The sequence below is a fragment of the Granulicella arctica genome (assembly GCF_025685605.1).
GTDB lineage: Bacteria > Acidobacteriota > Terriglobia > Terriglobales > Acidobacteriaceae > Edaphobacter > Edaphobacter arcticus.
In genome coordinates, this window is the sequence record NZ_JAGTUT010000001.1 from 57,366 (window position 1) to 115,036 (window position 57,671).

Sequence of the window (57,671 nt, forward strand, 5' to 3'; positions counted from 1 at the left end):
GTTTCACTCACGGGGCAATGGCTCTTTCGGGGGGAGGGTAGGCGTAAGCGTCTTGTGAGTCAAGAGAACCAGCAGGCCAAGACCTGTTGAACAGACCTTAAAGGAGCTTTAGAGATCGAAAAAGCCACGCTTTAAGGCGATGGTGACTGCATGGGTTCGATCGCTTGCGTGCAATTTGGAGAGTATGTTTTTAAGGTGATTCTTTACGGTGTGTTCCGAAATGACAAGGTTGTCGGCGATGAGCTTGTTGGAGCGGCCCTGCGATACCCCAGTCAACACTTCCAGCTCCCTTGCGGTCATGAGATCGTCAGTGGCGTGCTCCGCCATCTCCGATGCTATAGCGGGCGGGATGCGACGCCGCCCTGCGTGTACCAACCGGATCGTGTCCAGTAATTCATTCCGAAGTAAATCTTTCTGCAGGTAACCCACCGCTCCAGCCTTAAAGGCTCGCAACGCCTGAACGTCGCCTCCATAAGTTGTTAGAACGACGATGCGGGCGCGAGGAAACTCTTTCCGAATCGCGGAGATGGCGTCGATTCCTCCGGTTCCAGGCATTCTGAGATCCATCAGTGTGACATCGGGGCGGTGCAATCGGAACATAGAGATGGCTTCTTCTCCATCGACGGCTTGGCCGACTACAGTCATGTCGACCTCTCCGTTGACTTCGCCTGCAATGCCGGCGCGCATGAGTTGGTGGTCATCGACAATCAAGATCTTGATGGTGGCTTTTTCAGTCATGGTGATCTCCACGGTTGTTCAGAAAAGCGGAAAGCAACGCTTGGTTATCGTTTCTGTGGAGGGGGACGGGCCACGTTCATTGGCATTCTCAGTTCCCATTCCGTCCCTGCCTTGAGTTGGCTCCAGAGGTCCAGTTCGGCGCCGATGGTCTTCGCCCGCTCGCGCATTCCGGGTAAGCCCCAATGCTTTTCGCGGAACCCAGCCCGCAGAATCTTCGGATCGATGCCGACACCATTGTCGCGAACACGGAGTACAAATTGCTGGTCCCCATAGATCATCTCGACTTCGACCTTCGCAGCTGCTGCATGGTGAAAGGCGTTTGCAATCGCCTCTCTTGTAATCCGGTAGAGTTCATCTCGGACGATCGGATGCAGATCACAAATATGACCAGTGACTACCAGACTAAAGCTTGTCGTATGCGCTTTCGAAAACTCGTTGCCAACGACGGAGAGCGAACGGGGAAGATTGTCTGTCTCGGTTCCCTCTCCCCGTAAATTAAGGATGAGGCCCCGCCCATCCAGCATGACCTGATCGGATTTGCGGAACGCTTCTTTAAGTAGTTGACGCGATTGCTCATTTCCGTCGATGTGCTTGGTCGCCGTATGAAAGCTCAGGAGGACTCCTTGCACTCCTTGCAGGAAGGTGTCATGAAGATCCCTGGCGATGCGTTCTCTCTCGCTGACACGTGCATAAAGATGCTCCTTAAGCCGCTGGGTCATCTGGTGGAGTCTGACCCAGTACAGTAGCCATAAGAAGACGACGAAAACAACTCCGCAGAGGAGACGAAACAACATGCTCTGCAGAAATGTTGGGGGAATATCGAAGCCAAGGCTCGCTCCCGCCTCGTTCCACACATCGTCGTTGTTACTGGCGATCACCTGAAAACGATAGTGGCCGGGCGGCAGACGGGAGTAGACAGCCTCCCGTCGTGTTCCTGGTTCCTGCCATCCCTGGTCGATGCCATCCAGTCTGTATTTAAAACGGACTCGCTGGGGGATGAGAAGGCTGGGCGCTGCGTAGTCGATGATGAGACTTCGGGTGTTTTTTGGCAGTGTGATCAAGGATGGATGACGGTACACCTGTCCATCGGCCGTGGCGGATTGAATCCACACCGGAGGGGGAAGAAGATTCCTCTTCAACTCAGAGGGATTCAGCCAGGTCACGCTGCCTTGCAACGCGAAATAAAGCCGGCCATTTTGAGCGCTTATGACAGTTGGAAGATGATGCAGTTGTTCCGGAGTGCCGGTGAGTCCATCGAGGTAGGTAAAGCGGTCTGCGTGGACCCGATAGGTTGGGTTCGCCAGAGCCAGCTCAATTTCGTGGGACGGAATGTGGAATACACCGAGGGCAGTATTGAGCCAGAAATCGCCGTCCTGACTCGTTGCAACCCCGGAGACACCACTCAATTGATCCTCTCCTGCTACGAGGAGATGGCGAAAGTTTCCGCCATCATCAAACTCTAGTCCCTGCGCACCTCCAGCCCAGATCCGTTTCGCAATCTCGACCAGAGAGGTGACCACGCTCAAACTAAGTCCTTGCGCTGCCCCAATATGCGTGAGTTCTTTGCCCCTAATCGTAATGATCTGGTTATCGATGTACCCAAACCATAAACGCTGTTCCGAGTCCGTGAACATGCTGACGGCAGGGTTCTTTGGGAGTGTAGCAAGCCCTCCTGAACGGTCCCAGGTGCTTCCCACCAGGCGGAATACCCCATCGTGGAGATAGGAGACCCAGAGCGCACCGTCTTTGTCCATAGTCATCGCCTGGACAACATGAGGATTGTCATCGAGGCCGCTCGGCAATGGGTACGAGATGAAGCGTGACCCGCTTAGCTGGTAAAGATGTTCGGAGTTGGCAAGCCAAAGATGACTGGAGGGATCGCGATAGACGCACTCAACACCTTTGGGCGCATCGCGTACTGGTATTGCCACGTTGTCATGCACCTGTGCGAGCTGATCGGAAGCGATGATCAGACCCCCGTTCGCATCAGCAGCCATTGCGAGATAGGTGGAGCCGGCCAAGAGTTTGACGGGAGAGAACGGGATGCTCCTAAATTGATCCAAACCCTTGGCTGTGACGACCCAGATGCCTCTCTCCCGACTTTCAATGACGTCGAATGCATAATCGCTTGTCAGTCCGTCTTGCGCTGCGAAGTGCTCTGCATTCGTTCCGTTCGACCTGATCTTGCTCTTTGCCTCCGGATCAGCAATCAGGAAAACACCGTGATCGACGGTCGTAATCCATAGAGCACCCTCAGAATCGATGTGAATGCCCTCAGATCGAAACGGGTAGGCGATGCCGGTTGCTGTGTAGTTTCCATCATGAGTCGTGATTGCGCGGATTGATCCTACCGCGCTTGCCAACCACACGGTTCCGTCAGGGGATTCTGAGAAATCAACGTTCTGAAGTCTCTTTGAAGCAACAAGGTGGAACTGCACCTCTCCTTCACGAAGAAAGCTGAGCCCGTCTCTCGTGCTGGTCCATAGCGTTCCCCGACTGTCGACAAAGACATTATCGGGGTACTCACTTGGATAGCCCCAATGCACTCCGACGTTTTGCCAGCGCGAACCAATGAGGCGGACCAGGCCATACTGTGTCGCGGCCCATATCGTGCCTTTACGATCTCTCGCGAAGGCACGCACCGTTCCCTGAGCCAGCCCATCGGCTGCGGAGTACGTTACAAGATGATCATTCAGAAGAAAACTCGCACCGCCCTGCTCGTAGCCGACCCACAGACCTCCGTCAGGTAGAGATTTCACTACAGAGATGTCCCTGGACAGCGCCTCACCATCGTGATTTACCTGATAGGCCTTGAAGCTGATCCCATCGAAGAAATAGAGGCCATGGCTTGTTCCCAGCCAGAGATAACCATCCTTGCCCTGCGCAATGGAAGTGATACTCGGTGCCCCATCAGGGACGGTCCAATGACTGTGATAGGCATCGTGGATTGATGAGGCCGGAACAAGCGCAAATGCGCTTGGGCATACGATCCCTAGCACCAGGAATAGGCCTGCCACAGCGAGCTGGTTAACGAAATGCTTCCAAGCCGCTCGCACCGAGCCCGGGCGGGTCATCTGTCAGCGTTCCATTCTTCACCACATCCCTATGATACCTCTCCGACATAAAGGCCCTTCCCCCCGAAAGGGCTACTCATCTGTGAGTGGATCAAGGTTGGCGCCCTCTTCAGGCTGAGAGTAGATCTAAAAGAGTGCAGCGACTTTTCTCAATGTTTCCAGCAGGCGCGGTAGGTGCAGCACTTTTACTCATGCGAATCTCTGTAGCCGCGCTGCTGCTCTTGTTGCTCTTTTCTGGCGATTACGCCAGGTTCTGCTGGTGGGAACTCACTTTAGTGGTTGCGGTTGTGAGTTCCTTATGCCTTGGTATTTACACTCCGCTTTCCAGCACAATCTGCGCTTTCGTCGAGATCGTTCACCTTTTCACTCTCAGGGGCACTGATGCTCTTCACCTGCTTGTTTCCATTCTCGTGACATGTTGTTTGGCAGTTCTTGGCCCCGGAGCGTTCTCGATCGATGCCAAGCTGTTCGGGCGACGCCTTATTGAACTTGGCGAATTACCAGAATAGTTATTCGGTGTTCAGGCTTGTCGCACGCCGATTTCTCATCATCTAGGAGCGCACCATGAAGAAGTTGACAACAGCATTCGGCGCACCGGTCGTCGATAACAACAACATCCAGACCGCTGGCCCACGCGGGCCCGCCCTTCTTCAGGATGTTTGGTTTTTAGAGAAACTGGCTCACTTTGACCGTGAGGTGATCCCGGAGCGCCGAATGCACGCCAAAGGTGCAGGCGCACACGGGACCTTCACCGTCACGCACGACATTACGAAGTACACACGCGCCAGGCTTTTCTCAGAGATCGGGAAATCGACGCCGATGTTTGCGCGGTTTTCGACAGTCGCCGGTGAGCGAGGAGCTGCTGACGCCGAGCGCGACATTCGAGGGTTCGCCTTGAAGTTCTACACCGAGGAAGGCAATTGGGATCTCGTCGGCAACAATACACCCGTGTTCTTCCATCGCGATCCCGTCAAGTTTCCAGACCTTAATCATGCAATTAAGCGCGACCCCAGAACCGGCATGCGCAGTGCACAAAACAACTGGGACTTCTGGACACTGTTGCCCGAGTCCCTTCATCAGGTCACGGTAGTGATGAGCGATCGCGGCATACCCCGCTCCTTCCGGCATATGCACGGGTTCGGCAGCCACACCTACAGCTTCATCAGCTCTGACAGCACCAGATATTGGGTAAAGTTCACGTTCAAGACCATGCAGGGTATCGAGAACCTGACCGACGCCGAAGCGGTCGAGATCGTCGGACGCGATCGAGAGAGCAACCAGCGGGATCTTTACGAGAGCATCGAACGAAAAGACTTTCCGCAATGGAAGCTTTTCATCCAGATCATGGAAGAGAAGGATGCCGGCTCCTATCACCTCAATCCATTCGATCTCACTAAAGTCTGGCCTCACGTGGACTATCCGCTCATCGAAGTAGGGGTTCTGGAACTCAACAAGAATCCGGAAAACTACTTCGCAGAAACAGAGCAGGTAGCCTTCTCCCCAGCAAACATCGTTCCGGGGATCAGCTTTTCTCCAGACAAGATGCTGCAGGGTCGCCTCTTTGCGTACGGTGATGCGCAGCGCTACCGTCTCGGCGTAAACCACAGTCACATCCCAGTAAACGCTCCGCAGTGTCCCTACCATAGCTACCATCGAGATGGCCAGATGCGAGTGGATGGCAACGCCGGAGGCACCACTAGCTATGACCCCAACAGCAACGGAGAATGGCTGGAGCAACCCGATTTCGCTGAACCGCCATTGGCAATCGAAGGGGCGGCGGCACATTGGGACCACCGTTTGGATGAAGACAACTACTCGCAGCCTGGCAATCTATATCGCATGCTGAAAGCGGACGAGCAAACGCGTCTTTTCTGGAATACCGCCCGTGCTCTTGGTGATGCAAGCGAAGAGGTGAAGCAGCGGCATGTGACCAATTGCTCGAAAGCGGACGCGGCATATGGCACGGGCGTCGCGACCGCACTCAAGATGCTCGCATCGGGTGCAAGTCAACCGGCCTAGTCAACCACGTCTCCTCAGCTAGCCAGTTGTGCATCCCGGCCCCAGGATCGTTGCACAACTGGCCGGATCGAAAGGGTATGGAGGTCAATCTGGCCTGGACCATAGCTTCCATCGTTGCACTCATAAGTCTTGGATGGGTACTCGTGGCTCTTCGCCGCCGCCATCGTCGCCAAGAAGCCAAAGACCATAGCATCACGCCGGAAGCACTCTATCAACTGCTGAAAGAGGATAAGAACCTGCTTCTTTTCGACGTGCGTGTGCCTCTCGACCTGCTTGCGCACTCCGAGATCATTAGAGGAGCCATGAGACTGCCTCCAAAAGAGATTAGCGACAGAGCGAACTCTATCCCAAAAGACGTAGATATCGTGATCTACAGGACCTCCCTGGACAACAACACACTTCATCTGGTGCTCCAGATCACTCAGAAGCTGAAGTTCTGCAGACTCAAGATGCTGTAGGGCGGCTTTGAAGGATGGAAGAACAGGGGTCTGCCTGTCGAGGTCTACTCTGTTCCGTTCCACCTCGATACACCAACCTTCTAGCTGGCCGATTGCCCTACTGTGCTGTCGAGCAACATCTACCGGCACCAAAGGTCCATGCATCCTCACTGGGAACGCACATCGATGATGTCGAAAGTCGCTACAACTCAGAAGGAACACCTCCTGCGCATCGGGCAATTCGTGCCAGAACGCCGGTCCTGGCTAAGCAGTCGGCCAAGCGCGCAGAGAGGTCTGTGCCAAATCGAGAAGCTCCTCTCGGGTAGCCCCGTTAATACCCTGAATGGTCATGCTCTGATCGATGGCCGTTATAAACCTTGCAAGACTCTCGACATTCGCACTCCTCGGAAGGTCTCCCTCTCGTTTCGCTCGTGCGAAGCGTTGCTGCAAGGCTTTTTGAGAACCAACTCTCACCCTGATCAGTTCTTCGCGAATCTCCGATCCTTCTTCGGTCGCTGGAAGCGCACTCTGCACGGTCATGCAACCATGAGGGTAGCCGGGGCGCGTGAGGAAGACTGCAGTCTGCGAGAGATAACGCTCTGCAACTTTGTAAGCAGTCGGTTCCTTCATCGCATCTTTGTGAGGGGTTACTCTGAGCGAAATGTATCGTTTCAGGGCCTTGAAGAACAAAAGCTGCTTGTTTCCAAAGACACCATACATCGTGGCCCGGTTGATGCCCATGGCCTTCGTGAGATCGATAAGCGAAGACCCTTCGTACCCTTTTTCCCAAAAAACATACATGGCCTGATCCAGCACCAGGGTTTCGTCGAACATCCTTGGTCGGCCCACAGACTTAGCCACATCTTTGACTTTCATGGGCATGCACCTTTCCTGGTTTTCGTTCAGAAACTCGGCAGCTACGTAACCGAAATGAAGATTTAGTTTGCCCGCGTGAGGTAGGCGCCGCTCTACTTAAGCGGCCCTTTCTCTAATATATAACCAATCGGTCTAAAATAGTGAAGCACATTTGGATGTCGTCACATCTTTATAGAAGCGAACGATTGCTGGGACTGAACCGAACGTTCAACCGGCCAATATTCACCTTCGCCGATCTCCGATTCATCTTGCACGGCAGCACCTGATACAGCTGCCCTAACGAATTAGTAGAAGCCGAAAGAGGACGAACATGGGTAAGCTTACGAACAAAGTGGCAGTGGTTACGGGAGCTTCAAAAGGAATTGGCGCAGCAATCTCAAAGCAGCTCGCGTTGGAAGGCGCTTCTGTCGTCGTGAACTACGCCTCCAGCAAGGAAGGTGCGGACAAAGTTGTAGCCGAGATCATCGCGGCTGGAGGCAACGCAATCGCCGTTGGAGCCAGCGTTGCCAAGGAAAGTGAGATCGGATTCCTCTTCGAGGAGACAAAGAAGGCTTATGGCAAGGTCGATATCCTTGTGAATAATGCTGGTATATATTCCTTCGCTCCAGTCGAAGGCGTGACCTCAGAGGACTTCAACCGCCACTACGCGACCAATGTATTGGGGCCACTGCTGGCCACGAAGGCCGCGCTGCCTCTCTTTCCTTCGACCGGAGGTAGCATCATCAACATCAGTTCCGTCGTGAGCACGATGGCTCCTCCCACCTCCTCGATCTATTCCGGCTCTAAAGGTGCCCTGGACACACTCACCAAGGTACTGGCCAAGGAACTTGGACCGAAACACATCCGTGTGAACGCGATCAATCCTGGTCTGGTCATCACGGAAGGCCTTCATGCGGCCGGTATGGCAGGCAACGCCTTCGAGGATCAGATGGTCGCGATGACGCCACTCGGTCGCGCAGGACAGCCGGATGATATCGCTCTGCCCGTTGTGTTCCTTGCGTCGGATGATGCCCGCTGGATCACCGGCGAAACGATTCTGGTTTCGGGTGGCGCTGGTATCTAAATGAATGGTTCAGCAGGGAGTGCCTCACGCATCTCCCTGCTGGCATTTGCACTTCACTTATAAGCACACACGGGAAATGTACGAGGGAGTCCAATGTCATTACTAAACGGCAAGACAGCCATCATCACTGGCGGCAGCAGCGGGATTGGTCTCGCGACAGCCAAGCGGTTCGTCGCTGAAGGCGCTTTTGTGTTTATTACGGGCCGTCGCCAGACGGAACTCGATAAAGCAGTCAACGAGATTGGCAAGAACGTGTCCGCCATCGCAGGCGACATCTCCAAGCTTGAGGATCTTGACCGGATCTATAAGACCGTGGCGGAGACAAAGCGCAAGCTTGACATCGTGGTTGCCAGCGCTGGCTTTGTCGGCTTGGCTTCCACGATGGAGATCACCCCAGAGCACTTCGACCAAACCTTCGACATCAATGCACGCGGAACGTTCTTCACGATCCAAAAAGCGCTTCCCTTGATGAACGATGGCGGTTCCATTGTTCTGATTGGCTCTGGAGTTTACGTGAAGGGCTTTCCAAACTATCTGACCTACGCCGCAACCAAGGCAGCCTTACGTTCCTATGTGCGAACTTGGACCACAGAGCTCAAAGATCGCAAGATTCGAGCGAACATCGTTACCCCGGGCATGATTGAGACGCCGATCATCGACGCTCAGTTCCCAGAGGCAGAGGGTGTCGGTGCCCGTGCCTATTTCTCCTCAATTACTCCACTTGGCCGACTCGGATTACCTGAAGAAGTGGCTGCGGCTGTTCTATTTTTAGCATCCAGCGAGAGCAGCTACATCGCCGGCATTGACCTTCCGATCGACGGTGGTATCACTGCGGTGTGAAGGGTTCTATTCTGATAGGCCGGGACGGAAGATGGTCCGGGCCTCTCTTCAAGGGAGCTACTTGCGATCGAGAGCCTTGAGGTTATCTTTATTTATTTTCAAGACCACGCCCGCATCTCGATCCGCGATCTCCGCGATGACGTATTCGGCCGAGCTGCCAAGCACCTGAGCAATTTCGGAAGGTGTTAGCGCATAGTCTTGCTCTAACCACTGCGCCATTCCAGACGTGGCACGGCGAGTTGCTTCATCAATGGACCCGGCAAAGCCCAATGCCGCAATATGATTAGCCGTTTAAACACGCGGCGTTGCGATAGCTTTCTGATGAATGATCTCAACCTCGAATTCGACATCCATGGACGTTTCGAGCCCCCACTCTGTGGTTTCTCCATCTCCCATGGCAGCATGGGCGTCCCCAAGATAAAGAAGCGCCCCTGGCTGAGTGACAGTCACGTATACCGTGGCGCCTCCCCTCACACCGTTGTAGTCCATGTTGCCGCCATATCTACCTTCTTCCCCACTTGAGAAAGGTGCGAATCCGAAGGCTGGCGCCACACCGACACAGCCCAGCATAGGATGAAGCGGGACAGAGTAGTTCTTGAGATGGCCTGTTGCGTCAGCGGGTCTGGCGACACCGTTTTTTCTGTCCAGCACCCATCGAACCGGCTTACCAGGTTATTTGCCTTAAGCGCCAGTCGTGAAGTTTTGGCGCGCTCCGTGATTGCGTCGAGGCTATCGGCATAGTCCCGGTTGAGTCGCAGACTTCTAAAGTGCACAGCGAGTACATCCCCTGCCTGCGCTCCTCCTACAAAGAATGGTCCTGTCTGAGGATTGCCATACAAGGCTCGCGTGAGACCATGTTCGTCGACACCACCGGAGTCGATCGTCTTGGTGCGGATCGTGTCTCCTGGCCAGATGGTGAGCACAGGAGCGATGTCCGCCGAAAATTGGTTGGAGAAGGTTGTAGGTACAAATTCGATGACTTTCGGTGGCCTCGCAGGCCTTTCTTCTAAAGCCTTGGCAGAAAATGCATGCTCCACATGCACGTTTGGGGTGGCGGCCTCAGTCACCATGAGAGATGCGGTGATCTGATTCAACTTCATGGATCCGCTGAAGACATACGTTGTGCTTTGCGAATCCCTAACCACGAAGTGAACCTTGCTGCCCTCAAGCGTTCCAGTAAGAGCATTTCCATCGAGGCTCCCACTTAACGCTGAACCCACAAGCCCAAGCGAAAGCGTCTGGTAGAGGTGATTGCCATACATATCGGTGACGGCTAACCAGCTTTTCGGCACATTCGCCTGACCTAAAACTGATCCCTGTGCGCCAAGGGCGAGAGTAAGGAAGGCGCAGTAAAGAAGGGCGAGGGGTTTGTGGATTCTTGGCATCTGGTGACGTTTACGCTCCACCGTTCTACTTTGTTCCGCGAGCAGTGGCCTGCTGCTCGCTTAGGTTCTTCTCGAAGGAGCGCTGACCTGCGTCAATGACTAGCGGTTAGCCACACCTTCCATGGTCCTCTTGTAGAGAAAGGTGTCCATCGTCTCGTCTTCCGGGATCGGGTAGAGCGGGAACTGGTAGCCCATGTCCTTCATGACGAACTGAAGCCGCGACGAAAGTTCCCCAGTCTCAGCGATCGCGCATGGCAGATCACGGAACAGGACCGACATCTCCCTGGCACCCAGCATCTGGCGATTCGCATTCTGCTGGAGCAGGAGCCCAGCTTCATCGAGCGTGCATCGATGGCGGATCGCGCTCATAAGGTCCAGTACCTCCCGCTCGAAGGCTATCGCCATATTCGGCCCGTTGGTCGCAAGCAGTGGGAGATGGAGTTCGCGAGCAAGTGCCATCGCCGCCTGGTTGCGGGCCTCCTGTTCGCGGAGGCGATGCCGCTGCAGTTCCACGTAGACGCCGTTCTGCCCGAAGGTCTGGACCAGCGTCCTTAAGGTCCGCCGCCCTTCCTCCAACCCTCCGCGGGCGAGAGCAGCCGCCAGCGGTCCTTCGTCGCCACCGGTGAGACAGACCAGGCCCTCTGCCCGCTCCTCGATCATGCGGTAGGGCGCGATGCCTTCGCCCTTCGTCATCTGCTGGAGCTTGTAGCCAGTGATCAACTGCGACAGGTTCCTGTAACCGGTCTGCGACTCACAAAGGAGCGAGAGCCGTACCGGCTGTTCCGGGATCGTGTGCGGCTGCCAGCTCTCCGGAAGCACCTGGTCTCCAAACTCCCCGGTCGAGACCTCGGCTCCGATGTGACTGCAAAGACCAAGCTTCTGTGCCGTCATGTAGAGCCGCGGCGCTCCGTACAAACCGTCCCGATCGAGGATGCCCAGAGCAGGCATGCCCAGGTTGGCGGCCTGTTGTGCCATCGCCTCCGGCATGGAGGCTCCTTCCAGAAACGAGAAGGCAGAATGGCTATGCAGTTCGACATAGCCGTCAGTCATACTGACCTGCCACATACCAGGTTCCCGGCTCCGGTTCGTGTCGCAGGCGAAGAGCCTGCGGCGGGTGTGCGATGACCGCATCCCACTCGTTCGCGTCCCATCGCCGTCCATCCCACCAGTAGCCGCTCGATTGCCACGGGCCGCTTACGTTTTTAAGCTCCAGCCGTTCGCCTCGCCAAAACAAAAGTGCTGGAACCATATCGTGAGCCACGACTCTGGCCTGCTGCGCGGGCCGAAAGCGGCGCAGTGCAGATCGGACAACCACCGGTTGCGCTGGCGACTTGCCTCCCGCACTCGGCTGGAACGGCACCATCACGAATGCGTCATCGCAGAAGCTGTTCGCAAAAGCCGGCGATCCCATGTTCTCTTCGCCCACGATTGCCTTGAGCCTTGCAATTAGCAGGTCGAGCTTGTCTGGCTCCGGGAACTGCGCCTGGAACAAGCCGCGTTGCGACACTTGTGGAATCGCTGGCTCTGCATTTAGGCTCACGCCAAGAATGCCGGCCTGCGGAGGCTCAGCCCGTAACTTCAGATGGAGCGGCTTGAGAAGAAGATCTTTGCTCTGCACGGGAACGGCAGGCCGCACCTCCAGTCGATGCGGAGCAAGCTTCTCGAGGTCGAGCGTGATCGCCACACTTCGCAGTGCATAGGCGTGGTTCATGGCCTGCCGGAGCATGGTCTCGAGCATCGGCGACACGATGAACAGCAACGATTCGAGCGAGTACGCACGATGGCTCACTGGAGATCGAGTGCCGATCGACCTCCTAAGGCCATTCAACCCTGAACGCATGACGGCAACCTGTGTTGATCCAGGGACCGCGGTCACAGCAAAAGAAGCCACTCTTTTCGACAGCCTCTAACCGCATGAGGATCGAGCATTAGAGGAAAGAGGCTCTTTGCTTCTGCTCCCGGAGGAATGATGCGACCTTTTCGTTATGAGTCGTTGCGTAGATGGCGCGCCTGCGCGAGTGCAAACGATGCGTCAATGAGTGAAATTGGCGATTATGCACTCGCGGCGAAGGCGACCCAATAACTACCCAGCTGCCGCAATTCTGGTTGCGAAAGAGAGGACACGACGATATCGCAAGACACCATCGCTCCTCTTTGAGAGACTCGCAAAGCTGCTTTATACTCATCGCGAGTATCGTGCTATGACGCAAGATTCCCAGATTCGCCGCTATAAGGGTATGTCGCGCCGCATGACGTGGCTGCTCGTGGGGGCGTTGCTGGTGCTGTTATGGCTGCAGCTCTTTGCGCTCAGTCGACGCACGTCGATGAGCTGGGATGAGGGTCACCATCTGTTTGATGGGTACACGGTGCTCAAACATGCTGATTTTGATCTGAATCCTGAAGTTCCGCCGATCGCGAAGATCGTTGCAGCACTGTCCCTGCTCCCGTTGCAACTCGTCGAGCCAGTGCAACAGGGTCGCCCATCACAACTCGAGGCTTTTCTTGATGGTAAAGACTTTCTATTTCACAATGATGCTGATCGGTTACTTCTGCGAGGACGTCTTACGGTAGCGCTCTTTACGGTTCTTCTGGCTTTGATTGTGTTCGTGATGGCTGAGGCCATGTTCGACACATTGACCGGCCTTCTTGCTCTGGCATTCTTCGTCTTCGATCCGAACCTGCTCGCGCATGGAGCTCTCGTTACCACAGACGCGGCCATCACGTGTTTCGTTTTGGCCAGTGTTTTCAGCTGGTGGCGTTACACGCGTGAGCCTTCAGCGGGACGCCTGCTGCTGGCCGGCCTGCTTGTAGGCCTGGGGTTCGCGACAAAGTTTACCGGCCTGTTTCTCATTCCGACTATCGCTCTCCTCGTCTTATGGGAAGCTGCAGTGAATCGAAGCGTAGCTCTGCTCCGCCGCCGGGCACTTGCATTAGGCGTCACTCTCACTGTTGCGTACCTCGTTCTTTGGACGAGCTATGGTTTCCGCTATGCCGCTCGTCCGGACCATCGTCAACTGAATCCGACGCTAGATGTTTACCTTGGCGACTATGCTCGCGTTGCTAATCCAAGACCTCTGGCGCTGTTGGCCCGCACGCATCTCTTACCGGAGGCGTATCTCTGGGGTCTAGCTAATACGAAACTGACGGAAGATCGCAATGTGAGCTACCTCTTCGGCACGATTCGCCGTCATGGCACGCCTCTATATTTTCCTGCCGCGTTCCTGATCAAATCCACCTTGCCGCTGCTTCTTCTAGTGACGATTGCTGCGTGGGTGTTTTTTCGCTTTCCTGTGCTTCGACAACGATGGATCGTAGCTATGGTGCCGGTGGGAGTATTCTTCGCGCTTGCAATGCGTTCCAGCATGAACATCGGTGTGCGACATCTACTTCCGATCTATCCGTTCCTCTACATCATTGCTGCGTCCACTTTGACCACGCTGATAGATAGGGACCGGAGGTGGATTATCAGCGCCGCTGTCCTGATTTGCTTCCAGGCTTTCACCTCGCTTCGTTGCTTTCCTGCGGATATCGCCTATGCCAACGAGGCGTGGGGTGGCCCGAATAATGTTCACCGATTTCTCTCAGATTCGAACTCTGACTGGGGTCAGCAACTGAAGACGGTTGCGGGATATCTCCGTGACCATCATGTTGACTCTTGCTGGTTGGCTTACACGGCGAGTGGCGTGGTTGATGATCGCTACTATGGTGTTTCCTGTCGGCCACTGCCGACGACTGTCAATTTATGGTGGATCCCTATAACCATGTCTGTGTCTGATGAAATCAATGGCACGGTGCTAATCAGCGACGATGAATTGGAAGGAACTGACCTACCATTTGGCGCTCCGAATCCGTATGCTGCTTTTCGAACTATCAAGCCTGTTGCAATTCTGGATGGAGGGTTGTTCGTATACCAAGGCCGCTTCGACATGAGTCAGGCCTCGCGCAGCGTCGCAGAGGCTCGTCGCATCGTTCCCGCCAAGTACTAAGTGTCATTTACCGATGTTCTAGACCATCAACCGCTTCGAATCGACGCGTGCCAGCGATGTGCTGCTCGTTAGCGTTTGCTTCTGGGAACTAGCCAAGGATGGAATCGCTTATCGGCAGTGATCCGCCTAATCCATCCTCAACTGGCGAGTGCAGGTCGAGTCACTCATCCACGTCTCCTTAATGAGTGCATTGGCGGTTACGCTCTTCGAGATCACGACTGACGACAACGGCGTCTACCGTTACTTGCGCCGGACGGTCAGATCCATCAGCTTTCTTGGAGGTTAGGAACCGATCATGAGTTCGGCGATCTCGGTCCACTGGCCCTCCTTATCAATCTGCAACAAAGAACTGCTGCGAATCTCTCCAACGCCGAATCCCCACCGCAAGCTTCTTCCGTCACCGAGCAACTGGACGTCGCTCTCCAGGTAGCGACCATCATTCCACGTCCGTATACGGTAGCTTCCAGTCGCGTCGTCGTAGGAGATGATGCCGAGCGCCTGGAGGACAGGTGTTTGGTCTTCCTGTGTTCGTCCCATTCCCCCAATCACCAATAGAAGCCCGTCGAGCTTGTATCGGACCTCTTCGGTTTGCGCTAGAGTAGTCGGGTCGCCAGCGCCGCGCTGCACGTGCGACTCTCCGAACCAAGTTCCGATGAGGAAATCCAGCTTCTCCATAGCGGCGCGCTGCTTTTCGAGATCCGGTTGATGTAGCGGCTGTTGCGTCATTCTGGATGCGACCCTTCCGAGTAAGAGGATCAGGGCTCTTGCTTTATGCGGATGATTGTACTGATCCACTCCCTCCAAGCGTCCAGAACTCAGGGGGTGTGCACCTTCCCGTCCAATTCGATCTTTGAGCACCAGAAACAAAAGCAAACATCCCTATCTGGAGCAAACTCGAACAGATCTAAGCGACGCCAGTAATGAATGCCTACGCGGCACAACAGTCCGGCTACTGCGATGGCTTCCTGCTCCCTGTTGGGCCACAAACGGGCCATTGAGGCGACCAATTCTTCGTCGGAGGGAGCGCTTGTCATGGAATCACCCCCTCATTTAGACACCGCGATCTACGCGCAAGTTCCAATGCGCTGACATTGGTCCCTGGAAGTTGCATTGTCGGAAGTGATCGGCCCGGAAAGGGCCTGCCAGCCCAGACGTGCCGGCTCAAAATCTTGCAGGCGCGTTTCTGGACACAACTTATAACGTTCCATGCAGCTCGGGGCTACACTAAATTCGGCGCCGCTAGATAGCAGCGAGAGGATCGCGCAGATGTTGCGCAATCCCCACGGAGTTACCTTCTGGATCAGATATGACGACGAATCGCATAAAGCCTGCGGCTTCAACGGGCTGCCCCTCAACGGTGACGCCCCGTGCCCTTAGCTGAGCAATGGTCGAGTCGATGTCCTGGGTCCCAAGCGTGAGTTGGGAAAGCGGTTTGCCAAATGTATCGGACCGGTCTCCAAAGATCGAGAGCCGCGAAGTCCCTGCCAACACCGCAAGAAGGTTAATTGCCGAAGTCTCCTGTAAGACAGGCAGTCCGAGCTGATCTACATAGAAGTGACGAGCCGCAGCAAGATCACGAACGTGCAGTTCGAAGCTTGTCGATGTGAAGAGCATGAAGAATCCTCCAGAGGCGAATCTAGTACAGCATGCCGCATGCCGGTCACTCAATGCGAAATGTAGAAATGTAACCCGTACGCGCGACGCAGGCTGAGGATTCGGAATGGGAAGTCGGCTTATCGCCAGCGACCGTCAAATGAAGAAAGTGGATTTCTCGAGAAATAAGATTTAACCCTGGCACATGGGAAGAGACAGGGACAGGAGACTGGAATGAACCCTGTCATCGGTCCCTACCTAACACCGCAGGGGATCTTCCGCGTCTTAGCCAGAAATTGATCATCAGGGAGTCTTCGTGGTTCTCCACGAAATGACTCCATCCCGCAGGTACATAGAGCAGATCGCCCGCACGCTGCGTGATGGAGATCGGTGTAGCCTTCGAGAACTCCGGGAAGCGCGTAGCATCCGGAGACTTCGCGTTAACCATGCTGACTCCGAAGTCTGGGAGCGCATTCGGTTTCGGATGAATCATATATAGATAAGGAAAATCGGCTGGCGGATAGAGGAGCCATTCTTTGGTCCCGAAGTATGCGAACGAGAAGTTGTCCGGGATGTCCTTGTGCAGGGCAGTCACCGTTCCCTTCCTACCCATCCACATCCGCGGCTCATTGAAAAAATAATCAGGGTAGAAAATCGGAAAAGGGACACCGAGATCGCGCGCCATCTCGACGGGTATCACGGTGCCGGCGGCATAGGCCGTCCCGGCATCGCTTACCTGCATGAATTGTTCCCCAATGAAATTTCTTAGGGGCATCGCTTCTTCGCGGCGATTCAGGTAGCTACCTGGATCTGCCATATTGCCGAAACGGACGTTCACGGCCTGATCACCGTAGGCCCCTTGCAGCAGACCTAAGATCTCCGCTTCAGAGAACTTTAACGCACCCAGCCGCAGTAGAAAAGGCATGGAGCGCGCTGCATATTCTTCCGAAAACGCCTCGTCACTCAGAGAATCAAGAACGTCCAGGGCGGCGAGGCGAGGCATCTCACAGGTAGCCTCAAATATCCGGGGAAACCAAACAACAGGACTGTCCATTTATCGACTCCTACACATTTTGAGAATAAATCCTGGACGACTCCAGCCCGGTCTAAAGTAGAACAATCAGTACCAGAATATCGTTGACTTTGGCGTCTTCTATGCAGTCCCGACCGGTTCACGGAACGGGCTCGAATATCGCTTTGCCGTCTTCTAAAATCCTCACGCGCTGCCGGCGACCAAGCTGCCGCCTTCCATGCTGAGGTTCAAAGAGACGCTTACCTATTTTGTGCGAGGGACGGAACGGTGCGGGCCGTAGCTGGCGTCACCCGAAGTTCCTCGTCGAGTACGGCGGTGTGCGACGGTGCAGCATGGCATGCCAACCGCCGCACTATCACTTCCGCCGGATTTCTTCTTACACTCATAGTCACCATCCGTTCTTCAACTCGCGATAACAGGCCGAGTCACTCATCGAGCAAAGACCGACATACTTCGAGCATTAGTCCTGAGGAACATCCTTACCTCAACTGGGTGCTAGGTCGAATCTCGGGCGGGTCGCGCGGCATTGACAATCGCTGCAGAACTAACAGACGGCGTGGGACAACTGTGGAGGACTGTCCATCAATGCCGGGATGGACACGAGCCTGTGGTCTGCTGTGCCCTGCTGAGAAGAACGCTCTCTATAAAGTTGCTTCGCAGTAAAGCTCAGATGGCGGTGACGTAAGTGGAATAGGGTCGGTCGCCTACTTCAACAAAGGGGACCATGCGGCGAGGCCCACTATTACTTTTGACGGTCCATTCCATGCGCCCGGTACGTTCGGCGGCAAGGAGCGCGTCGCGTGAAAGCGAAAGCGAGCCCAACTCCGAGGACTCGCGGAGGGCTAAGAGCACGAGCGGACCGTAAAGCAAGGCGACAGTGTTGGGGTGTTCAGGTCCGCCGTTCGAGGGTATGGCTTCGAGGTTCAGGGATATGGGGAGACGGAGTTCTACGATGTCGCCGTTGCGCCATGTGCGTTCGATTGTGGTAAAGCTTTTTTCCGCGGCGATGGTTGCCGGGTGGTTGTTGATGAGCAGCATGTTTTTGTTACCTGCCCATGCGGGGATGCGAAGGCGGAGCGCAAACGTTGCCGGTGACGAGGAAGCGATGTGCAGGCGAACGGTGCCGTCTGCGAGGAATTCGCCTGTCTGTTCGAGGGTGATGGGATTGTCACCTTCCATCCAGCGCACTTTTGATGGCTGATATAGGTTGACCCAGACGGCGCCAGGCTCGCGAAAATAAGTGTTGATGCCATAATCTGCCACCACCTGCGGCAACGTTCCAGCGCAACAGGGCCAGATTGTGCTCGAGTAAATGCGCTTGCCAATGTAGTTGTAGTCCTGGTGATAGAAAGCGTGGCCATCGGACTGTAGAGGAAGCGCCCCAAGGATTGTGTTCAGCATCACTCGCTCCATGCTGTCGCCGTACTTGCCGTCGCGGGTAGCGCGCAGGAGATATCGCGTCAGCTTCATGTGTGCATAGCTGCCGCACGGCGTCTCAAAACTGTTGTGCGAGGAGGTGAGGCTGCTGGCGAGTTCGTCGTAACCGGGCTTTTTCAGCAGTTCGTTCGAGCCCCAGCCACCGGTCGCAAAGCTCTGTTGCTGAAGCATAGCGAAGCCGTTACGCGCCGCCTCGAGATGCATGGCGCTCTTACCCACGAAATATGCCTGCATGGCGGAACTGAGGGCATTTATATAGCTGTATGCATGCCGATCAGACAGGACATTTACATTGCGTGAGAGCGGCTCGAAGTAGGTGGAGTTTTCGAGATATTGCTCTGCGATGCCGCGATAGCGCGGACCTGCTCCCAGGGCGGAGACGAGATAGAGGTTCTCGGGTATGGTGTAGCTTTCGTCCCACATCCATTCAGGGCCCGCACCGAGCTTCCAGGCGGTCTCACGTTTTACTGCTCGGCCGGGGAGCGAGGGCGCGGCATAGTCGGTGATTTGATCGAGGATCGCGAAGGCAGTCTTATCGTCAGCGAGGCAGTGCGCGTCCTTTAGGCCACAGACAAGCTTGTCGTAGCTGTAGGCTGGGAAGACGGTCTTGACGAAGTAGCCAGGGCCGATGCATTCGGCCATGAGCTGGTTCAGGCGCCTGGCCTGTTCAGCGAGTTGCGTGTTGCCGGTGGCGTCGTCGAACTTCGACTGAGCGTAGAAACGAGACAGCGCAGAGACCCACTGGCCAAAGCTGTGGCCGGGGGCGAGACCACCGACATCGTGGTGGAAGTCGTAGTTGGGATACCACTGATACCATCCCGGGAGACTCGTGCCGGGAACCGGCCTCCCGACCGTGTCGCTCATTGCACGGAAGGGATAAAGCAGCGAATCTTCATTGAGGCCGGTGAGAATGTTAAGGACGTTTTCACGCTGCTGGATCTGGCGAGTGCCGAGAATTGACACCTGATCATAGCGAAACTCTTCAAGCGGAGCTTCGGGTCTTAGTTGAGTGACAAAGTATGAGTGGTCGAATGCAGGAAGGGATAAGGCAGCGGCGATACCTTCCAGGGCGGTGCGGCGAGTGACGCGAGGGCTCATTGAATAAGGTCCAGTTAGCGTTTTTGCTAACGCAATCACTTTACTCGCTTGCGGTGTTCGCTTGGCGACCCGCCAACCCTTGGTACCGATACAGTCTCGCTGAGCGCATCGGCGATTTGGCACTAATCCTCAGGGAAGCGCGTTTCTGTAGACGACTCGGAAGCCTAGGTACTAAGCAGGCCCCGCGCCGGTCTGTTGAACATAACAAGTGGGTAAACAGCGCTGTCCCGCTTACGAAATTAGCCGATCAATTGACGGTCAACACAAGACCTTGAGTGATGACTGTTGAGCCTGCGGATCCACTGATTGTGAGATTGTATGTGCCGGCGGGCGTGCTGTAGACCTTTGTGGATCCGTTGTTGCCGGCGCTTCCGGAAGAGCAACCGGAAAGAGCAAACGGTGATATGCACACGAGCACGCCGATGCATCCAAGGATCGCGACGCGCAATTTCCTGCGCGTGAGTAGTCCTAGACCGAAAAGCGGAGCGAACCATAATCCTGCGAAGGTTACGTCCCGAGCAGAAATGCTCGCAGCCATAGTCTGCGCGGTGGAGACGGTCACGGTGTAGTTTGTGACGCTTCCTGATGTGATCGTCACCGTGGACGGATCTATATTGCAGGTCGCATACTGCGGAGCTCCCGTGCAGGTAAGTTTAACCGTACCTGAAAAGCCCGTGCCTCCGGTGATAGCAAGGGCGTATGTAGCTTTGTCTCCACTACTCACGCTGCTCGTCGTTGATCCACCTGGCGAGGTGCCCATAGTCAGAACAGGTACGCCGGTTCCTCCCAGTGTCGCTGTCTGTGTGGTAGTGGAAGCGTTGTCCCTAGCGGCAAGTGTGCCCGTCCGCGAACCTGTGGCGGAGGGAGTAAAGAGGACCGTAATCGTGCAGGGAGTTCCAGCCGCAAGACTTGCTCCGCAGGTATTCGTTTCTGAGAAATCGCCCGTGGCTACGATCCCGCTTATGGCAAGCGGCGCGTTTCCTGTATTTGTAAGCTGAACCGTCTGTGCATTGCTTGAGAGCGTCACGGCTACGTTGGCGAAGTCCAATGAGGATGCAGATAACGATGCACCCGGCAACGCAATGTTGATCGTGAACGCCGCGGAACCAGAGCTTCCTCCCCCTGGTCCAGGGGTGTAGACGGCGACCTGCGCAGTACCCGGCTGAGACAAGTTTGAGGCAAGAACCAGGGCTGTAAGCTGCTGGCCGCTGACGAAAGTTGTCGGGAGAGGCGTTCCATTCCAATCGATGACAGAATTCGAAAGGAAACTGCTGCCGGTCACCGTGAGTGTAACGCTTGACCCACCTGCGCTCACCGAAGCCGGTGAGATCGAGTTCAGCACCGGCATTGGATTTTGCCTAGATCCGGAAACCGCGCTCGTTTTCACCAGGTAGATACCAGCATCGGAGATGAAGGCAAAGCCATTCGTTCCCCAACGGACAAGGTTGGTTTGCTCTGCCGAGGTGATCTGAAAAAAGTTTAGCGTGGCATCTATGGTATGGGATTTCAGGCCATACGCAGAGATGACTGCAGCGCTGCTCGACCCGACTTGCTGTTCACCGATGGTGTAGAACTCGCCCAGCGAAGTGTCGAGGGTGATGTTATGGGTGTTGGGATACGAGGTCGAGTTGAATGTCGTTACGGGGAAAGAGCCGATTTCAGTCTCCGTAGCCGGATCCCAGATCTGACCTGCGCTCGTGTAGAGCAACGCGCCATCGGAAATGACTTGAGCTCCCGTCGTGGCGTTGCCGCCGTAGTTGGTCTCTGAGAGGCGCGTGTAAGAAAGGCCGGAGGGTGTCAAGTTCGCCGTCTGGAAGAACTTTCCTGTGATGAGGAAAGGTAAGCCATATACGGTAAGCGGGCTTCCGGCCAGGGCAATGCTTGCGAAATCAGGATCGGCCGTGCAGCAAATTCCGTCGTTAGGAACGTGATTAACTGCCCCGTAGTCGTTGTAGAGCGTAAGCCAATCACCCTGAGCCAGCAGCACCTGCTGCGGGTTTCCAGGTACCGTCGCCAGGTCGGTCGCCGGCACATTGGTGCAGGTCGTGCAGTATAGGTTTGGCGTGTACGCAAACGTGCGCTCTACAGCGTTCGTACTCAAGTTGATGCGTTGAACAGTCAGATCGGTCTGATTGGCGACGTACAGGTATGATCCATCACCCGACGCGGCCAGGATGCCCGGCTTGTTCCCAACGGCGATCGGCGTCTTCGTCGCACTGGTCGTCGGGTCTATGGGAATCACTGTATTGGGATTGCTGGCTGCCGTCGAAGAAGTTGATGCATAGAGAAGGCCTTTAGCTGGAACGGATACAAGGAACGATGGGGTGATCGCGATCGTCTGGTAGGGAGTGACGATCAGGCCCGCGCTTGTGCCGCCCGCCGGTTGCGGGTTCACCACGGTAAAGATCTGTTCTCCCAGGGCAGTAATCGCCCCAGCTGGAATGGTGGCTTGCAAGGCCGTGTTGCTCACGAACTGGGTGGATAATGCGGTGCCGTTCAGCTCAGCAACTGACTGCGGAGAGAAGTTCGAGCCTGTCAACGTTTCCGTGGTTGCGGTGTTCAGCAGCACCGTTGGCGCGGAGAGTGAGGACAACGTCGGGACTGGGTAAATCGCGTCTCCCGTGCCACTTAGAGTGACCATGAGCTGTGGCGTTTGCGGGTCATTGGAGAGCACCGTTACGGTTCCGGTTATTGTACCCGTGGAGGGAGGCGTGAACGAGATAGTGACGACGCAGAGAGAGTTCGCGGGGATGCTCCGGGTCGTACACGACTGGTTGACCAGCGCGAAACCGGATCCGGAGACAGTCACGCTGCTGATCGTCAGAGCCACTTGTCCCCTGTTGTAGAGAGCAAGCGTAGCGTTTGGCGCAGCCGTGCCTATAAGGAAGTGACCGAAAGGAGCAGGATTTGCACCCGCGGAGATACTGGGAGCAACCCCTTGCCCCCCGAAGCCAACGGTTTGCGGAAGAGTCGCGGCGTTGGTTGAAAAGGACAGGGAACCCGAGGTGCTGGCGCTGCTCACCGGCGTGAACGTGAGTTGAATGGGGCACGCGGTTCCCGGAGTGATAGAGCCGCAGCTCTGGTTGGCCACCACGGTCGACGCAGACGAAGTGATCGCATTGATGGTCAGCGCCGCGTTGCCGCAGTTTATCAGTTGAATGGTCTTGCTGCTGGAGGTGTTAGCGTTCACGTTTCCGAACGCAACGCTGCGGCTGCTGAAGCAGAGCGCTGGAGCAGCCACAGACATATCCATCTTCGCCACGAAACTGTGCAGATAAGAACTGTAAGGACTGGCAGCCGGTGGAGGAGTCGGCTGAAAGCTGCCTGCCGTCGTTGGAAAATCCGTTGCAAAGGTCGTTCCCACGGCAACTAGATGATCTTGCGCATCCACTGTCATGCCGCCGAAGTTTGAGCCCTCGTAGCTGGCGTTCCCCACGGCATCGAGGAACGAGCCGAACTTGACAGTGCTCAGGTCATGGCTCATCTCTGCCAGCACCATGCCCCATATGGTGCCCGTGCTGTTCAGTACGGTCACGAACGGATTCTGCAGCGGAAAGTCCGGAGAGCTCGTGGTGCCACCCACAAACACATTCAGATCGCTATCCAGCTTGATAGCAGAAAAGGAGCTGGACTCATAGTTCTGGCCCACGCCTGTTCCATCCAGGTACGTCGCCGCGAGTACGCTGGTTGCTCCAGGCGTTAGTTCCATGATGTATCCGGAACCGGATGCCGTAGAAGAGATGCTGCCGGTACTGGGCGCCTTTTGGTAGGCATTTGTGCTCACCGGAAGTGTTGTCTCGCCCGTCTCACCGGCGATCCATAAGTTTCCGCTGGGATCAATGGCCAGGCCACCAGCGTTGTCTGTACCCGGAAGATAGCTGGAAAAGTCCAGCGCAGTAGCTGTTGCGTTCAGGCGCAGCACGACGCCTGCGGAGGGATTTGAAGCGTTCACATAAGTGTTGGGGAACTGCGGCGCAATCACGCCGGGGGTGGTCGGCAGACCTAGGCCGCCCCAGCCAAGAACGGTCGCCCTTCCACTGCTGTCCACCGCAATACCGGTCGGAAGAAACGCATTGGTGTACGGCTGGCTGGGAGAGTTCGATGCGTTGCCCGGAACGATTGTGGAATATACCAGGTTGCCGATCGTATCTACTTTGAGGACGAACATCTGATCGTAGGGATATCCGAGCGGACTGCCTCCGAAGCTACCGGGCGTGACGTTGAAGCTTTTGTCGTCTGTCAGCCCGGCAAGATACGCATTGTCCGAAGTATCTACGGCCACACGGCCGTTCACACCGTTCGTGTAGTTTCCCTGCGTGCCGCCAATTCGACCCGCATAATTCAGACCCGAGCCATCAGGCTTGATCGAGGCGATGAAGTAGCAGGAACTGGTGTATTGGCAACTCACCGCGGACGGAACGGAACCCGCGTGAGGAAAGTCGCTGGAGGAGGCAATGCCGCCGACGATTGCGTTCCCGGCTGAATCCACAGTGATCGCTCCGCCGAAATCGCCGAAGCTTGAGGACGAACCGCCAAGATAGGTTGAATAAATCAGTGTCTTCCCGCTAGCGTCCAGCTTCGTGATGAAGACGTTCGTCGCACCGGAGCCTCCGAGCCCTGATTGGAACGGGTTCTCTGTCGGGAAGTTCGTTGAAGTGGTGTAACCGGTGACGAAAATATCGCCGCTTGCGTCTGTGGATACGGCCGTCACCTGGTCGGCTCCGGTCCCGGCCAGATAAGTAGCAAAGGTGATGACAGGGTCGATCACAAGCACTCGGGAGTGGTCATACTCGCCGAGATCGAACTTGATTTCTTGATCCTGCGAAAGACGGAACTTCGCGGGAACAATCGTTTTGCCTTCAGCCGTCATCTGGTAAGCGACGGGTCTATGGAACTCGATCGTGCCGCTAGGAGACGCAATGGCCAAGTCTCCATTATGTCGCACACTGACCGAAGAAGCGCCTCGAACGTGAAGCCTGATCTGTGACGGATCCGCGCCCGGAGATACATGAAAATCGTGCTCGAGTTCGCGATCGTTTCCATAGAAGTCGAGAGAAATGCCTTGATAAAGCTCTTTGTACTCCACTTCCGAATAGAGAGAAACGTTTCTGATCCATCGCGACTCGTCACTTCCGACGAAATAGTTGGTGTGCCCGGCAAGAGGCTGCGCGCCTCGGGGTGTGGCGCTGGCGCCACGAAAGTCCACATGGAGTGGCTGCGCGGCGTTGCCACCCAGTACGATATCCAGGCCGTTGTTCAAGAACAATGTATCGGCTCCATCGCGATGAAACCTGTACGCGTAGGGCTCAGCAATTTGGCCGCGGTTAACTTCAAAGGCTATTGGCAGGGTCTGAGGTGCCTTCTGTGCTGCTTGTGCCTGACCCGAAAGAGAGGGAAGGACGGACAGCATAGAGGCGAAGCAGAAACGTGCAGTGAGCCGAAACATAAAAAACTCCAGCAGAACTCAGACTTTATCCCGCAGTGATACTAATGAACGAAATATGCGCTGACGGCAACATGTTCAAAAAGTTCGTCGATCACGGTGAGATTCTAGGGAATTGTAATTGATAGGCGGGAACCTCTGAGTGAACCGGATTTCCAGACCGGGACGTCGTTTCTGTGAGTTTTCAGGAGATTAGTGGCGACAATGGTTAGCAACGCGAAGTTGCCTTCTCGCGAGCAATCGCCCGGGCGCTCTCAATTGAGAGAGAACAGGCCAATGCACTCATTTAGGTTTCGCGAAGGTATCGACGAGGTTGACCGTGCTGAGTGTCAGCTTCTTGTATGCACTCCGCGATTGTTAGCTAATATGAAGTCTAGGGCGCGGCTGATGCTGAAGTTGCATTCGACGCTCGATTCCACATGGACTTAAACTGCCCTGCGAGGGCTGAGTCGACTTCATAGTGCACATCGTTGTCTTGTCGCTTGAGTCCAGTCGGTGACCAGTTGGCCGATCCTGTACGCAGAAGCGCTCCATCAATTACATAGCTTTTGAAATGCATCAGGTCGCGAGAGTCTCTAACTCGAACCGCAACACCGCCTGCCAGCAGCATCGCAGTCGTCGACAAGCCGCGTTGATTCTCGTCGTTGAATTCACGCGAGTCTCGGTAAACCCTTACCTTCACTCCAGACTGCGCCAGCTTCTCTAATTCCTCAGCAAGCTCACGATCCGTGAAGCTGTACATGGCCACGTCGACCGAAACCTTTGCTGTCCTCAACATCTCAAGCTCACTGCGCTCCAGGTTCGATTCCGGCGCGTACAGGATACGAGCGTGCGTTGGATCCAAGCAGGCAGGGGAGGACTCGCAACGCGTCGACGTGCACCCGTACGAAGAGGCACAGGGCGTCCAGCGCTTGCTCGACATGCCCGGGTACGACGTGGCCACGCTGGTCGACAAGTCCGGTAAGAGCTCCGCACACGTCTATACGCGTCTGTCTCTTCTCCAACTCGTCCCGTCCATCGCCGAGGCCTTCAGCGCGGAACGTATTACCGCCAGCCATGCCAACCTGCTTGCTCGACTCCCGCAGGAGACCCAGGCCGAAGCCTTCGAGCAGTGCTGGCGCAAGGACTGGCAGGACAAGGAGCCGCACCTGCTCCCCGCCAAGCACCTTTCGGCATGGATACAGGACAACCTCTACCTTGCTCTTGCCGATGCACCATTCGACAAGGAAGACCCTACCCTCATCCCGCCGCAGGAGCTTGCATCACTTGCCCCCGCCGCAGCGGATACAACACGTCTCTGTTTGCTGACGTAACCAATGGGGATCAGTGTCTTGACGGTCCCTACTATCAGACGAAAATCACCGCTTATCTCGACCGCGAGATTGCGGCCCGTCCCGAGCTTGTCCAGATCGAGAACGGATACCGCAGCCCGAGAGAGAAGAGGCCCGGAGCCGTCCAGCGCGGCCACTTCCGCGAGATTGAGCAGACCGTAAACCCGGACGCCGAGCCGGTCGCGGCCTGCGTAGCCGCCAAGGCAGCCATCATCGTCTACGGCAAGCGCATAGGCACCACCCTTACTGTCTGCACCGACAATAACTGCCCCATCCACGATCCACGCGCAGCCGCGCGCTTAGCCCAACAGGAGCAGGAGAACCCCACTCCCGTCATGACTCCCGCAGCCCCGGAGGAGACCGAAGAAGAAGCCACACAGCGCGAAGCCGCATACGAGCAGCGCAGAAGGAGCATCAAGCCGAGGAGGACCGCCGAGCCGAGGAACGCCGCCAGCAGTTCGAGCGGGAAGAGCAGGAGCGCGAGGCCGAGCACGAACGCAGAGACCAACTACGCAAGCAGCGGGAGGCGACCTTCGAGCGAATTCTTGAGAACGCACCCGAGAGCTTTACCGCAGCGCAGCTTCGTTTCCTACTTCGCGCCATCGTCAATCTTGACCCCTACACCTTCGCCGACGACCTGGCCGAAGACATCGCGGACGAGAACGACAACCGCAGCGCCGAAGAGGTTCTGCTTTCCACCATCGATAACACCACGGATGAGAAGCTGACGCGCTTTGCGCTTCGCCTCGCCCTTGCCGGGCACGTCGGTATCCCGCGCGAAAACGAACTCGACTTCCTTAGCGAAGCCGAGGCCGTCTTCATAGCGCCGAAGCCAAAAGCAGCCAAGGCTCCGAAGAAGCAAGAGCAGCCCACGCTCATCAAGCAGGATGCACCCACCACGAGACCCAAGAAACCAGCCGCACCCAGGAAGAAGGTTGCGGCCTAGCCTCGCTGGGGCTGGCGACAGCCCCCGCATTTCCAACCACACCAGAAAGGAGCCTTTAGCCATGAATGATGCAGCTGCCATATCCGCCGTCTACCGCGCCCTTGCAAATTATCGACGCCGCCAGGCGCACTCCCCCACAGACAACTCGGCCAGAGAGATTGCTCAAATGTCCATGCTTGGCGAGTACCTGCATGAAACCATTATCCGCAGTTCACTTGGTTCTGAGATGAGCGGACCCAATCTCAGCCGCCTACCCGCAGGTCACTACCTACCTATCAAAGGCCCGCTATCGCGCCTCTTCGAGGTGTGGACTCCTCCCCCCAGGCAAGCTGGGGTCCCCTTCCGCAGATCCCGTCCAGTCGCCGAGGGAGTGGGTCGCGCGGCACACCCTCCGGGCAAGCATGTACCGCAGACAGCGGCACAAACCAGAAGAAAACGGAGACTCGAACCATGTTCAACAAGATCACGCTCATCGGACGCCTCGGACAGAACGCAGAAGCCAAGACCGCTCAGAACAGCAAAGAGTACGCCGTCCTCAGCATCGCCACCCAGGAGAGCTGGAAGAACGACAAAGGCAACTACGAGAACCGCACCGAATGGCATCGCGTCTATGCCTGGAGCCATCTCTCGAAGTTCGCTAGAACGCTCCAAAATGGGCAGCTCGTAACCCTCGAAGGCAAGCTCAAGTATCGCGAGGTCGAGGAAGACGTCGAGGGGGTCACGTTCAAGCACCGAATCGCGGAGATCCATGCCCTCAGCATGAAGCAGCTCTCGAAGATTGAAGCCGCCCATGATCCTTCGGACGGGGACGGCGACGAGTAGTCGCCAGCCTGGGTGGATGAGCCGAGAGGCTCACCACCCAGGTTGCTTTAAGAAATACGCTCTCATCGTCCTTTGTACTCAGAGAGCCATTGAGAGGGGCATACCCAGCTCTCTTTTGTAAAAGACCTAGCTTCAACGATAAGGAACGAGTGCTTTCAAGACCAGACTGACTTTGATCTCTTCAGACGAAGATGAGCCAGCCTTGCTCCTAGCGAAGCTCGGAGTGTTGCTCGGTCGGCTTCGCCTCTACCGTCGCCGAACCGTCGGTCAGTCCTGAGACACTTGCCTTCACCGTAATGCGACCGCTCTTTGTCGACGTCCTTACCACCACAATCGCACGCCCCTGGTACAGCTTGCGGCTCATGCTGTGATACGAAGCGCCATCCTGCCCATCGCCGTTGCCCACGGCCTGGATCACAACAGGTCCACTGAGTGCGAACTGGACCCCATTGGTAGCCGTCTGCTCCAGATGTCCATCGGCATCCACGGCCTCGACGACGAGGTAGGACAAATCCTGTCCGTCCGCATCGATCACTTGTCGGTCCGCCGTCACCTTCAGCGCAATGGCCTTCTTCGCGGTCGTGATAATGCTCTCCGCGACGGAACGATCGCCACGCACGCCTACGGCCTTCAACACCCCGGGAGTATATGGCACGCTAAATACAGTCTTGAACTCCTGCTCCCGGCCGGTTGGCTTCTCGCCAATTAACTTGTCATTGAGATACAAGCGAACCTTCTCCGCACCGGAGTAGACCTCAACCTGCATCTCCTTACCCTCCTGCCCAGCCCAGTTCCAGCTCGGAAGCGTGGGGTAGACTGCCCATCCGGTTGCGATGATCTTCTTGCCCTCGGGCTCTGGAAAACGTACCGTGGCGTACACGCGATCACCGCCGTTCCAGAGGATGTCGCGATAGTATGACTGCGGCTTGCGGAAGCCAGTCAAATCCAAATCGCCGCATGCAGAAGCATGCCACGGATATCCCGGGAAGACGGCTGCCATCGCTTCTTTCATTGCAGGGTCTCCGCCGGAAATAGCCGCAGTCATGTCGACGCCATTGGCCATGCCGACGAACATTTTGTCCACGGTCTCGGTCGTCATCATGCCTCCCATGATTGCGGTCGCCATCTTCTCCTGCTCGGGCGTGCCGTAGCTCCAGGCTCCGATGCCGGATTCTCCGAGGTAATCCATTGAGGTCCACACGAGATCGCCGAGCACGTAGGGGTTATCCTGCGAGATCGCCCAAAGCGGGAAGACTTTGTTGGGGAACGACTCAGTCGTTAGCATCAGCCGTTGCGGCAGCATCTGGTGATCCGCCTCGTAGGTCGGGAGAATGCTGTAGTTGTAGCCCGTGATGTCGAGTTGCGAGAAGACATCCTTCGCGACCGGTTTGGTCGTTGTGCCGGGGAACGCGAGCGTGAGAGGCCGCGTCTTGTCGAGAGACCGTACCTGGTTTGCGAGCTGTTTACCCATTTCACGGCCCTGTTCCACTTCAAGCTCAGGGATCTCGTTGCCGATGCCCCAGATCACCACCGAAGGATGGTTCCGGTCGCGCAAAATCAGCGCCGACAGGTCGCTCTTCCACCACTCGTTGAAGTCCGTGCCGTAGTCGAACTTCACCTTGTGCGCCTTCCAGGTGTCGAACGGCTCATCCAGCACGAGAAGTCCGAGCCGGTCGCAGGCATCTAGGAACGCAGCCGAAGGCTGGTTGTGGGACGTCCGCACGGCGTTGTTGCCAGCCGCCTTCAGCAACTCGACCTTGCGCTCCTCGGCGCGATCAAACGAAGCAGCACCCAAAGGGCCGTGGTCATGATGCACACTTCCGCCCGTGAACTTGATGGACTTCCCGTTGAGCAGGAACCCCTTCGCGGCTGACCATTCCAACGAGCGGATGCCGAACGGTGTCGTTACTTCGTCCACGATCTTGCCGCGCTGACTTATCTGTGACACCGCGCGGTACATATTTGGTGAAGCCGGCGACCACAACGCGGGGTGCACTACGGAAATATCCTGCGCCATCTCGAAGTCTTTGCCGGCAGGGACCGTAATCGACGATTCCTTTTTGCCCGCTTCATGCCCGTCGCGATCGAAGAGCGTTGTTCTCACTGCTACTTCGGAGGGGGCTGCCGAGTCATTAGCGACCTTCGTCTTGATGGCAACCGTTGCCGATGTTTCCGAAATCTGTGGAGTCGTAATAAAGACACCAAAATTCGCCACATGGATGGGATTCAGCACAAGTACCCGCACATGCCGATAGATGCCCGATCCGCTGTACCAACGGCTATTCGGTTGTGCTGAGTTATCTACCCGCACCGCGAGCACGTTCTTCCCCTGCCATGCCAGGCCGTCGGTCAGGTCGTAGGTGAACCCCGTGTATCCGTACGGATGCGTTCCGAGCTTGTGACCGTTGAGATAGACGGTCGAGTCGCGATAGACACCATCGAACTCGACGACGACCCGCTTACCCTTCCACGCTGATGGCGCACCGAAGCTCTTGCGATACCAGCCTACGCCTGCGGGGAAGAACCCGCCGCCGCCTGCGGTCGGGTTGTCTTTCTCTGGTTTGCCCTCAATGCTCCAGTCATGGGGGAGATCCACCGTGCGCCATGTGCTGTCAGAGAACGCACTAGCGTCTGCGCCGCTTGGGTCGCCGAGCGTGAACTTCCATCCTGCATCGGCCGTGAGCACCTGCCGCAGTACGCCCGATGCGGCTTCAAGGCGATTGGAAGTAACAAACAACAGGCCAAGGGAAAGGGATGTGAGAAGGCGTGCAAGGTAGGTCATTTGAGCTTCTTCCTTGATGCTTGTTTGGACCTTGTCTCGGGCCGTTTGCTTGAGGTTGTCGCGTGGATAGGTTTGGGTAGGTCCCGTCGCAGACCAAGGAGGATGATGCGGATCGTCTCCTGGAAGAGCCGGTCGATCGGCTGTCCAAACTCCCGTTCTACCTTTACTCCCAGCGAGGCGAAGCGTCGCTGAACTCCGATGACTGCGTTGAAGACCGCATGCAGCGTCAGGTCGGGATCAAGATCGGAGCGGAGTGAGCCGTCCTCGATCCCCTCGCGGATCAACACCCGGAAGACCTCGAACCTGTCGCCCGAAAACCGCCCTTCAACCGTTAGTAGTCGCTCCACGGGCCAGTCCCGCGCGTACATGGCATCGAACTGCGCCATGAAGCGGATCTTAGGCTGACGATGGGTGAGCTCGTCGGCCATGAACTGGAGCAAAGCGGTGATCTTTCCCAGCCCGTTCCCTGCGCTTTCAACGCTGTCTTTTGCCCGTGCCGTATCCTCTTCCAGCACATGGCTAAATATCGCCCAAACGATCTCGTCTTTATTGGAGAAATACTCATAGACGGTGGAGGCCCTCAGTTCGCTTGCACCTATGATCTCGGACATAGTGGTGCGGTCAATTCCGCTGTCGCTGAAGAGCTCAAACGCCGCGTCAAGAATGCGCTTCTGTTGCCGCTCACGATGACCACGGTAGGTCCCCTGCTTCTTGATTCCAGTTTTGGCGATAGTGGATTTAGCCATAAAATCAGACATAGTAACCGAATTTGAACTAGATGTTCGGAATCACTGTACACGGAACTTATTTTAGCGGTCAACTGAGCGCCTGAACGAAGGGCGCTAATCTGATCTGACGAAACCCTTCGTGCCCAAGCGGATTCAGCTTGTCGGCACGAGTTCCCTGCCAAAACGTACTCTCGTTGAGCTGCAGGTGCTCGTCCTGTGGGCGTGCCTTACTTCCGTCCGCAATATTGATGTTGGAGCGCTTGTTCTGCTGATCGCGATTGTTCGTCGTGGTGTCTGCGCCGCCGAAGATCGTTGCGCCGAGCCTTCCGTTGCCAATTGGCAGAGCTTCGTCCCAGATGGCTGCTGGCCTCGCATACCAAAAGGTCTCGCTCCCGCCAGTTGTAGAAGGATGCGCATGGGTGTCCAAACCTGCTTGAGCGAAACATAGTTGCCGTCACCTAAATCTTGATCATGATTTTCGTAACACTTGCGGGATTAGCGGCCCACCGGGCCAGGGCCTCCGGGGTCTCTTCGAGGGAGACTACCGAAGTGATAACGCGATCCACAGGAAAGCTGCCGGCAGCAAGAAGATTGATGACTTCACGAAAATCTTCCGGCAGGGCGTTCCGCGCACCCATGATGTCGAGTTCTTTCTGGACAAAGAGCCGCGTTTCGTAACTGACCGGTTCTTTTGCGTAACCGATATAAACAACCCGGCCGGTGAAGGCGACCTCTTCCACTGCACTGCGAAAGGTTTGTGGCAGGCCGACAGCTTCGATCACTACATCCGGACCAAATCCTGCTGTCAGCATCTGAAGCCGATCATGCACGGCTTCCCGATCCGAATTAATGAGATGAGCGGCCCCGCATGCTCTGGCAGTCTCGAGCTTCTCGTCGTCTACATCGACGGCAATCGTAATGGCTCCCCTGAAGGCAGCTCCGGCGATCGCTCCCAACCCCACCCCGCCACATCCATAAACGACTACTACATCGTCCCTCGTGATACGTGCACGCGACACGGCGTGCATGCCGACTGTGAGGGGCTCGACCAGGCAAAGCTCTTTGAGCGAGAGCGAGGACGCGTAAATTTTTTCAGCAGGCACGCTTAGCAGTTGCGTTATGGCGCCATCGCGTTGCACCCCAAAAGTCTGGTTGAATTGACAGGCATTTGGTCTGCCTCGGCAGCACGACGAGCACCTGCCGCAGCTGGTATACGGCGAAACCGTGACGCGAGTTCCAGCAGAAAACTCAGCGTTGCCATGCAGCACCGTGGCGGCGATCTCATGTCCGATCACACGCGGATAGGTGACTAGTGGATTTATACCGCGATAGCTATTCAAATCCGAGCCGCAAAGACCCACAAATTCGACTTGAATCATTATCTCTCCAGCCTGAGGTTCAGGTTCGGGTAATTGGATCACTTCAGCGATACCGGGGGCGGTCAATGCTACTGCCTTCATGGGTTAACTCCAATGGTGAGTTGTCAAGCGAAAGAGGACCGGCGCTACTTGAGAAAGAAAGAGACGCCAGCTCTTCCATTCGTGGCCGTCACCGGTTTCTTCGGTTTCAAGGTGTACGCCTGCTTGCTGGAATCGGGTGATGCAGGCGAGAGCGTTATCGCGCGCAATATCGGTCTGTCCCCACCCCACCAGAAGACTTTGAGTTGGGCGTTGTACTGGGAGATGCGTATGGCGTCGGGGCCGTTGAAGAAGGCATCCCGGTGGGCTGGGAACCAACCTGAGCTCATCACCACGAGGGAGCGGAAGGTGCCTAGATTATGTAGACCGATGTTGAGCGTCTGAATTCCACCCATCGGTAGGCCGCCGAGGGCGCGATGTTCGGGGTCAGCGAGAGGTCGGTAGTGCGACTCGATGTAGGGGATGATGTCGTGGATCGGCTCATCGTTGAAAGGATCCTTGGTGGCGTCGCCGGTCATGACCTGTGGGCCAAACGGGGTCCAACCAGCGGGCATCACGATGATCATGGGTTGCACTTTGCCTGAAGCGATCAGGTTGTCGAGAATATCCCCGGCGCGGCCAACAGTTGACCATGAGGAGTTGGTCTCGCCGCCACCATGGAGAAGATAAAAGACGGGGTAGGAACCTGCGATGAGGTACAGCCTGACAAAGAATTGTGCATGTTGTTGTCCCATCGCTTCAATGATACGGCTGTAAAGCGAGACCGAGGCTTCCGTGGGGATGGTGGATCTGCCACTCCATGGAGCGTTATTTCGGTCTGCTTTTCACAAAAGCAAGCAGCTGCGTGTCTTGAGACAGTGAAGGCTGGCCACAGTACTGCCCGTTGCAACTACTGAGATTGACCGGGGCGCTTGAAGATGAACTGAGAAAAACATCCGTCCATTCGATCGTTCCTGACATTGCATCTTTTGTTTGCCGCTGGATATACACATATTCTTTGCCGTAGGTGCGTGACCACCCCTCCAGACTCTCCAGCATCTGCAAATCCTGTGGCGACTTCGGGTCGTAGGGAATCGCCTGAAGGTAGCCGGTGGACAGCGAGAGAGAACCCACGCGAGGATGTTCCTCTGCACTTCCGCGAATCAGTACGAGCACCTTGCCGGGATCCTCGAGACCGACACCGATCAGTTTGACTATATCTTTATGCGAGGAAAGCACAGTGTTCGGCTGTCCTCCAAGCGTGATCCTGACCACTTTGTCTTCCTGCATAGCCAGAAGGGCGTTCTGCCCTGGAATGAATACCGGTGAGCGATAGCTATCGTCTCGAGTGACCGCGCGCGTAGTTCCTGAAGTGCGATCCGCTATCCATACCTCACCACGCACAACCTCGTCCCCGGGGCCTTTCAACGTGCTTGGGCTGTCGGAAATGCCGAGAAACTGCAGAACTTTTTCGGTGAAGCTCGACGAAACATGAGGCTTGCCGGTGGGCTTAGCTGCGGGTTGGGTGGCGGGCTTGTTCGTGGTGACCGGCTTGGACTGCCCGTGGCTGACATTCACCATCAGCGCCAACAATAGCGCTACAGGCGGTCTCATCCCAATCAATCTGAGGAACATGGGCGTACCTCGCTATGATTTCTGCTGAAGAGAATGCAAAATATGTCGTCGTATGCGGCGATTTCCAATTTGAACTCCTTTTTGGGAAGCGTCAGTAGGCTTCTGTTATCCCTAGAATCTCGAACGAAGTAGGTAGCATCATCTTTGGTATCTGAGACAAGCCAATAGCTGGCCCCTTCACGCTGCTGGCTGTCGCCCGCGATGTGCGCTACTCGTGGAAGCTGCTGGGTAGAAATCAGAACACCGTAATTGACTGGAAGAAGGAGCACTTGCACGGCGAAGAGGAAGATCAGTAGACCGACGATGATCTTCGGCTCAGATGCCGTCACACGGGGCCATATCCATAAGAGGATGCCTCCTGTAAGCATAGTGATCGCAACCAGACCGCTGAAATAGGAGGAAAGTTTCGCCGGGCTTGTGAGAAGTACAGAAGAGATCCATTCATCCGGCAAGTGCTTTGCAAAGAGTATGTTGCCGACTGCGAAGCATCTTCGCATGAAAAACTGTATGGCCAATACGCTCAGGATCACGCCAAGGAGAGACAACCTGTACGGCCGTGCGCACCAAGCTGCCACGTAGGCATTGACGCGACATGCCACTGCAACGGAGAGGAGATTGTAAGGCAAAGTGCCAATTGCGACAAACAATAAAACGACGATTAGGACGTTAGGGACTGATGTGACGGCGAAGACCAGAAAGCGACAGCCTGCAAATAGATACTTCTCGTCAAAAACATCGAGGTTGGTGGCGAGACCGTAAGTGCTGAGCTGAAATCGCAGTGTGAGATAGCCGAAAAGATACAGAAGGAACGAGCCAAAAGCGGTGTACGCAGTCCACTTACCGATGAAAGCGCCGAATTTTCCAGTATTGCCCGCTATGGTCTCGTCCATCGTTATTTGCCTGTCTACTTGCCTGTCATCATAAACGGCGCCCAGAAAAACGGATGGCTATATTCTGGACGGGCCTTTACCGCGAGGAGAGCCAGCTTCGCCGCGGTAGCGGGAGGCTTCGTCTGTGCCTCCCTGTAAAAGGTTTCCATCCAAATACGTGTCGATCCCGCGTCCACTTGCCAAAGTGAAAGCACCAAGCTGCCGGCCCCAGCGTATAAGAGCGACCGCTCCATTCCCAGTACTTCGCTGGAGTGAGTTTCTTCGACGACTCCTGATTCGCAAGCGCTGAGGACCACGAGGCTATCTCTCTGCAGGGGTAAACCAAACATTTCTGCAGCGCTTAGGTGACCATCGTCTGAAGCTGTCGGAGAGAACTGCAGGAAGGACAACAAGGGATCTTTGTCGTTGAAGCGGCCGTGCACTGAAAGGTGAATCAGATCGTAGTTGTTTATCCAAGGCATCAGTTCAGCTTTTGTAACGGGCTGAAGGGCGACAACCCTGCTTCGGCCTGGATACAGCGCTCCGATAGAACGGACCTCCTCGGCAGCGTTGTGCTGCTCCGGGTCGGCAACTGCGAGGAGGCGACCACTCTTTATATTCGCTCGGCTCTTTAGGGTAGAAAGAATCGTGGCGCTTGGAGCCGACGATACTTCGAAGGTCTCTCCGAGGTACTTTCCAGTCTCGGGGTTATGCAAGGCCTGAAATGGAAGGGTCGCCAGTTCCTCCTGCGGAATGATGAGGAGATGCTCGCTCTTGAGGTAAGGGAGCGCGGGCTGAATCAGGAATAGGTAAAGTTCATTAGCTGCCTTCTCGTCAAAGGGCGCTGGTCGGTTGTCGCCGGAAGGTTTAACGCTTTCGCGCAACGCTTTTACTTTTCGCGCCAGCTGGGCATGCGGCAGAAACACATTTAATACCTGCGTCTCTGATCCGTTGATGTGCCACAGAAGGAGTGACGTGTCTTCGACAACGTAGTAAAGAACGTCATAGTGTCCTGCGGCAGCAGCTTGTCGAACCATATCCAGCGTCACCGGCGTAGAGGATGCAAGCTCTTGCAAATTCGGCGTCTCCACGCTGATACGGTGCGTCAAAGCTTGATACTGCTGCTGGTCGCGCGAGATGCTTGATTCAAGGCGAACGATCTGGTCGGCGTGCTGCTCCCGATCCCCAGCGCTGGTCAGATCAAAAAGTGTCTTCTGCTGAGCAGCAATGGTCGCTCTTTGCGTCTGGAGTTTTGCAAAGAGGACTCGTTCGTTCGGCGTCCTCAGACGCAGGGGTCGGCTGGCGAGCATGTCGGCTAGGACGCGCGTGCGTGACTGCTCAAACAGCGCGAACGCCTCCGCGTACTGCTTCCGTTGAAGATAGAGGAAGGCGGGATATTCGTAGTACTTCACCTTGTCTTCCAGGAAGCTGCCCCGCTCGCCTTCATCGCGGAGCGTGCGGCGGTCCTGTTCCAGGAGATCAACTGCTTTCAGGTAGGCTGTGAGGGCCGCTTCGTTGTTACCACCCGACTCCTGAATGAGCCCCCGCATGTAAGAATCGACCGGGTTCAGATCTTGCACAAGCAGGCCCTGCTGCTGCAGGCGAGTCATAGACGCACGGAGTTCGCGGTCTGTCTGCTCGATAAGGGCGAGATCGGTAGCGTTGAGGCGGGATGAATTGAAGGTTTGACTGACCAGCACATCGTTTGCCTTCTGTGGATTGAAAAGGTTCACCGTCTCCGCGAGCCGATCCCCACTTTGGCGTTGTTGCAGGATCGCCCTGCGGTCGTCGATGCCCTTCACTATCTGTCGGAAGAGCTGCGAGATGAAGTCATATCCCAACTCTGTGGTAATGGCGATGGCCGTTGTATAGTCGGATTCTGCCTTGGCAAGAGCATCGGAGCACACCTGGTAGGTTCTCTTGTAGTCACATCTTGTCGCGATCTCGTTGTAGATATCGCCACGATCCGCAAAGCCAAGATACAGTTGTTGCTTGTCTGAAACCTGATCCTTCAAAGCGATAGCCCGATCCAGATCGGCCGCCGCCGCTACCAGGTTTTGCTGTTGCAGCTCCGCTTCGGCAGCCACATCCAACGCCTCAAAGTAGAATGCAGCATTGCCGCAATGTTCCCCGAGACGAACAGCTTCGCGAGCATGATCCAACGCTGAACTGGAGCTAGCCGCCTTCAACTCGGCATAGGCTAGACGAGCCAAAGCCTTCGTTTCGTAATCCGAACGATTAGCTGTCTTAGCGTAACCAATCGCCGCCTGATACCCGGATACCGCTTTAACCCATTGGTTCGTCAAGCGATGGATGTCCGCGATCTTCATCGCACTCCACGCCGCATCCGAGAGGTCCTGCTTCTGCAGGAATAGGGCCAGGCTGCCCTGCAGGTCGGAGTCGGCCGAAGACAAATCCGACAACGTGCTCGTCGCGTCGCCTGTCCTACGGACGTAGGCGGTCCATTGATCGATCTTCGCAATCCCGCTTGCCTGCAGTTGGTGGGGAGTGCGTTGTTCAAGAGCGGCATCCTGAGCCAGGAGCAGTGGACAGAAGAGCAGCAACGGCCCATACAGGATGCTGTTCAGAAGTCGACGCAGGTTCACGTTCCCTCCGTTCAAGGTCTCGGAATCAGAGCAGTTCCACCAGAGTTTACAGCCGCCGCGCACAGCGGTGCATTAATTCCGTGACCCCGTCAGCTATTCGACACTACGGAAGTTGGTCAGGTTCGTGGTTGAGAACTCGACGAATATGTCACGCCTGGCAAGATTACACTCCTGCACACGTCTCTGGATGTCTCACAAATCAGCTTGTGTTTACTCATCATCATGCCGCTAAATCTCGACTAACGACAACAGGCCGATGCGCGTTTCCAGTAATAAGCATCGGCGGAAACGCGCATTGGCGATTTGACATCAACTGAGAACTAAGCGGGTCACTGATGTCCGCGCGTTGAGCAACGCTGATCATAGGCTCTTGCCCCAAACGATAACCGTTGACAGTGAAGCACACTAGAGCGAGTCTTGTAGTGTCGCGTAGGGCGCATCGGTAGACCGAAAGGGCAATGCGTACCTACGGTCTTGAGCACAATTGCGCCTATGCCGAACATCGAAAACCTCAAGAAGCAAGCCAAACAGTACCTCCGCTTGCAGCGTGAACGGTATTATCCGGTCGCGGAGCAGATCAGGACGCTTTCGTGGGCTGGGAGACGTGGGAGTACTAAACTCAGGCTTTAGTCTCCCGGATGCCCAAGAGCTTGTTGCGCGGCAGGAGGGGTTCGACAGTTGGCAGGCGCTGATCTCAGGAGCGGACATCGTGAAAGAGACACCCAAGCAAGCGACGTTATGTGCAGTTCTCAATTCAATCGAGGCGCAACTGTTTGTTGCGAGCGTCCAGAATTCCTGTGACTTCTATACAAGCAAGCTTGGGTTCGCGGTCGCATTCACCTATGGCAATCCGCCGTTCTACGGCCAAGTAGTGCGAGACTCTGCGAAACTCAATTTACGGCTGATTTGCGAGCCAGTTTTCGCCAGCGACATTCGCAAGCGCGAAGGCTTGCTTTCCGCCTCCATAACCATTGCCACTATGAGCGAGTTGAAACATCTGTTCCTGGATTATCAGGCTGCGGGGGTTTCGTTCCATCAGATACTAAAGAGAGAACCTTGGGGCGCGAGAACCTTTGTTATTGCGGATCCTGACGACAATCTCATTCTCTTCGCGGGACCGGCTGCGTGAATTGTTCTGCTCCACGATCGCGTCGCAACAGTCCAAGTCCCACTCCAGGGAGGTGAATGTCGTGCAGCACCGATCTATTCATCGTGATCACTTGTCGAGGAAGGCTGGTTGAGCAAGCTGCCAAACCCAAGTGGTGACCCGTTAGGCAGAACGTGCAGCAAACGACGCTTGCTTTGATTCCACCGACCCACTGGTGGAGGATTCAATGCGAGGGCAAACACAACCTCAGCGCTGAGCAAGTGCCGGAAGGCCAGCTCAGATTAGGTTCATCGGTGGTCACACCGTAGGAGCCGCGCCATGTCCGAATGAGGAGCATTAAAGACTCAACGATTGCAACACTATTGCAATCGCACAGGCGGTCGCATGACCATCGAAGCTTCAAGGATCACAGCGGAATGGCTCTATGGATGGGATTGGAGTTGGTGGGTCACGCTGACGTTTTCACAAGATGTTGGACGTGACCGAGCAAACAGCATCCTTACCGACTACCTAAACGAGTGCAAACTCACTCTCCACGATTCCCTGACCTGCGTGATCGCGCAGGAGCAGAAAGCGATCTCAGGATCGGGAAAGCCGTCAGGACGGCCCACTTCCACTTGCTGGTGGCCTCTTCAGTCGACTGCGATCCCAAGATCCTCCAAAACCTCTGGCAGCAGCCCAGATTCGGTGGCAATCGTACCTCTGGAGCAGGAGCCGACGTGCGACCCCACGACCGGCAACGAGGCGCGATCACATATCTGTCGAAGGCGCAGAGCGAGAGCCTAACTGGACTGCGGTTTCACAACTTAGAACTGCTCAGCCCCGTCCTGCCCAAGAGCGCTACCACCTCCAGAAAGATGCGGAGGAAGCTAAAACGATCCGAGGACCGGAAGTGTGCACATAGACCATCCGACGGTGCCGGACGGGTTGCGGCACGACCATGAAGATCGGGAAGCCTGCGACATCCTCTGGCACACGCGAGCCATCGTATTCCCGCGCGTCGCCGGCCATACTTCCCCATGTTCGCTGACGCAGTCCAAGCGAGGTCGAATCCCATGGCTCCAAGAAGATTCCGACCGGAATTTAGTTGGAACCTCTGCTGTAGAAGGCAATGCTTCACTACATTCCCGAAGGAATATACATGTCGTCGCATGGCACAGAAGCATTCCTCGCAATGCTTCTCTGGTTCCGCATGCCAAGCTTGTCCAGGCGAGCTTGCCAACTACATTCTCGCTGGAATGTATGGTGCGCTTCAGCCTCGTCCTGATGTTCCATGATGCTCCCGCCATGGCCAGATGAACACGATCGCCGGCATCGAAGAGTCCTGCCGACACTTGGTGACGACGCGGGGTGACCGACACGCTGCCTATGGCTTCCGTGCACCCTCTGCAGCGCGCGGCGAACTAGCTGTCTATCTTGCGTCCAAACTTTGGCAAATGATCTTACCTGTGAATTTGATTGATCGCGGGCTGCAACACCATGTCGACATCGGAGGGACCGACTGCGTGCGAGCCGAAGGGTGGATCAGAGTTTCTCAACAACAGCATGCAAACTGACAATCCTTCCCTGACACTGGCAACCCGAGTCTCTGTTTGCCACGGACGAGCGGGGAGGCGCGCCATATCAGCCGTCCGGGAATGCTCGGCTCGTAACAGGCAGCTTCGGCGTACCGGTCCAAGACGAACCCTAGCGACTAGGGTAGAACGAAGATCTTGGTCTCACGCCTATATGCTCTATCAACGATGGTTGTCGGCGTAGAGACACGCTCCAGGCCGACAACCAACAACATGGCTCAGAAGCGCGCCACGGACGGAGTCTTCTTCAGGAAGGCGTTGAACTTGTCGGCTCGGTTCATCATCGCTCGCCACGGCTCGATCTTCGCACCTTCCAGTGCGACCATCGCGACCCTCTTCTCAACAAAAGCGAAGAGCAGATCCCGGCCGGCGCGGCCAACTGCAAGCAACTCCCTCAAGGTCATCGTCAGGCGTCCCCGACGGATGGCCTCCTTCGCCAGTCTGGCCATATGGGTCATTTCCGCCATAGGGAGAGCTGCATACTGGCGCTCGGCCAGTGCCTGACCGATCATCATGACAAGACCAGCGCGTTGTTCACTCCAGAGGCGTTTAGACTCATAGCCTGAACACCTGGGTGAGTGAACCTGGAGGAGTTGTACCGCATCCACGCAAGGTGGTTGGTCCAGTTCTGCTTCAAGGTCGCGTAGCCAGATTCACCCGTCTCCGTGACCGCCCGACGCTGCGCTCGCTTACGATAGGTCTCAAGCTTTCTGGAAAGCGCGTCGTAGGCGACTGTCGGCAGAGGCTTTCCGGCCTGGCGGGCAATTTTGGCCGACACCCTCAACGCAACTGCCACGATGGACAGCTCGAAGACATGAAGCCGCACCTTCCGCCGCGGCTCGGTAAATGCCCAAAGCTCTGTACCTACGCGTAACGTGCATGCGGCCATGTCAGCGTCACAGACCTGATTGGCATAGAGAGCAGAGGCCGCCAGATCAATACGATCAAACGCATGACGGTAGGGGAACACTCCTGCTTTGGCATTCTGAAGACCATTCAACATCAAGGCGAAGCCTGACTTCAGGAGTTCATGTTCCGGTTTCGTGATTGTGATCCGGCTTGTGGGTAGGCTCATAAAGCAACCCTAAGCGAGACGGGCTCGATAGCGACTATTAGCAGGTGCCGGAGCAGTGCCTCCCTACGAGGACGAGTCCACCTGGTGTGCGACGACTTCTTCATGATCGAAGCTCGATCCCTGAGAGCACCCGCAAGAATGACCAGAACCTTATCGTCATCCGGACGCGGAAGATCGTTTTCGTCGATCGTATCGAGGATAAACGGCATTTGCCTTATTAGGCGGGCATACTGAGGTGAACACTTTGGACGGCTAACGACGTCCGCAGAGTCGGAAGCAGACGATGACTGATGGTGAAGCGGTACGTTGTTCATAAGACTCCTATATGTAACGGCGAAGGTACTTGTTGAATGGTCCTGGAGGTGCTGATCTAAGCCTATCGGGAGCTTGATTTGTACCAAAGCATGTCTAATTTTGGGTTCAGGGTGATGCCTAAGTCTTCACTCAACCGTGTTTTGACTAGGTGAATCGCCTCGGGATCACAGATTGAACGGCTACCAAAATCACGAGCCGGTTGTCGCGCGAATGGCTGTCTCTTTGCACAGGGCTGAAGCAAGGATCCGGACGGGGACGATGATCGCGGAGGATCGCATGCAGCAGGTCGGCGCGCGTTATGGATACCATGCTGTCAACCCAGGCAGTCATCTGGGGTACAGCGCGTCTGTAACGGCTGAGCGAACGGGGACATCCGGCCGGAAGCTGGGTTCAGATCAGGAGTTCGACTACGTTGAGCGTCAGGACGCTTGGTTGCGCTTGCCTGCCCCAGATCACTTCAACTGGGCTGAGTTCGTTCCTAAGCTGACTTCATCTCTGCATGTTTGAGCCGCACCTGAGGAAGCTGAGACGTAGCCTGTGTCACCAAACAACCGCGTCTCCGCATAACCTGATTGAGTCTCGCTCCCCGCCCCTTTCAAAGTGACTAGGATGGCGGTGTAGATTTGAATGGCTCTCCGACAAGCCAGCGTGCCCGCTAGCTGTCTCCTGGAAGCTGACGAGAGCTGACTTCCGGCTGCCGTCGGCCTATTGAGCTGATTACCGCCGTCGCTTGCCTAGGCAGCGCGAAGGCCAGCTTCGTACATGATGATGATCCTGCCCACCTCTGTAGGGCCGGTCACCCGTCTTGGGGCATATTGCCGAATAGCTGAGATTGTTGCTGGCTACACGGAGATCTCCCCGGGTTACCTCAAGCGAGTAGCGTTCCCACGAGGTCAGCGACACCTGAGCTCGCGCAAGACTCGGTCAATCCTCAGGAACTTCAACCCTGAGGTCCTAAGAGCCACGATCAAGCAGCTAGATCGCATGCCCATATCCAACTCTGCCTGCGTAGGGAGTCACCGTGGGTCGCGACAGTCCTCTGCGTGCTCGCCGACTCGCTTGACGATCAGCAACCAGGTGGGGCTCTACAGCTTCACCAAGGGCATCCCGAGAGGCAAATGAACCGTGAAGCCCACGCCGCGAGGCTCGGCCCCACCCGAGGGCATGTTGCTCTCTGATAGAAATCAGACATATGGTGAACGAAATCGTCCTTCAGAGTTCGCTCGCCGCGTCTGGCTGGCGCGGAGCGTAGCTCCAGTGTCAACCTTCGGGCCCCGGCGACCCTTGCGTCACTGCTGCCTGCGTGCGAGCCTCACGATCCACCGAGTCTTTCCTGGCTTGTAATCGGTCGCGTTGGGTGCTGACCGCTCTGTGGCCGGCATCAGCATCTGTGGTTTCGACCTCCTTGGTCTGGGCGGCGGAGAAGGGGGGCGGCGGAACAGGGGGATGTGGCTCCGTCTGGAAGCTACAAATGTTCAATACCCCTAAGTACATGCACGTATCTCCCCCTTGCTAAGATGCTGTGCCAACAGCATCTCTGGCCATCTACCCGCTTCTCCCTGCTGTACATAGGTCCAATAAGTTGATGAACCCTTGGTATGCTTTGGCACTGCTCAAACGCATGCTACCCTCAAAACAGAGTCTTAGGCGCAACCGGCACACAAGCAAAACGGAACTCGAAGCGTTGTCGGTTGGGAGTTGCTGGCGCACTCCTTCCTCAGGATTAGTAAGAACAAAGGCCACAGCGGCCGAGGGAGCCGAGGTCCATCTTCCGATAAGTTGACATTAGCTTTGTCCAAGATCGGCTGTACACCGTCATAGTTGGAGGTTCTGCTTTGATGACAGAGCTTCAACAGCAGTCAGGGCATGTAGTTCGATCGGATCCGCTGCGAACCGCGGTGAGCTGAGTGTAAGAACAGCGAAGCATAAGGCGATGAGGTCATGGATCTGACTCCTGGGAGCGATCTCATTGGACCTGCGGCCAAATTCCCAATAGATGAATCGGCAGCACGGGCCCTTGACTGAACCAGCTACTCGCCCAACCAGCTTGTGGTAAGCCCCGTAGCTTAGTTTCAAGACCCGCCGGCACAGTTGCTTGGAGAAGATCATTATGCCCGCGCTCCTAACACTCCGACCGAGCATTCGTTCGACACGATCCGAATCCAGAACTTAGTGCCGTGCATACGTTGATTGCTCACAGCCAGACCAACTCTGAAGACCCCCGTTCAGTCCTGGGGAAGGTGCAGCACGTTCTGCTTTATTCGATAACATCTATCATGCTTGGATCCGCTTACAAAGAGGACGTTCATTGCCTCGAGCTTCGAGGTCAGATCCTGCTCAGGACTCCAATCCTTTCAATGCTAGGGATACCGAGCGGTGATCGCTCACGGCGCAAAGGTTCTTACGACGCCTATGAGACCCCCATCGTGATTTCTCAATGCAGGACAGGCGGCGACTAGCCGCCTGTTTACATGCTGATGGCTGAGTCCGCCAAGTGGACTGTGGTCATCTTGAAGTCTGATCACCTCAACTCTCACGTTCATCTGGGGTGGCCTTCGACGGTAAATGTGAGACGGCAAGCCACTCCGTCGATCGGGGACGGCTCGTCGTGATCTTGGACGGAACTGGGAACTCCAAGAGGTTGGAATCCAGGTCCGTGAGCATCGCCGTGACTTCCATCAGAATCACAACGGAAGTCCGTCGCAGTTCGAGTCGCTCGATCTCGTCATCAAGTTCTGTTAGTTCTCTAGCCAGATCTCGCTTGCGCATTTGTGTATCTCCGTGTTGTTGTGGGCCGCGTCACTGTACTAGCGGGCGTGGAAAAGAGTCACAGCTTGGCCTGGGCAGGCAGCTGCGAAAGATGACGATAAGGCAGCATACTGACGGTTAGGCCCTTACGATGTAGACAGGTCAGGGCACGGACCTGTTGATTTGCGAACGGGTACATTGCGGTACAGAACGCAGTCGTTCAGTTGCCGCGGTTTTCTTGAGGGCCGACCTCGGTACCCGATTCAATTTGAGGTACTTGAATGATTTCCTTTGGGTCAGGAGCGATCGAGACGGGCGCGCGAAGAGAGAGATACGTGCCGGCAAGGACGCTATCAGGACGCTCGGTACGACTAACGGGACGTGATGTTCCCGTCACTTCCCTATTGAGTACATAGTGGAACGCAGGTGTACCTCCATTGTTCCTTCGCGACCCTTAGCTGTTCATCAGGGGGAAGATCGAGTCGAGCGACGTACTCAATCAGTTGCATTGAGGCTATATCTCGAAGAACTTCTTGGGCGCCGGCCAGTGACTACCAACCGTGTATCCCACGACTTTCTTCTTGTCAGTAACTGAGGCCAGAAAGCCTTTACGACTAAGAGAAGACTGAGATCCGGCCGCAATCAAAGCCGACTCGAGCTTCCAGCTCGGCGACCGTAAACTGCTTGGATAATTCAGGAATCACCTCACATATCTCTTTAACTTTCTCTGCATAATGAGGATCGAAGTGACGGGCAGCTCTCACGAAACAGAACACCAACGTATCGTAGATGTCTTCCGTGATGTCCCCCTTGAACGCCAGATGCAGCATCTTGCAGGTAGAGTCAATAGCTGCCTTGTCGAAATCGACACCAGGAACCTTCAACGTGTAAAGGAATTTCTTGACATCTCCGCCGGCGCGCGATCACAGAGGAGGAATCGTACCCCGAACGATCATGCAGAGATACTTCATCAAGTAGCCATGAAACTTCTCGAGGATCTCAAGCAGCTTGGCTTCCTTCTCAGATGAGTCCAGAAGAACGGCATACGCGCGAGCGAGTTCATTGACATCCGCAAGATCAAACCGCTGATCTTCCGATGGAACGACCCACTTGCCTGCATAGTGAGATGAAGCGAGAAACGTACTTCGATACGATGAGGACGACTTGTGCAGCTCCAGTCCCCACTGGAGCCTGACCGGTCCCTGCAGTACCTGCATAAAATTTTCGAAGCGTAACCTGTCCATCCTTTGACGTCCCGTGTAAGTGGGTTCGCATCTATGGGAAAGCCCGGCAACACTTGGGGTGAACAGAGTCCGAAGGTACCATGTACCAACGAGCCCTACCGACGCTTCGGAAGATGGCGCATGCTTTGGTTGCGAGCCATTGCAGTTCGAAGACGGCCGTAGAGGAAACACCACCATGAAACAAAAATGAAGAAGTGCCGAAGTCTTACCGGCGGCGTTGTAAGTTTACAGCCAGTCACACCGTTCCTTTTGGATCGAAAGAGAGCAGCCGGCATGCTGTCGATCAGCCTACGAAGCACTGATTACCTGATCGCTAAAGGTCGGCTACGAGCAAGACGAATTGGGGGACGTGTACTCGTGCCAATCGAGGAGTTGCGCCGGTTCGCCAGTTCAGATCGAACGGATTCTATTGTTCCGGTCGCAACAGCGGCTTGACGCTGGGGAGGACGATTGGGAAGCCGATCCTTGATCGGTCGGCTTCACCACGCGTGTGAAGGCCCGGCATCCGCTCAGTTCTTGGTATTCCCGCCCTGGGCTTTCCGATGGGCTGACAGTTGATCCACCGCCTTCAGTTTGTGATCTGGGCTCAGGTGAGCATAACGCATGGTCATTGAGATGCTTTTATGACCAGCAAGTTCCTGGACAGTACGAATATCCACTCCTGACATTATTAGCCGGCTGATGTAGGTGTGTCGGAAGATGTGCCAAGTGACATCAGACAGCCCACGATCTTGCGCAATAGCTTCCTTCATGACTAAGTCGAACCAAGAACGAGGTGAGGCCATTGCTTCACCGTGCCGCGTCAGAAACACGCGCGGAGTTTTTGAGCTGCGTCTCAAACTACAAAGCTCAAGAGCAGCAACTGCCTCTTCAGTCAGGATGATAGTGCGGCTTGATCCGTTCTTTGTTTTGTCGAGTTGAATCTGGCGTCGGTCAAGAAATACATCCGTCCATTCGATCGAATGCTGTTCACTAAGCCGCACGCCGGTTTCTAAAGCAATTGTGAAATCAGGCACATGTACGAGGCATCTCTGGACAATGATCTTACGGATCAGGTCTTCCTCTTCATAGGAAAGAAATCTGATACGAGCGTTGTCCTCTTTTCGGAGCCGCACCAATCTAGCAGGATTTACGCTGACATGGCCATTGCGTATGCCCTCCGCGAAGATCATGCTCATTGTCGACCGATACCTGTTTAATGTGGCAGGTTTGAGGTCGGTCCGGCTATTTAGATAATCGCCGATACTTTGGTGCGTGATCTCCTGCGCTCTAATCATGCCGAACACAGGCAGCAAGCTTGCGAGATTGGAAAGATCACCCCGATGGCTCTTCTTATGTGCCTTGCTGTACACCATTGCGTCGGTCGCAAGATCCGAGAACAGAACAACCTTCTTCAACCGAAACGTTTCTGGTAGCTTTATATCCGCCCGCGCATCCGACTTTCGCTTTTGATATAGGGTAATCGCGTCGCTCCTACGGCCGATCTTTTCTCGATGGCGTTGCCCCTCAACGTAGTAGAGCACCCACCACACTCCGCTTCCAACGGGCCGCTCGTAAACTCCACGGACGGGTTAGGGCTGGCTTAACGTTGCTCGGCAGATGCTGCGCGCTGTGTCAGTGGCTGTTCTGGTGGCTGTCCGGATTGTAAGCCTATGCTGGATATTGCCTCTTATTGCAATGCTTATAGTCCACAACACACTCATTATAAGCAAGTTATTCGTTCGTTTGCATCTTATTGCAAACCCATACAGAACGTTGATATTCGACTCTTAATCGACTGGTCGTAGGTTCGATCCCTACCGCGTCCACCAATCAACTCACAATCTAAAGTCAACAAATATAACAAGATGCTGGCGTACGGTTGCTGCTCCGCTTCACCGTTTTTCCACCGTACCCGTCGCTGGCAACGTTGCCCATATTTGCAACGTCGGACACGTTACAGGGAGTGTAGACGATGCATGGAAGACATCCTAAATGCGATGCGAGTGTGGTAAGCGTCGACCTGCAAGAAATCTAAGTTCTTCTGGGCGTGAACCGCGCAAGCAGCGATCTGCGTAATCCGTCTTGCTCGTCCCGAATAGCATGCGCAGACAGGCACGCGAGTGTCGTTGAGCGGCACTGTAGCTTCATCTCCTCAACTTATTCTTGAGAAGCACTGCTGTATATCTCTCTAGAGTATTCATGATCTACGAATTCGATCCGAATTAAAACACGAGCTTGGCTGCGAGCTGAACGAGACGGGGGGAAGCTGCACTCACAATCCTTCCAAAGGCCGGATCTTCCACTTGTCCGTCAACCGCAGCTGGGCCGAAGAACTGCGAGTGATTGAAGACATTGAAGCCTTCAAACCGAAGGTCGATCGATTTCGAGTCGTGCATACGAATGCTCTTCTGGAGACTGGCGTCAAAGTTATTGATTCCAGGACCATAGAACATCCGTCGTTTGGAATTCCCCTGCACGCCGAGGATCTCCTCAGGTAAGCTGGCCGTGCTGAACGCTGGTCTTCCATTGCGACCATTCTTGTTAATCTGAAGATTGCCCGGGATGTACTGCGGCGTGTCGATGAGGAAGTTGTTCGCACCATTGCCCAGCGTTCCAAGCAACGAGTTGTCCGAATTGTCCGAGAGGGTGACAGGGAGGCCGCTGGCAAATCGTGCAGTCCCGGAGAGGGTCCAGTCGCTGGTCAAGCAATTGCTGCGATGAAACAGCGTTTCAAATGGAAGAGCTACACCGTAGGTGGCTACAAAGTCTTGCTTGATATCGTAAGCCGAGATCGCCCGGGAGTGACGCGCATCGACAGGATCGAGTTGCTCGCCCAGATTCGAACCCTGGTCGATCGATTTTCCATAGGTATAGCTGAGCAGGAGAGAGGAACCCGCATGTTGATACCTCAGCGTCGTCTGCAGGGCGTTGTAGTTCGAGTTGGCAATCGACTTGTCGGCAGTATTCTCTCCATAAGCTGACCCCTGTCCGACCCGAGTTCCCTGCACGATCTGTCCGGCCGCATTCGTGTAGGTCCCATCTTCGCCAAAAGGGACGCATCCCGGTAGAGACAGGCAGAGGGCGGGGTTCCCAACATTGGCAGAAACAAGCGTCAGCAGATGATGTCCTTGGTTGCCGACGTAGCTCGCCGTGAGCACGATGTTGCGCGTGATCTCCCGCTGCAGCGACAGCATGTAGTTGTTGATGTACGGAACGCGATTCCGGTAGTAGAAGAAGGGATCGGCAGCAATCGGGGTAAAGTTCGACCAGTCGACGTTGTTATCCGGATTTGAAGTCGACACGGTATGCGACGGAAACGGGAATGGGAAGCGCTGCCCGTTGTCGAAGCCTGTGGCGGCCGTGATGAAAGGCGTCTGCAGTAACGGTGGCGCAGGGCTTAGATAGTTGAACCCAAAGGGCGGTACGGCATACATAATTCCTGCAGACAATCCGGGAAAGGATGTGTAAAAGAGTCCATAGCTGGCCCGAATGCTGCTCTTGCCGGAATCTCCAAAGAGAAGACGAGCAAAGGCGTTCTCTGCATGGGGAGCGTACGCGAGACCGACTCGAGGGGCAGGGTTCTTGAAGCTGGTCGGCGCAATCGTCTGAGGCACACCCGGATCTCCTGCCACGACAAAGCCCAGGGGTGCTCCAGGGAAAAGTATGGACTTCTGCCCAGCGATGTACGTCTGGAGTTGATGGTTCTTCTCAGACCACGGCTCGATAATGTCCCAGCGCAGACCGGCGTTCAGGGTGACATCCCTGCTGATTCGCCAGCTGTCCTGCCCATATACGCCGAGGTAGTGATTGCGAAGGTAGAACGGCTGGCCGGAGGACTGGGTATAGTTGCTTGGCGTGCCAAGGAGCAGATCAGCATAGGCAGATCCGGTCTCAGTACCGTTGATGTTGAAGGTTCCATTGAAGGTGGCGTTCGGATGCTCGTTGACCTGGTCTTCGTGGAATTGGATACCGACCTTCAGGGTGTGCGCCCCAAGAACGCGAGAGAATCCATCGCTCAGATAAAAGGTGTTGTTGACCTGCGTCTCATTCGTGATGGGAACACCCATCACAAACGTTGGGAACGTGACGTTCTCGACTCCCTCAAATTGTGGAGCCTGTACGAAAATTCCTGATGTTCCTGCACCTGTCGTGAATCCCTGCGAAGCAAGCGAGACGCCGACACCGCCTTTCGGCTGGCCGATAATGTTCGCGTAACGAAGATAGCCCGCGTTGAACTCGTTCACCGCATTCGCTCCCACAACCTTGGTATCGGAGAAGGAGAACAGTTGTGCACGACCGATGGTAAGGGCGTCAAAGCCAGGAATGGACGCGCCGCCCTGCGCCCCAGGGTAGGGGTTATCCAGGGTGTAGTCGTCCACGAAGTAGTACCCCGAGACTCGCCCTAAGTGTGTGTCTGCGTCCAGGCGAATCGATCCCTTATCGTCCCGGTTCGTCTGCGCAGAGGCAACGCTTGAGAATTGAGCGTCATTGACGTTGGGCTTTGGAATGTACTGAAGCAGCGAGGTCCCGGGTGCGGACCATGCCGCGGTAGGAATAACTCCGTTCGAGAAGACACTGCTGTAGGCCTCTCCGGAGGTGATTGCATAGCCGAGCTTCTGCGAGAGAAGCGATGCTAAGTAGGGGCCACTGACCGTCTTGGTTAGCTCGCCAGCAAAGTTGCCCGAGCGTTCTGCGAGAGTCGGGACAGAGATATTGCCCGTAGAAATACCCTGATTCTTGCGTGTTCCCTGGTAATCGATGAAGAAGAAGAGATTGAGGCGCTCGAGCGGCCCTCCGATGGGTCCTCCTAACGCCATACCGAACTGATTCTGCTTGAACTCAGGCCGGGTGAGATCGAAGTATCCTCGCGCATCGAGCGAGGTATTTCGGAAGAACTCGAACGCTTTTCCGTGAAGCCGGTTGCTGCCTGATTTGGTCACAACGGTCACCATGCCGCCGTTGTAGTTGCCGTACTCCGGGTCGAAGTTGTTCGTGAGCACGCGAAACTGTTCAATCGAATCGAGATCAGGAACAACCGATGTTCCGCCGTTCATGTGTTCCTGAACGTCAACACCGTTCACCATGAAACCATTCGAGGACTCGCGCTGACCATTGATCGAGATATTCCCCGGATTCTCGTCGCCGGAAGGCGAGATCCCACCAGTGACGCCTGCCATGATGACGGCATTCGGAAGCAACGTTGACACAGGAGAGACACCGGGTTGAATCGACAGCAGATCGGTATAGCTCCGACCGTTCAGAGGCAGAGCCACCATTTGGTCGCCGGAGACAACTTCTCCGAGATGGGTGGACGAGGTCTCGACCCGAACGCCTGTCTCCGTCGTCACGGTGACCGTATCGGATCGATCGCCGATCGCAAGCGTGGTATCGACTCGCACCGCAGCGTCAGTGTCCACGTCCAGATTGGTTCGGCGCTGTGAGGTGAAGCCGTTAGCGGCGACCGCCAGATCGTAGTGGGCGACTGGGAGGTTTGGAAAAGAATAGAGTCCCTGAGCATTTGAGACGGCTTTGTAGATGATCATTTGAGCGGTGTTCACCAAGGTGAGGGTCGCTCCAGCAACGACTGCACCACTTGGATCGAGAACGGTGCCTGAAATACTTCCACCGGTCGCGGCAGACAGACTTGCTGTGAATGCAATGCAAACGAAGAGAGCGATGGTGACAGGAATTTGCCGAAGGATAAAACGTGACAGAGCTGAATTCGAAAAAAGCACGTACACCTCAAACCGCAGAGAGCGACAAGGCAGAAAAGCTCAGGGCAGATGAGCGATCGGCCCCGTTTCCTCGCGGGGTAGAATCAAAAAGCTCATCGTGGGTAGGTCTCCTGATTGACGGGTGAAGCTGATATTCCAGCTTCTAACCTCTCGCCTTCCCCGGCTAAAACCGAGTGGCACATGAGAGGTCTTTTCCTGATCACAGTGGCGGGACCATGCCGGACTTGCACCGGCTTCCCTGTTATGCCCTCGCGGGCACCCAAGATGTTGTATGACTTCAAAGTAGCACAAGGCGGATTGAGCGTATGTCATTTCTTCAGAACTCAATATCCACTTGGTCGCTCCACAAGAGAATCAAGAGCGGCTTCCAGGAAGGTCGAGATGGTTGCTGACGTATATCCCATAAAAAGACGATCGCCAAATCACCTGGCCAATATGTAGCGTCTCTTGGACATCGAGGCCGTCGTTGACAGAACAAATGCGACTACCACGAGTAGCTAGCTTGACCGCGTAAGCGCGTTCTAAAATAAGCGTGCCTGGCAATCTCATCCATCAAAAATTGAAAATAAGACCATCAACAAGTGTCAAGGACAACTCTGATTTATGGCCTGCAAGATTCCATGTTTCTTTGAGCTTTCCCCGCTTGACAACCTCCGCATGGAAGCGCGAAGCCATATCGCAAGCATTCGCCAATACCGCTTTTACCGTCGCCGTCTGCTCCCTACAATCGGCTCCCTGCTGGATCGACTTCCTCCGCGACGAATCATCCTGCCTTCCACTCTCGATTTCGCTTGTGACATGGCCTCCTCTCCTCACTCGGTGGTCACATCGCGCAGTTTATGGAACCTATCTACTTATATTTACAGGCGTTGTCGGTAACGGCACAGCTTGCCTATTCCCGGGCGGTGCTTACATGGTTTGAACATCGCCGTGGCCGCGCACTTGCCATCATTCTCGCAATAGTCGAAGAGTATCCGACTGTCGTGAACGCTTCAACCGCATAGCTCTGAGGAGATTCCGGCATAGATACAACCTTTACCTCTAGTCCGGAGGTCACACAGCCCTGTGCAGACTCGGCCACAGCCTACCCCTCGAACCCTTGCGCAAAGCGAGTCCTAGCTCCGAGACCTCATTGCAGCTAAGTCTTCTCGTGTAACATCTACTATTTCTTTCAGAAAAGCCATGGGACTGTAGCAACGAAAAAACAAACTCGCAGCTTTCGTCCTCGTCTCATCTAAAAAGTAATGCGTGCAGAGAATTCAAGCTCTCTCGGATCGAGCGAAGAAGTGATCTGGCCGTAGGTGCCAGAACCTACACTTGTATCTACATTGCCAAAGTTCGGATGATTGAGGAAGTTGAAAGCCTCTGCGCGGAACTGAACATTGAGCCTCTCTCGAATCGGAAAGGTCTTATACCCGGCCACGTTGAACGAGATCTCGCGTGGTCCTTTTATAGTACCCGGTCGAGCGTTGCCATAAAAACCATTTGCTGGAGCAACGAACGACCTTGTATCGAACCACTCCGCCTTTGTTTTAAGCAGCGTGATCGGACCGACTTGATTCGGACGTATGGCTAAGCCTTGCACACCGGTAGCCAGTCCTGGAGTCAGGGCGAACCCACTCTCGAGGACACCCAGACCTGCGAGACTCCAGCCTCCCAGTATCTGCCGTTCGAGCAGGTTGCCAGTGCGGCGGAACGCCTGAATGTCGTACACCCCAGACATGGTAAGCGCGTGCGTACGATTGAAGTCAGACAAGCCGTATTCGGGAGCCAGATTAGTCCAGTCTTGGACTCCTGTGCCTCCGCCGCCAGCGATGCTACCGCCGCCGGTGTTGCTTGCATGACCAAATTGCGAGAGTGATTTGCTATAAGCATAGGCGACGGTTAAGTTCACAGAGTTCTTGCGATAAACGAAACCCGCTTGCAGCGCGTTGTAGTTGCCGGAGCCGATGCCAGCTTCGGTATAAATGTTGGAATATCCTTTGTACGGACGAGTGTAGTTCGCACTGGTGAGATTTTGATTGATGCACGGATCAAAGTCATACTGCGTCGAAGCCTGCTGACCGGCAGTGCAATTCACGGTCGCGGTTTGCTGTGAAGGAGCAGTTACTCGAGACGGTTGATTCTGGTCGTAGCCGAACGTATCCTGGTGCCGAAAAAGTGTTCCCGCATACGCTACACTGAGCACCGCACTGGGGAACAACTGCCGCTCTAACGTAGCGCTAAAAGACTGCAACTGAGTTGCGGTAAACTTCGGACCAACAGCATCGAGAGATTGTGGAGTCGCTCCACTGGCAGTACCGGAAGTAGGATTCTCCAGTGTTCCTGAGTTGATATTAGAGCTCTGCGTGTAAGGCGGGTTCTGTCCGAAGGCGTTGTAGATAGCTTCGACTGCAAGGCGAGAGTAGCCAACTCCGTAGCCTGCACGAATTGAAGTTTTACCGTCACCAGTCAGGTCAAAGGCAAAGCCAACACGGGGAGCGAAGTTCTTTCGGCCTGCATTGAAGAAGCCGTCCGGAACCCCATTCTGTCCAGCAAAGACAATTCCGGTAGCAAGATTAGCCACTGCACCCGTAGTTGTAACAGGAACGCCACCAGCGTTGTTCTGAAAACCTCCACCAAGGGTTACCACCGGTGCTTGAGCAGCCGTGTATTGAGAGGCATAGAAAGAAGATACCTGATCGCCCGAATTGGTATTCGGCGAGAAATACACCCAGCGCAAACCAGCATTGATCGTCAGCCTGCGAGTCGCACGCCAATCATCCTGCGCATATGCTTCACCCTGACGATAGTGGAAGGAACCACTACGTTGGCCGCTATCTTGGTGATACGTCGAGTCGAGACCGAGGAGATAGTCTGCCACCGGATCTCCGGTGCGTACGCCGTTGAAGGAGAATGATCCACCGGGAACGGTGAACACATTCTGATTCTTAATTCCGGCAATGTAGAGCGCGCCGAACTGAAGTACATGCGAACCTTTTGTCCAGCTGACGTCATCCTGCAGAATGCCTTCACCATCCGAGGCGTGAATAGCGGGGGTGCCTGCCCCGAAGCCCGCGTAACCGCCACTGAAGTTAATGGATGGAGCCTTATTGGCAATGTTGGCCGTTGGAAACGCTTGATTAATCGTTACACCCGCAGGCAGTTGAAAGTTCGTCGTGTTAATGCGCGGCTTGTCATACGTCTCAGCAATTGTCGCTGTATTGATGAAATGCGGTGTTAGCGTGGAGCTAAGCCGGACCATCATGTTCATCCCCGTCGTGTAGTAAGTGGTCGGCGTTGCTGCAAAGATATTTCCGTTGAAGGAGTTATAAGGAATACCATTCTTTACCTGCTCGTACGACACACGGCCGGTCAGAATTTCATTATCGGTGACGTAATGATCAAGTCGATAGTTGTAGCTATCCTGACTCAGTGTCTGCGGCTCCTGGTTGATGTAGTTGAGTGAGCTGCTCGGATTGTTCGGACCATTGCTAAGAGCGTTTAGAAGGGCTATCGCATTAGGGTCGATGCAGGTCGGGTTGATGATGTTCTGGTTTGCGCCTGTGACGCAGTTAGTTGCACCGCGAGCCGCAAGCTGCTGCACACCCAGCGGATCAATCTTCAAAGAATTGGCGAGGGTTCCTGCTCTCTGTGCAGCGGTGAAGACGAGGCCCTGTGCCGTCGAGCCAGTTTCAATTCGCCGCCATTCGTTGGAGGCAAAGAAGAAGGTCTTGCGCTTGCCGTCAGTGTTGAAGAGATGGGGAATACGGACTGGTCCACCAAACGAGTACCCGAAGATATTCTGGCGAAGCTTTGATTTTACTGTAGCGAAGTACGGATTGGCATCGAGTGCATCGTTTCTGAAGTAGTCCCAAACGCTGCCGTGGAAAGTATCGGAGCCTGATTTCGTCTGCACAACAACCTGACCTGAACCGGCCAACCCATAGCGGGCGCTGTAGTTGTCCTTGAGGATACGGAATTCGTCTATCGAATCAACGATCGGCAATACATTGATGTTTGCTAGGTTTCCTGTATTCATGTTGTAGACACCATCTAACGTATAGACGGAGTACTCGATCGACGCACCGTTAACAATGAGTGTTGTGCCGCCAGTCAACCCGCCCGCGCTCTGTTGATTGTTGCCTGCTGTACTGCTGACCCCTGGAATAAGTTGGCCCATAGACTGAAAGTTTCGACCATTCAGCATTAGATTTTCGACTTGTTTGGCAGTGATCGTCCCACCGGAACCTGAGTCCTGTGTTTCAACAGCGAGCGCATCGGCTGTAACACTGATCGATTCGCCCGCATTACCAACCTTCAGCGTGACACTCGTCTCTCTAGTTTGGCCAGGATCGACCTGTACGTGTTGCACGGTAACCTGACTGAAGCCGTCACGGGCAATCTTAACGCTATAGAGTCCGGGCGTAAGAGCATCGACAGAGTAGAACCCGCCATCTGAGGTGCTAAGTGTCCTCACTGCTCCGGTGCTCTCACTCGTAATAACAATATTTGCGGCTCCAATCGCAGCCCCTGTCGAATCTAAAATTGTTCCGCGAATCGCGCCTAGGTTCCCTTGAGCAAGAATTCCTAAGACGGGTAAAGCCATGAACAGTGTTGCTAAAACCATATAGCTCAGGAACCGGAGATGCTTCATGGAGGGAGGCCTCGTTTCAATGAAAAACTTATTCAATAGAAGATGCACGCGGATAATAGGCTTGCCCGTCAGCAGGTGTCAAGCGAAACTTGGCCGTTGGAATTGGTCCATTCTGATTGATCAAACCGGCTTTCGAATCCATGCTCCCGTCACCCTCGGTAGCGAAAGTAGCCAGCAAGCATGTCGGATCGTGGAGTGAAGACTCATCGCGTGGGGATGGCATACCCAGGTGTCCAGGTGTGTGCGCCGCGGAGCACCTTCTCTAGAGATTTACAAAGCAACAATCGACTCTGTAATTTGCTGTTTCTGTTGGAGAACATCTTGCGTATTGACAGCACTGTCATCGCGGGGGTAAAAACCAGTGTCTACGGAATACAGAAATTGCCGGGTTCTGCTGATCGCATCTTGCAGCACCAGAGGCACCTTTCATATTCTTTTGCGAACTCAGAGGTCGTCGATGTCACGCACTAGTCTGAAATATGCTCGTCGTAATTCAGCTGCCCTTGCGCTCGCAGCCTGCCTCGTCTCGCCGGCTCTCGCACAGCAGCCTGCCGTCGCACCGAATGACGCTCTTGCGCAAGGCTTCCTTGCCCCGCCCGCTGCGGCTCGACCACGGGTCTGGTGGCATTGGATGAACGGCAATATCACCAAAGAAGGTATCGGGCAGGATCTCGACTGGATGCATCGCGTCGGTATCGCGGGTTTTCAAAACTTCGATGCCGCGTTGAACACGCCTAAGGTCGTCGACAATCGGCTGATCTACATGACACCCGGATGGAAAGACGCCTTTAAATTTGCTATCGACAAAGGCGATTCCTATGGCTTCGAGATGGCTGTTGCCGGTTCGCCCGGCTGGAGCGAAACTGGCGGCCCTTGGGTAAAACCCGATCAGGCCATGAAGAAGGTAACTTGGAGCGAGACCACGATTGAGGGCGGTAAACCCTTCCATGGCGTCCTGCCTCCACCGCCGAGCCAGACCGGTCCCTTTGGCAATCTGGCGCAGAACGATCTGATGGGTGCGATGGGTGGGGGCGACGCTCCACCCACGTCTAAGGACTTCGGAGCCGACATTGCCACGATCGCGATACGCGAACCTGCGATCGAACAGCCGATGTC

45 protein-coding genes and 1 riboswitch (1 of these 46 only partly in view) are annotated in these 57,671 nt (G+C 55.4%); of the genes, 12 read left to right on the plus strand and 33 right to left on the minus strand.

What is annotated here, in order from left to right:
- Positions 1-108: 108 nt before the first annotated feature.
- Together OHL20_RS00275 and OHL20_RS00280 are read right to left on the minus strand one after the other, a co-directional pair.
- On the minus strand, positions 109-738 hold the full coding sequence (locus tag OHL20_RS00275) for a response regulator (RefSeq protein ID WP_263384920.1): 630 nt from the start codon (positions 736-738) through the stop codon (positions 109-111).
- 44 nt (positions 739-782) lie between these two features.
- Positions 783-3,812 carry a sensor histidine kinase gene (locus OHL20_RS00280; protein ID WP_263381216.1) on the minus strand — a complete coding sequence of 1,010 codons (3,030 nt, stop codon included), beginning with the start codon at positions 3,810-3,812 and terminating at the stop codon, positions 783-785.
- A 134-nt stretch (positions 3,813-3,946) separates the two neighbouring features.
- On the opposite strand from OHL20_RS00280, the gene OHL20_RS00285 reads away from it, so the two are divergent.
- The 3 genes from OHL20_RS00285 to OHL20_RS00295 all read left to right on the plus strand — a co-directional run bounded on the left by OHL20_RS00285 (position 3,947) and on the right by OHL20_RS00295 (position 6,289).
- Positions 3,947-4,321, plus strand: coding sequence for a hypothetical protein (locus OHL20_RS00285; protein ID WP_263381217.1), 375 nt, complete (start codon positions 3,947-3,949; stop codon positions 4,319-4,321).
- A gap of 55 nt (positions 4,322-4,376) precedes the next feature.
- Positions 4,377-5,831, plus strand: coding sequence for a catalase (locus tag OHL20_RS00290; protein WP_263381218.1), 1,455 nt, complete (start codon positions 4,377-4,379; stop codon positions 5,829-5,831).
- Positions 5,832-5,908: 77 nt separating this feature from the next.
- On the plus strand, positions 5,909-6,289 hold the full coding sequence (locus tag OHL20_RS00295) for a rhodanese-like domain-containing protein (protein WP_263381219.1): 381 nt from the start codon (positions 5,909-5,911) through the stop codon (positions 6,287-6,289).
- A 243-nt stretch (positions 6,290-6,532) separates the two neighbouring features.
- Here OHL20_RS00295 and OHL20_RS00300 read toward each other — a convergent pair whose 3' ends face one another.
- Positions 6,533-7,144: a TetR/AcrR family transcriptional regulator gene (locus OHL20_RS00300; RefSeq protein WP_263381220.1), complete on the minus strand. Its 612-nt coding sequence runs from the start codon at positions 7,142-7,144 to the stop codon at positions 6,533-6,535.
- Positions 7,145-7,454: 310 nt separating this feature from the next.
- On the opposite strand from OHL20_RS00300, the gene OHL20_RS00305 reads away from it, so the two are divergent.
- Together OHL20_RS00305 and OHL20_RS00310 are read left to right on the plus strand one after the other, a co-directional pair.
- Positions 7,455-8,207: an SDR family NAD(P)-dependent oxidoreductase gene (locus OHL20_RS00305; protein WP_263381221.1), complete on the plus strand. Its 753-nt coding sequence runs from the start codon at positions 7,455-7,457 to the stop codon at positions 8,205-8,207.
- Positions 8,208-8,300: 93 nt separating this feature from the next.
- Complete coding sequence (locus OHL20_RS00310; RefSeq protein WP_263381222.1) at positions 8,301-9,047, plus strand: SDR family NAD(P)-dependent oxidoreductase; 747 nt, start codon at positions 8,301-8,303, stop codon at positions 9,045-9,047.
- 57 nt (positions 9,048-9,104) lie between these two features.
- Here the strand turns inward: OHL20_RS00310 and OHL20_RS00315 are convergent, their stop codons facing one another.
- The 5 genes from OHL20_RS00315 to OHL20_RS00330 all read right to left on the minus strand — a co-directional run bounded on the left by OHL20_RS00315 (position 9,105) and on the right by OHL20_RS00330 (position 12,221).
- Positions 9,105-9,317, minus strand: a complete 213-nt coding sequence (locus tag OHL20_RS00315; RefSeq protein ID WP_263381223.1) for a hypothetical protein — start codon at positions 9,315-9,317, stop codon at positions 9,105-9,107.
- 21 nt (positions 9,318-9,338) lie between these two features.
- Positions 9,339-9,617: an acetamidase/formamidase family protein gene (locus OHL20_RS25085; RefSeq protein WP_396272516.1), complete on the minus strand. Its 279-nt coding sequence runs from the start codon at positions 9,615-9,617 to the stop codon at positions 9,339-9,341.
- Positions 9,518-10,453 carry a hypothetical protein gene (locus OHL20_RS00320; RefSeq protein ID WP_263381224.1) on the minus strand — a complete coding sequence of 312 codons (936 nt, stop codon included), beginning with the start codon at positions 10,451-10,453 and terminating at the stop codon, positions 9,518-9,520. The genes OHL20_RS25085 and OHL20_RS00320 overlap by 100 nt, the downstream gene beginning before the upstream one ends.
- 78 nt (positions 10,454-10,531) lie before the next feature.
- Positions 10,532-11,497 (minus strand): PHP domain-containing protein, encoded by a 966-nt coding sequence (locus OHL20_RS00325; protein ID WP_263381225.1) that lies wholly within the window; start codon positions 11,495-11,497, stop codon positions 10,532-10,534.
- Complete coding sequence (locus OHL20_RS00330; protein ID WP_263381226.1) at positions 11,475-12,221, minus strand: hypothetical protein; 747 nt, start codon at positions 12,219-12,221, stop codon at positions 11,475-11,477. Before OHL20_RS00330 ends, OHL20_RS00325 begins: the two co-directional genes overlap by 23 nt.
- 412 nt (positions 12,222-12,633) lie before the next feature.
- On the opposite strand from OHL20_RS00330, the gene OHL20_RS00335 reads away from it, so the two are divergent.
- Positions 12,634-14,418, plus strand: a complete 1,785-nt coding sequence (locus OHL20_RS00335) for an ArnT family glycosyltransferase (protein ID WP_263381227.1) — start codon at positions 12,634-12,636, stop codon at positions 14,416-14,418.
- 282 nt (positions 14,419-14,700) lie between these two features.
- Here the strand turns inward: OHL20_RS00335 and OHL20_RS00340 are convergent, their stop codons facing one another.
- The 6 genes from OHL20_RS00340 to OHL20_RS00365 form a co-directional block, all read right to left on the minus strand.
- A complete protein-coding gene (locus tag OHL20_RS00340; protein ID WP_263381228.1) occupies positions 14,701-15,144 on the minus strand; it encodes a hypothetical protein in 444 nt (147 codons plus the stop codon).
- Between the two features lie 513 nt (positions 15,145-15,657).
- On the minus strand, positions 15,658-16,032 hold the full coding sequence (locus tag OHL20_RS00345) for a VOC family protein (RefSeq protein WP_263381229.1): 375 nt from the start codon (positions 16,030-16,032) through the stop codon (positions 15,658-15,660).
- 223 nt (positions 16,033-16,255) lie between these two features.
- Positions 16,256-17,065, minus strand: coding sequence for a cupin-like domain-containing protein (locus OHL20_RS00350; RefSeq protein WP_263381230.1), 810 nt, complete (start codon positions 17,063-17,065; stop codon positions 16,256-16,258).
- 645 nt (positions 17,066-17,710) lie between these two features.
- A complete protein-coding gene (locus OHL20_RS00355; protein WP_263381231.1) occupies positions 17,711-19,579 on the minus strand; it encodes a glycoside hydrolase family 127 protein in 1,869 nt (622 codons plus the stop codon).
- Between the two features lie 247 nt (positions 19,580-19,826).
- Positions 19,827-25,025: a DUF7948 domain-containing protein gene (locus tag OHL20_RS00360; RefSeq protein WP_263381232.1), complete on the minus strand. Its 5,199-nt coding sequence runs from the start codon at positions 25,023-25,025 to the stop codon at positions 19,827-19,829.
- Between the two features lie 370 nt (positions 25,026-25,395).
- Positions 25,396-25,764: a phospholipase D-like domain-containing protein gene (locus OHL20_RS00365; RefSeq protein ID WP_263381233.1), complete on the minus strand. Its 369-nt coding sequence runs from the start codon at positions 25,762-25,764 to the stop codon at positions 25,396-25,398.
- Between OHL20_RS00365 and OHL20_RS00370 the strand changes: the two genes are divergently transcribed.
- Positions 25,763-26,335, plus strand: coding sequence for a ParB/RepB/Spo0J family partition protein (locus OHL20_RS00370; protein ID WP_263381234.1), 573 nt, complete (start codon positions 25,763-25,765; stop codon positions 26,333-26,335). The two genes, OHL20_RS00365 and OHL20_RS00370, sit on opposite strands and share 2 nt — an antisense overlap.
- A gap of 52 nt (positions 26,336-26,387) precedes the next feature.
- Here the strand turns inward: OHL20_RS00370 and OHL20_RS00375 are convergent, their stop codons facing one another.
- From OHL20_RS00375 to OHL20_RS00385, 3 genes are all read right to left on the minus strand, one after another.
- Positions 26,388-26,567 carry a hypothetical protein gene (locus OHL20_RS00375; protein ID WP_263381235.1) on the minus strand — a complete coding sequence of 60 codons (180 nt, stop codon included), beginning with the start codon at positions 26,565-26,567 and terminating at the stop codon, positions 26,388-26,390.
- A 3-nt stretch (positions 26,568-26,570) separates the two neighbouring features.
- Complete coding sequence (locus OHL20_RS00380) at positions 26,571-26,861, minus strand: hypothetical protein (protein WP_263381236.1); 291 nt, start codon at positions 26,859-26,861, stop codon at positions 26,571-26,573.
- A gap of 81 nt (positions 26,862-26,942) precedes the next feature.
- Positions 26,943-27,380, minus strand: coding sequence for a hypothetical protein (locus OHL20_RS00385; RefSeq protein WP_263381237.1), 438 nt, complete (start codon positions 27,378-27,380; stop codon positions 26,943-26,945).
- A gap of 369 nt (positions 27,381-27,749) precedes the next feature.
- On the opposite strand from OHL20_RS00385, the gene OHL20_RS00390 reads away from it, so the two are divergent.
- Entirely contained in the window at positions 27,750-28,121 is a 372-nt protein-coding gene (locus OHL20_RS00390; protein WP_263381238.1) for a single-stranded DNA-binding protein, read from the plus strand.
- A 208-nt stretch (positions 28,122-28,329) separates the two neighbouring features.
- Here OHL20_RS00390 and OHL20_RS00395 read toward each other — a convergent pair whose 3' ends face one another.
- From OHL20_RS00395 to OHL20_RS00430, 8 genes are all read right to left on the minus strand, one after another.
- Positions 28,330-30,903 (minus strand): glycoside hydrolase family 2 protein, encoded by a 2,574-nt coding sequence (locus OHL20_RS00395; RefSeq protein ID WP_263381239.1) that lies wholly within the window; start codon positions 30,901-30,903, stop codon positions 28,330-28,332.
- Entirely contained in the window at positions 30,900-31,649 is a 750-nt protein-coding gene (locus tag OHL20_RS00400) for a TetR/AcrR family transcriptional regulator (RefSeq protein WP_263381240.1), read from the minus strand. Before OHL20_RS00400 ends, OHL20_RS00395 begins: the two co-directional genes overlap by 4 nt.
- A 70-nt stretch (positions 31,650-31,719) precedes the next feature.
- Positions 31,720-32,058: a glycoside hydrolase family 95 protein gene (locus tag OHL20_RS00405; protein ID WP_263381241.1), complete on the minus strand. Its 339-nt coding sequence runs from the start codon at positions 32,056-32,058 to the stop codon at positions 31,720-31,722.
- A gap of 31 nt (positions 32,059-32,089) precedes the next feature.
- Positions 32,090-33,091, minus strand: a complete 1,002-nt coding sequence (locus OHL20_RS00410; protein ID WP_263381242.1) for a zinc-binding alcohol dehydrogenase family protein — start codon at positions 33,089-33,091, stop codon at positions 32,090-32,092.
- Between the two features lie 44 nt (positions 33,092-33,135).
- The gene (locus tag OHL20_RS00415) at positions 33,136-33,783 is read right to left on the minus strand and encodes an alpha/beta hydrolase (protein ID WP_263381243.1); all 648 of its coding nucleotides are present in this window, start codon (positions 33,781-33,783) and stop codon (positions 33,136-33,138) included.
- A gap of 73 nt (positions 33,784-33,856) precedes the next feature.
- Positions 33,857-34,618 carry a hypothetical protein gene (locus tag OHL20_RS00420; protein WP_263381244.1) on the minus strand — a complete coding sequence of 254 codons (762 nt, stop codon included), beginning with the start codon at positions 34,616-34,618 and terminating at the stop codon, positions 33,857-33,859.
- Between the two features lie 29 nt (positions 34,619-34,647).
- A complete protein-coding gene (locus OHL20_RS00425; RefSeq protein ID WP_263381245.1) occupies positions 34,648-35,553 on the minus strand; it encodes a hypothetical protein in 906 nt (301 codons plus the stop codon).
- Between the two features lie 14 nt (positions 35,554-35,567).
- Positions 35,568-38,138 (minus strand): CHAT domain-containing protein, encoded by a 2,571-nt coding sequence (locus OHL20_RS00430; protein ID WP_263381246.1) that lies wholly within the window; start codon positions 38,136-38,138, stop codon positions 35,568-35,570.
- Positions 38,139-38,847: 709 nt separating this feature from the next.
- Between OHL20_RS00430 and OHL20_RS00435 the strand changes: the two genes are divergently transcribed.
- On the plus strand, positions 38,848-39,267 hold the full coding sequence (locus OHL20_RS00435; RefSeq protein ID WP_263381247.1) for a VOC family protein: 420 nt from the start codon (positions 38,848-38,850) through the stop codon (positions 39,265-39,267).
- A 1,771-nt stretch (positions 39,268-41,038) separates the two neighbouring features.
- On the opposite strand, the gene OHL20_RS00440 is transcribed toward OHL20_RS00435, so the two are convergent.
- Positions 41,039-41,335 carry a hypothetical protein gene (locus OHL20_RS00440; protein WP_263381248.1) on the minus strand — a complete coding sequence of 99 codons (297 nt, stop codon included), beginning with the start codon at positions 41,333-41,335 and terminating at the stop codon, positions 41,039-41,041.
- Entirely contained in the window at positions 41,332-41,895 is a 564-nt protein-coding gene (locus tag OHL20_RS00445; protein WP_263381249.1) for a hypothetical protein, read from the minus strand. Before OHL20_RS00445 ends, OHL20_RS00440 begins: the two co-directional genes overlap by 4 nt.
- A 591-nt stretch (positions 41,896-42,486) precedes the next feature.
- Here OHL20_RS00445 and OHL20_RS00450 point away from each other — a divergent pair.
- Positions 42,487-42,717 carry a hypothetical protein gene (locus OHL20_RS00450; protein ID WP_263381250.1) on the plus strand — a complete coding sequence of 77 codons (231 nt, stop codon included), beginning with the start codon at positions 42,487-42,489 and terminating at the stop codon, positions 42,715-42,717.
- A 2,019-nt stretch (positions 42,718-44,736) separates the two neighbouring features.
- On the opposite strand, the gene OHL20_RS00455 is transcribed toward OHL20_RS00450, so the two are convergent.
- The 3 genes from OHL20_RS00455 to OHL20_RS00465 form a co-directional block, all read right to left on the minus strand.
- The gene (locus OHL20_RS00455) at positions 44,737-44,979 is read right to left on the minus strand and encodes a hypothetical protein (protein ID WP_263381251.1); all 243 of its coding nucleotides are present in this window, start codon (positions 44,977-44,979) and stop codon (positions 44,737-44,739) included.
- Positions 44,980-45,572: 593 nt separating this feature from the next.
- Positions 45,573-45,842, minus strand: coding sequence for a hypothetical protein (locus OHL20_RS00460; protein WP_263381252.1), 270 nt, complete (start codon positions 45,840-45,842; stop codon positions 45,573-45,575).
- A gap of 39 nt (positions 45,843-45,881) precedes the next feature.
- On the minus strand, positions 45,882-46,175 hold the full coding sequence (locus OHL20_RS00465; protein WP_263381253.1) for a hypothetical protein: 294 nt from the start codon (positions 46,173-46,175) through the stop codon (positions 45,882-45,884).
- A 213-nt stretch (positions 46,176-46,388) separates the two neighbouring features.
- On the opposite strand from OHL20_RS00465, the gene OHL20_RS25090 reads away from it, so the two are divergent.
- Positions 46,389-46,637, plus strand: a complete 249-nt coding sequence (locus OHL20_RS25090) for a helix-turn-helix domain-containing protein (protein WP_396271449.1) — start codon at positions 46,389-46,391, stop codon at positions 46,635-46,637.
- Positions 46,638-46,711: 74 nt separating this feature from the next.
- On the opposite strand, the gene OHL20_RS00470 is transcribed toward OHL20_RS25090, so the two are convergent.
- From OHL20_RS00470 to OHL20_RS00480, 3 genes are all read right to left on the minus strand, one after another.
- Positions 46,712-47,725 carry a tyrosine-type recombinase/integrase gene (locus OHL20_RS00470; protein WP_263381254.1) on the minus strand — a complete coding sequence of 338 codons (1,014 nt, stop codon included), beginning with the start codon at positions 47,723-47,725 and terminating at the stop codon, positions 46,712-46,714.
- Positions 47,726-48,406: 681 nt separating this feature from the next.
- The gene (locus OHL20_RS00475) at positions 48,407-51,919 is read right to left on the minus strand and encodes a carboxypeptidase regulatory-like domain-containing protein (RefSeq protein WP_263381255.1); all 3,513 of its coding nucleotides are present in this window, start codon (positions 51,917-51,919) and stop codon (positions 48,407-48,409) included.
- 83 nt (positions 51,920-52,002) lie between these two features.
- Positions 52,003-52,197, minus strand: a riboswitch (cobalamin riboswitch).
- A 956-nt stretch (positions 52,198-53,153) separates the two neighbouring features.
- Positions 53,154-56,555, minus strand: coding sequence for a TonB-dependent receptor (locus OHL20_RS00480; protein ID WP_263381256.1), 3,402 nt, complete (start codon positions 56,553-56,555; stop codon positions 53,154-53,156).
- Positions 56,556-57,012: 457 nt separating this feature from the next.
- Between OHL20_RS00480 and OHL20_RS00485 the strand changes: the two genes are divergently transcribed.
- Positions 57,013-57,671, plus strand: the start of a protein-coding gene (locus tag OHL20_RS00485; protein WP_263381257.1) for a glycosyl hydrolase. Its footprint extends 2,857 nt past the window's final position; only the first 659 of its 3,516 coding nucleotides appear in the window; it begins with the start codon at positions 57,013-57,015; its stop codon lies off the right edge, out of view.

Coding starts and splice junctions, on each gene's coding strand:
- OHL20_RS00300 (WP_263381220.1), bottom strand. CDS start 7,144: ATGAAAGTCAAAGATGTGGCTAAGTCTGTGGGCCGACCAAGGATGTTC.
- OHL20_RS00465 (WP_263381253.1), bottom strand. CDS start 46,175: ATGCAGGTACTGCAGGGACCGGTCAGGCTCCAGTGGGGACTGGAGCTG.
- OHL20_RS00425 (WP_263381245.1), bottom strand. CDS start 35,553: ATGGACGAGACCATAGCGGGCAATACTGGAAAATTCGGCGCTTTCATC.
- OHL20_RS00375 (WP_263381235.1), bottom strand. CDS start 26,567: ATGATGGCTGCCTTGGCGGCTACGCAGGCCGCGACCGGCTCGGCGTCC.
- OHL20_RS00365 (WP_263381233.1), bottom strand. CDS start 25,764: ATGTACAGCTTCACGGATCGTGAGCTTGCTGAGGAATTAGAGAAGCTG.
- OHL20_RS00455 (WP_263381251.1), bottom strand. CDS start 44,979: ATGCGCAAGCGAGATCTGGCTAGAGAACTAACAGAACTTGATGACGAG.
- OHL20_RS00335 (WP_263381227.1), top strand. CDS start 12,634: ATGACGCAAGATTCCCAGATTCGCCGCTATAAGGGTATGTCGCGCCGC.
- OHL20_RS00275 (WP_263384920.1), bottom strand. CDS start 738: ATGACTGAAAAAGCCACCATCAAGATCTTGATTGTCGATGACCACCAA.
- OHL20_RS00295 (WP_263381219.1), top strand. CDS start 5,909: ATGGAGGTCAATCTGGCCTGGACCATAGCTTCCATCGTTGCACTCATA.
- OHL20_RS00345 (WP_263381229.1), bottom strand. CDS start 16,032: ATGCTCTTCACATCGACAAGCTTCGAACTGCACGTTCGTGATCTTGCT.
- OHL20_RS00410 (WP_263381242.1), bottom strand. CDS start 33,091: ATGAAGGCAGTAGCATTGACCGCCCCCGGTATCGCTGAAGTGATCCAA.
- OHL20_RS25090 (WP_396271449.1), top strand. CDS start 46,389: ATGAAGAAGTGCCGAAGTCTTACCGGCGGCGTTGTAAGTTTACAGCCA.
- OHL20_RS00440 (WP_263381248.1), bottom strand. CDS start 41,335: ATGATGATCGGTCAGGCACTGGCCGAGCGCCAGTATGCAGCTCTCCCT.
- OHL20_RS00385 (WP_263381237.1), bottom strand. CDS start 27,380: ATGGCAGCTGCATCATTCATGGCTAAAGGCTCCTTTCTGGTGTGGTTG.
- OHL20_RS00450 (WP_263381250.1), top strand. CDS start 42,487: ATGCAGCAGGTCGGCGCGCGTTATGGATACCATGCTGTCAACCCAGGC.
- OHL20_RS00325 (WP_263381225.1), bottom strand. CDS start 11,497: ATGTGGCAGGTCAGTATGACTGACGGCTATGTCGAACTGCATAGCCAT.
- OHL20_RS00280 (WP_263381216.1), bottom strand. CDS start 3,812: ATGACCCGCCCGGGCTCGGTGCGAGCGGCTTGGAAGCATTTCGTTAAC.
- OHL20_RS00415 (WP_263381243.1), bottom strand. CDS start 33,783: ATGGGACAACAACATGCACAATTCTTTGTCAGGCTGTACCTCATCGCA.
- OHL20_RS00340 (WP_263381228.1), bottom strand. CDS start 15,144: ATGACGCAACAGCCGCTACATCAACCGGATCTCGAAAAGCAGCGCGCC.
- OHL20_RS00305 (WP_263381221.1), top strand. CDS start 7,455: ATGGGTAAGCTTACGAACAAAGTGGCAGTGGTTACGGGAGCTTCAAAA.
- OHL20_RS00350 (WP_263381230.1), bottom strand. CDS start 17,065: ATGGACAGTCCTGTTGTTTGGTTTCCCCGGATATTTGAGGCTACCTGT.
- OHL20_RS00355 (WP_263381231.1), bottom strand. CDS start 19,579: ATGAGCCCTCGCGTCACTCGCCGCACCGCCCTGGAAGGTATCGCCGCT.
- OHL20_RS00395 (WP_263381239.1), bottom strand. CDS start 30,903: ATGACCTACCTTGCACGCCTTCTCACATCCCTTTCCCTTGGCCTGTTG.
- OHL20_RS00390 (WP_263381238.1), top strand. CDS start 27,750: ATGTTCAACAAGATCACGCTCATCGGACGCCTCGGACAGAACGCAGAA.
- OHL20_RS00480 (WP_263381256.1), bottom strand. CDS start 56,555: ATGAAGCATCTCCGGTTCCTGAGCTATATGGTTTTAGCAACACTGTTC.
- OHL20_RS00445 (WP_263381249.1), bottom strand. CDS start 41,895: ATGAGCCTACCCACAAGCCGGATCACAATCACGAAACCGGAACATGAA.
- OHL20_RS00310 (WP_263381222.1), top strand. CDS start 8,301: ATGTCATTACTAAACGGCAAGACAGCCATCATCACTGGCGGCAGCAGC.
- OHL20_RS25085 (WP_396272516.1), bottom strand. CDS start 9,617: ATGCTGGGCTGTGTCGGTGTGGCGCCAGCCTTCGGATTCGCACCTTTC.
- OHL20_RS00370 (WP_263381234.1), top strand. CDS start 25,763: ATGGCCACGTCGACCGAAACCTTTGCTGTCCTCAACATCTCAAGCTCA.
- OHL20_RS00290 (WP_263381218.1), top strand. CDS start 4,377: ATGAAGAAGTTGACAACAGCATTCGGCGCACCGGTCGTCGATAACAAC.
- OHL20_RS00360 (WP_263381232.1), bottom strand. CDS start 25,025: ATGTTTCGGCTCACTGCACGTTTCTGCTTCGCCTCTATGCTGTCCGTC.
- OHL20_RS00400 (WP_263381240.1), bottom strand. CDS start 31,649: ATGGCTAAATCCACTATCGCCAAAACTGGAATCAAGAAGCAGGGGACC.